The organism is Prauserella salsuginis (assembly GCF_024648885.1).
Classification (GTDB): Bacteria; Actinomycetota; Actinomycetes; order Mycobacteriales; family Pseudonocardiaceae; genus Prauserella; species Prauserella salsuginis.
The window spans coordinates 1,035,289-1,092,959 of sequence record NZ_JANBBF010000008.1 but is presented as its reverse complement, the minus strand read 5'-3'; the positions used below and the strand labels follow the sequence as shown (position 1 = coordinate 1,092,959).

Sequence of the window (57,671 nt, the reverse complement as noted above, 5' to 3'; positions counted from 1 at the left end):
GCCGAGGGCGACGAGATTCGCCAGGGTGAGGTCGTCTGCGAGGTCACGACGGACAAGGTCGACATGGAGGTCGAGGCGACGGTCGACGGGGTGCTCGCCCGTCTCGTCGCCGCCCCCGAGGACGTCATCGCCGTCGGCGATCCCATCGCCTACGTCGAATCCGAGGCCGAGGACCTCCTGGACGGGCTGTTCGACGACCCCGAACCGGAACCCGAGCCCGGGGCTTCGCCATCTCCGGACGCCGAGCCCGCACCGGAGCCGGAGCCAGGACCGGAGCCAGGACCGGAGTCAGAGTTAGAGCCGGAGCCTGCGGGCGCCGCATCGGGTGCGCAGCCGTCCGAGTCGGCGACCCCGCCCGCGGCGACCCCGCCCGAGACGGTGCCGCCGGCGGCGAACACGGCTCCCGCAGTAGCAGGCGTCACCCCGGCGGCCGCGGGGGTCAACGGCGCCGCTGGAGCCGCGCCACCTCGCCCGCCCGCCGCAGTGCCCGCCGCGCGCCGGTTGGCGGCCGAACGGGGAGTGGACCTCGCGGCGCTCACCCCGACCGGCCCGTGGGACACGATCCGGGTGGCCGATCTGCCCGCCACGGAACCTCGGGCAGGCACGAAGCCACCGGAAGCACCCGCATCTCCGGCGGGTTCCCCGACCCGGAGACGGGACGGCCGCGCCGCGATCGCCCGCCGCATGACGGCGAGCACCGACGTGCCGCAGTTCGTGCTGTACCGAGACGTCGACCTCGACGAGGCGCAGCGTCGGCGCGACGGCGTGAGCTGGACGGTCGTGTTCACCCGCGTGCTCGCCGCCGCGCTGCGCAGGCATCCCGAGCTCAACGCCACCTGGACCGACGGCGGGGTGCAGCCCTGCGACCGGCTGTCCGTCGCGATCGCCGTCGACACCGAGCGGGGACTGCTCGCGCCGGTGCTGACCGATCCGGACTCCGGCGACCTGCCGACGCTGGCCCGGCGCATCGACGACGTCGTCACGCGGGCCAGGACGGGCAGGCTGGAACTGTCGGAGCTGTCGGCGACCGCGTCGAGCACGATGTCGAACCTCGGCGGCAGCGGCGTCGGCGGTTTCCAGGCCCTGCTGACTCCGCCGCAAGCGACCGCACTGGCCGTCGGCACGGTCGAACCCCGCGTGGTGCCGGTGCCGGGCGGGATCGGCACCCGGCTGCGGTGCACGCTCGGGCTCACCGTCGATCACCGGGTCGCCGACGGTGTCGCGGGCGCACGGCTGCTGGCGACGATCGGTGACTTGCTCGGCGGCCAACTCGGATGAGCCCGGTCTCGTATGATCTCCGCCGTGGCGGAACGGAGAACCCGGCGTGGCTCGGCGGGCCGGAGCCGCCGGGTTCCACCCGCGGCCGGCGTCGTGCTGGCCAGCGGGGCCGGGACGCGGGTCGGCGCGGAGATGAACAAGGTGTACCTGCCGTTGGCGGGGCGCAGACTGGTGTCGTGGTCGCTCGACGCGTTCGCGCGGGTCCCGGATATCGGTGTCCTCCTGCTGGTCACACGCCCGCAGGACAAGGACCTGGTGGACTGGGTGCTGGACCGCGAGGTCGACGCCCCGGTGGAGGTCGTCTACGGCGGCGAGACGCGGCAGGAGTCGGAGCTGCGCGCACTGCGCTGGCTGTCGAGCCGCATCGACGAGGGTTCGGTGGACACCGTCCTGATCCACGACGCCGCCCGGCCGCTGGTGAGTCCCGCCCTGATCGCGGGGGTGCTGCACGAAGCCCGCGAGCACGGCGGTGCGATCCCGGCACTGCCGGCGGGCGACCTGGTGGCCGTGGACGAGGCGGGTGCGCTCACCGGCGCAGAGCCGGCGTCGATCGTGCGTGCCCAGACGCCGCAGGGATTCCGTGCCGGGCCGCTGCTCGAGGTCTACGAACGTGCGGCGCGGGATGACTTCGTGGGTACCGACACGGCCTCGGTGATGGAACGGTTCTCCGAGCTTCCGGTGCGGTGGGTGCGCGGGGAACAGCAGAACTTCAAGATCACCTACCCGCACGATCTCGTGGTCGCCGAGCAGGTGCTGGCCGCGGCGGACTACCGGACGTGACGTCGACGAGGACGGAAGCGATGGGCGCGAAGGGAACGATCGAACACGCCACGCTCGCCTGCCACCGGTGCGGCCGCGAGACGCGGCACGAACTGGCCTACGCCGGGCGGCTGCTGGTGGTCACCACCTGCCTGACGTGCGGCACTTCCATCGAACGTGACGTCCGGCGCCGGTACCTGCAGGACCTGCGGCAACGGATGCTCAGCAAACCCGGCCGGATGGCCCGCAGACTGCGCAGGCACCCGGTGGGCTTCACCGGGTCGCTGCCGCGCACGGCCGCGCGCAAGCCCTGGCGGCTGCTGGACGAGGTGCGGCTCGTGTGGTCGGCTGCGGCCGACGCCCGCCGCCGTCACTCCGACGACGGCGGGCGCGACCGCTGAGGAGCTCGTCCCGGGGCTCAGCCCGTCCCGGGCTCAGTGGGGCCGAGGGCGCGGTGGTTCGAGGCCTCAGAGCACGTGGGGCCTCAGCAGCGGGGCTCAGCCGCCCGTGGGACTCGGAGCGCCCAGGATTCACAGCGCCCGGGATTCACAGCGCCCGGGATTCACAGCGCCCGGGGATTCAGAGCGATTCGGGGCTCTTCGTCTCGCGCGGGTCGGTGACCACGACGTCGCCGAGCGCGTCGTCGATGGCCGTCATCAGGTCGTCGTCCAGCGTCACGCCGACGGCCTTGACGTTCTCGTGCACCTGCTCCGGGCGGGACGCGCCGATGATCGCCGACGCGACGCCCGGGTTCTGCAGCACCCACGCCACCGCCAGCTGAGCCAGCGACAGGTCGGCCTGCTGCGCCAGCGGGGTGAGCTTCTCGACCCGCTCGAGCACCTCGTCACGCAGGAACTTCTGGACGGTGTTCGCACCGCCCTTCTCGTCGGTCGCGCGCGAGCCGGCGGGGAGGGGCTGACCCGGCTTGTACTTGCCGGTGAGCACGCCCTGCGCGATCGGCGACCACACGATCTGGCTCATGCCCTCCCGCTCGGAGGCGGGCACGACCTGGTCCTCGATGACGCGCCACAGCATGTTGTACTGCGGCTGGTTCGACACGAACGGGATCCTCAGCTCGCGGGCCAGTTCGGCACCGCGGGTGATCTGCTCGGCGGTCCACTCCGAGACGCCCACGTAGAGCACCTTGCCCTGCCGGACCAGGTCGGCGAAGGCCTGCATCGTCTCTTCGAGCGGCGTCGTGTGGTCGAACCGGTGTGCCTGGTACAGGTCCACGTAGTCGGTGTCGAGACGCTTCAGCGAGGCGTGCGCCGACTCCATGATGTGCTTGCGGCCCAGGCCCTTGTCGTTCGGGCCCTTCGGGCCGGTCGGCCAGAAGACCTTGGTGAAGATCTCCAGGCTCTCGCGGCGCTGCCCCTGCAGGCCGCGCCCGAGCACGGACTCGGCGGCCGTGTTCGCGTAGACGTCGGCGGTGTCGAAGGTCGTGATGCCGGCGTCCAGTGCCGCCTTGATGCAGGCGTGCGCCTGGTCCTCCTCCACCTGGGAACCGTGGGTGAGCCAGTTGCCGTACGAGATCTCACTGACATTGAGGCCGCTGCGGCCGAGACGTCGAAACTCCATGCCTGGAGCTTATGCAGTGGCGCGAAGCGCCTCCGGTTGGGTGGCGGAGGGAGACGGGCGGTCTCATCCCCGTAGTTCGCGTGGCTAACGACCCGGCGGTGTGGCGATCGAGACGTCTCGCGCACTGTGGTCCGGCACCGCGCCACTGTGGTCCCGCATCGCGCCGTGGAGGTCGTCACACGGCTGCGCGCCGTGGCAGGCTCACGTCGTTACGGGATCGGGTCGCCCGCCTTGAGCCGCGGCTTCGGCACCCGCAGCCGCCGCAGCTGGCTCGCGCGCACGAACGCGTACCAGCCGAGTGAGGCACCGCGGATCGTCTCGTTCGGGAAGCGCTCCCGTGCGGCCTTGGCCACCCGCCTGCCGTTGATGAAGCCCTCGACCAGCATGCCCAGCAGGAAGATCGTCGTGAACAGCGTGGCGTACTGCTGGATCGCCACGATCGGCACCAGCAGCGACAGGAACACCAGTACGGCCAGCGGCATGAACAGACCCAGGATGTTGCGCCGCGCGTCGATCAGGTCGCGCACGTACGCCTTCACCGGGCCACGGTCGCGGGGCAGCAGGTAGCGCTCGTCGCCGGCCATCATCTTCTCCCGGCGTTCCCGGGCGGCGGCGCGGCGCGCTTCCTTGTCCTCCTTGGTAACCGGATTCTGCTTCTTCAGCTCCCGGTTCCGGCGGATCGCCTCGCGCGTGGTGGTCGGCGGCGGTGCGACCGGGCCGCGGCGCTTGCCCTCGGCCTCGACACGCTTCGGTGTCGGCCTGCCCTTGCCCGGGGTGTAGCCCTTGGGCACGTCGGATTCGCCGGACTCGTCGACGTCGACCGCGGTCTCGGCGGCATCGGATTCGGACTTCCGGGCATTGTTGCGGCGCAGGAACCTCACGCTGCCAGGGTATTGCAGTGCTCACTGCCGTTGTTCAGGCGGTCGCCGGATGTGCCACCATGGCGACTGGGGAACAAGACGGCCGTCCTCATTGTTGCCTCCGGTGGAACACTGGAGTGAGCATGGGGAATGTCCGCTCCGTGAGGCGACTGCCGTGCGGAGATCGAGCCCCGGACAGCGACTTGAGGGAGTGCCATGACGACCGCTGAGCAGACCGGCAACAACGCCGCCGAGGAGGCCACCCACGGCGTCATCCTGACCGAGACCGCCGCCGGCAAGGCCAAGGCGCTGCTCGACCAGGAGGGCCGCGACGACATGCACCTGCGTATCGCGGTGCAGCCGGGCGGCTGTGCGGGCCTGCGCTACCAGCTCTTCTTCGACGAGCGTGAGCTCGACGGCGATCTGTACCGCGACTTCAACGGACTGCGCGTCGCGGTGGACCGGATGAGCGCTCCGTACGTCGAGGGTGCCCAGATCGACTTCGTCGACACGATCGAGAAGCAGGGCTTCACCATCGACAACCCGAACGCGGGCGGTTCCTGCGCCTGTGGCGACTCGTTCCACTGAGTCCCGCCCCGCCGTGGCGGGGACTGTGAACTGCGAAAACGGGCGTCGGTCTTCGTGACCGGCGCCCGTTTTCGCTGTCGTCGGCCCGGCCGAGCGTCGCCGACCGGTCCCGGGGACGGGGAGTGGGGCCGCGATCGCCGTTGACCGCGGCTCCGCAGAGCGTGCCTGGTGTCAGACGTACGCGTCCAGTCCTGAGACCTGAGCGTGACATGCCTCGTCCACATTCCACGGCCGAGCGGACGGGTACGGGCGCTGTCCGGGCACGTGCGGGCGGGGAATGTCGCGGCAGTCGGCGATGAGGTCGTCGAGGGATTCCGGCTCGGGCGAGCCCGGCGCGGTACGGAAGGCGGAGGTACGGGGGACGGATTCACGGTCGGCGCTGTTCATTGCGCCCGAACCTAGGCAGCCCTGCCGCCGGGCAACAGGCTTACCCATCGGTAGTGGGCTCGTACCGCCCGGTAGTCGCTCGGCAGGGTTACGCGCCGTCGCGATTCCGGCCGCTAGACCGGACTCCGTCGCCGATGCGGCCTCCGGTGGCAGCGACATACCAGCGCGGCGACATACCAGCGCGGCGACGTACCGAGGCGGCGACGTGCCCGGTGGCAGGGACACACCCGGGGAGGGACAGCGACGCGGCCGGCGGTGTCAGAACAGAGACGCCTGCGTCTTCGAGAAGAACGCGTTGTCCACCGCAATGATGCCCGCCAGGATCATCGTGCCCAGCGGTTCGGCGAGCGGAGCGGGTCGCGTCAGGTTGTAGGCGTCCTCCCTGGAGAACATCGGCGGTTTGCGTTCACACTCGACGACCTGCTGCCCGCCCGCGTCGGTCAGGTTGAGGACGTTGTTCCGTATCCCGCCCACCTTCAACTGACCGATACGCATGCCGCCGGCGTACAGGCCCATCGTGATCCGGCCGACGAGCTTCTCGGACTCCACGTGGCCCAGGGGTGCACCGTTCGGCAGGGTGACGTCGAAGCGAGGCTTGGCCGCCGACTGGGCACGCAGCGCCCTGGCGATGTGGAAGTACGGCGTGCCGGAGGCGTCGAACAGTTCGAAATGCTGGGACAGGCCAGCGCCACCACCGTCGTCGCTGTAGGTACGGGCCTGTTTCGACGCGTCCGGGCTCACCTGGACGACGGCGCCGAGCAGGGCTCCGGACGGGTCGGTCACCGCATAGCTCGCCTGGACGAACATGCCGACGAACAGGCGCTTGTCCTGCACGATGTGCAGGGCCGGGGCGGTGTACACGGGACCCGCGCCCGGCTGCGCCTGCGCGCCGGGCTGTGGTGCGCCGGGCTGTGGTGCGCCCGGCTGCAGTGTGTTGGATTGCGGTGCGCCGGGTTGCGGCGCGGGGCCTGCCTGGTCCGGCTGCGCGACCGGGGCGGGGCCGTGAGACGGCTGCTGCGGTCCTCCTGGCTGCTGAGGTCCTGCCGGATTCTGCTGCGGGTACGGCGGCTGCGGTGCGCCCTGCGGGGCCTGCGGTGGGGGAGTGGGCTGCTGCGGTGACTGCTGGTGGGGCGAATACGGCTGGGCCGCGTGCTGCGGTGGCGGCACCGAACGCGGTGGCGGCTGGGGCGGGACCGGTTGTTGCGGGACCGGCTGCGTGTAGGGCGTCCACCGGTAGCCGTCCCACCAGCGCATGTAGCGGGCGTCGGTCTGGTCCGGGTACCACCCGGGCGGTGGCTGCGTCATGGCCGCACTGTAACCGCGGGCCCGCGGCGGCGCCCTGTCGACAACCGGCCGTGACAGCGGGTGGCCCGGCGCGGTGGAACGCCCGCGGAGCATCGACCCGGCACCCGGTGTGGTCCCGCCGCGGCGGGACCGACGCAGGCCTCGCCACCTCGCCCGGACGCGCCGCCCGGACCCCCGCCACGGCGTCCCGTCGAGAGGTCTCCACACCGCCGCCGCCCGGTGGCGCCCGCCGTGCGGGCACCACCGGGCGGCGGGCGGCGGAGGACGTCAGAGGTACACGGGGTACTGGGGTTCCGGGACGTCGACCTTGATGCGGTTCTCCATGAAGACGCCGTGCCAGATCATGAACACCAGCAGGGCCCAGAGCCGGCGACTGTGGTCGAGCGTGCCCGCACGGTGCTCGTCGAGCAGGGCGCGGACCGCCGCCTTGTCGAGCAGGTGGCCGGTCTGCGAGTCGGCGATGATGCCGCGGGCCCAGTCGTACATGTCGTTTCGCAGCCAGTGGCGGATCGGCACGGGGAAGCCGAGCTTGCGGCGGTTCAGCACGTGCGAGGGAACGATGCCGTCGAGCGCCCTGCGGAGCGCGAACTTCGTCGTCTCCTTGGTGATCTTCTGGTCGAGGGGAATGCCCGACGAGACGCGGAACACCTCGGAGTCGAGGAACGGCACGCGCAGTTCGAGCGAGTTGGCCATCGTCACCTTGTCCGCCTTGACGAGGATGTCGCCGCGCAGCCACGTGAACAGGTCGATGTGCTGCATCCGCGACACCGGGTCCCAGCCGCGGGACAGGTCGTACCAGCGGCCGGTGACGTCCTGGTGGCCGACGCCCTCGGCGAAGTTCGGCAGGACCTCGCGCAGCTGGTCGTCGCGGAACAGCCGGGCGTTGCCGTAGTAGCGCTCCTCGAGCGGCAGCGATCCGCGCCGCAACAGGTCCTTGCCGCGCGTGCCCTCGGGAATGGCCTTCGACACCTTTCCGGCGAGCCGCCGCAGCGCACCGGGCACCTTCGCGAACGGCGCCAGCGACAGCGGTTCGCGGTAGATCGTGTAACCGCCGAACAGCTCGTCGGAGCCCTCGCCGGAGAGCACGACCTTCACGTGTTTGCGCGCCTCGCGGGCGATGAACCACAGCGGCACGAGCGCAGGGTCGGCGACCGGGTCGTCGAGGTACCAGACGATCAGCGGCAGCGTCTCCATCATCTCCTGGGCGGAGACGGTGCGGACGACGTGCTTGACGCCGATCGCGGCCGCGGACTCGGCCGCGACGTCGACCTCCGAGTAACCCTCGCGCTCGAACCCGGTGGTGAAGGTGATCAGGTTCGGGTTGTGTTCCTTGGCCAGTGCGGCGATCGCGGTCGAATCGATGCCGCCCGACAGGAACGAGCCGACCGTCACGTCGGCGCGCATGTGCTTGGCCACCGAGTCGCGCATCACCTCGGCGATCTCCTCGTGCAGCGCCGCCGTCTGGGCGGGACCGGAGACCGGCTTGGTGCGGAACTCGGGGGAGAAGTAGCGGTCGGTGCGCAGTTCACCGCCGGGCGAGACGGTGAACGACGTGCCGGACTCGATGCGCCGCACGTTCCGGTGCAGCGACTCGGGCTCGGGCACGTACTGGAGGACGAGGTAGTGCTGCAGTGCCACCGGGTCGAGTTCGTCGGCCAGGCCGAGCGTGCCGGTCAGCGCGAGCAGGCTCTTCTTCTCGCTGGCGAAGGCCACACCGTTCGGGCCGGTCGAGACGAACAACGGCTTGATGCCGAACGGATCGCGCGCCCCGAAGACGACCTTCGCCTCGGAGTCCCAGATCAGGAACGCGAACATGCCGCGCAGTCGGCCGACGGCGGCAGGGCCGAGGTGGTGATAGGCGGCGACGATCGCCTCGGTGTCGCCTTCTGTGTCGAAGGTCGCACCGTGCTGTTCGGCGAGTTCGCTGCGCAGCTCGAGATAGTTGTAGATCTCACCGTTGAAGTTGATGGTGTAGCGCGTCGGATTCTCCGGCGGACCCCAGGTCAACGGCTGGTGCGAGTGGTCGACGTCGATGATCGCGAGGCGGTTGAAACCGAACACGATCTCGCCGTCGGCCCAGGTGTCGGTCTCGTCCGGGCCGCGATGCCGTTGGCAGCGCAGCGCCTCGCCCACGGCGGGACGTGCTGTCGCCGCGTCGTTCTCACTGGGACACACCAGTCCAAGCAGGCCGCACACGCCTCTTCACACACCTTTTTGCTCGTCGCGGGCTCGCCGAATCGGCTCGTCACGCGGCCCGCGGGCGTTGGTGCCGGGGCCGATCGCGCACCGGCCGTGACCCGGCCGTGAACCGATGCGGCGCTGGAGTCGCCAGTATGCCCGCAGTGTGTCCGCGGTAACGGCGGCGGGGGCACGGATACCCCTTGGGCGCCGATCCGGTTCACCTCGGCTAAAGTCCCCCTACGTCACGTAGTGATCGGGCGAGGAGGCATCGCGCAGTGGGCGTTCCAGAACGCACCCGGAACACACGCCGGGGCAAGGTCGCCAAGGTGACCATGCTCGCCGGGCTTGTCGCCGTCCTGGCGACGGGATGTTCCGGCGAGGAGGTCCTGCGGTTCGGGTGGCCGGAAGGTGTCACCCCCGAGGCCGACAGCATGCGGACCTTCTGGACCTGGTCCGTCATCGCCGCGCTCGTCGTCGGCGTCATCGTCTGGGGCCTGATGTTCTGGTCGATGATCTTCCACAGGAAGAAGCCTTCGGCGGCCGAGGCGGCAGGCGGGCAGGAAGCGCTCCCGCGGCAGTTCCAGTACAACGTGCCGCTCGAGCTGTTCTGCGTCGTCGTGCCCGTGATCATGGTGTGTGTGCTGTTCTTCTTCACCGCCACCACCGAGAGTCAGGTGCTGGCCGAGGAGGACCAGCCCGACGTGACGGTGGACGTCACGGCGTTCCAGTGGAACTGGGAGTTCGGCTACCCGGACGAGCAGCAGACCGAGGACGGCCAGACGATCTCCACGGTCGGCAGTTCCTCGGAGATCCCGCTGCTGGTGCTCCCGACCGACCGGACGATCCAGTACAACCTGCGGTCGACCGACGTCATCCACTCGTTCTGGGTTCCGGAGTTCAACTTCAAGCGGGACGTCATGCCGTTCCCGAAGAAGAACAACCAGGACAACACGTTCCAGAACACGATCGACAGTGAAGGCGCGTTCGTGGGCCGCTGCGCCGAGCTGTGCGGCACGTACCACGCGATGATGAACTTCGAGGTGCGGGCGCTGTCGCCGGATCTCTACGACCGGTACATCGAGCTGCGGGCCCAGACCAACACCCGGACCGGCCAGCCCAACACGGCCGCCGAGGCGCTGGAGGCGCTGCAGGACGAGGGCTGTGACGAGCAGCTGTGCAGCCCGAACGCGACCACGACGACACCGTTCGCCACCGACCGCACGCTGCGGACGGCCTCGGGCTGATCGCCTCCCGCCGGCGGACCGGGCGCGGGCCGATCCGCGTCGGTCCGCGCGGGCGGATATCGAAGTATCGGATCCATTCTCAGTACGCTGATCACGAACGCTGAGCTACCAGTAAGGACACAGGGCACATGAAGAACGAAGCCAGGCTGTTCGACATCGTCATGGTCTTCGCGTTCTTCGTGGCGGTCGTCTACGGGGTGATGACGGGCGTCATGACCGAGGACGGGGTCGAGCCGATCGGCACCGTCGCGCTGATTCTGACCGGCGGCCTCACGCTCCTGGTCGGCAGCTACATCCGGTTCGTCGGCCGCCGCATCCCGGATCGGCCGGAGGACAACGAGGAGGCCGAGGTCAGCGACGGCGCGGGCGAGCTCGGCTTCTTCAGCGCCGGCAGCTACTGGCCGGCCGGCCTCGCTGCCTTCGCGGCCCTGGCCGGCATCTCACTCGCGTTCATGCAGATCTGGCTGCTGATCTTCGCGATCATCGGCCTGCTGATCACGATCGGCGGGCTGGTGTTCGAGTACCACTCGGGGCCCAGTCACCACTGAGACCACCGAGGTCCCCGGCCACGACCGACGTCAAGGCCACGGCGGGCCGTCGCAGGTCCCGTCACAGAGGCCCCTGAGCCACCATCGCGAAGGCCCTGCCCTCCCGGCATCACCGGGGTGGCAGGGCCTTCGCGTGTGTTCGGCGGGCCAATCGGGCGTCAGCCCGCGGTCGTCGCCGAGAAGGCGATCCACCGCTGCAGCAGGTCCGCGGTCGCACCGGAGTCGAGGGCCTCGGCGGCACGCTCCAGGTGCGCTCTCAGATCGGCCGCGAGATCGCCGGAGAAACCGTGGTAGGCCGTGAGCGCGCCCGCGGCGTTCAGCAGCACGGCGTCCCGCACCGGCCCCGTTTTGCCGCTGACGAGCTCGTGGACGGCCCGGGCGTTGATCTCCGGGGTCCCGCCCTTCAGGTCCGCCTCGGTGGCGAGAGGGATCCCCAGAGCCTGCGGATCGATCGTCGTCTCGCGGATCGTGCCGCCGGTGATGATCCACGCCGTCGTCGTGGTCGTGGTGGTGATCTCATCGAGACCGTCGTCACCACGGACCAGCAGCACGTCGTGCCCGCGGTGGGCGTACACCTCGGCGAGCACCCGCGTCTTGTCCCGGTAGGCACAGCCGATGAGGCTCGCCGACGGCTGCGCCGGGTTGCTGAGCGGGCCGAGCATGTTGAACGTGGTCGGCACGCCCAGCTCACGCCGTGTCGCACCCGCGTACTTGAGTGCGGGGTGGAACGCGGGCGCGAAGCAGAACCCGATGCCGACCTCGGAGACGCACCGCAGCACGTCCTCCGGCGACATGGTGATCGCCACACCCATGGTCTCCAGCACATCCGCCGCACCCGACTTCGACGAGGCCGCCCGGCTGCCGTGCTTGACGACCGGAGCGCCCGTGGCGGCCACGACCAGCGACGACATCGTCGAGATGTTCACCGACCCCGCGCGGTCGCCGCCGGTGCCGACGATGTCGACGGCCGTGTAGTCGATGTCGAGCGTGCGCGCGTGCGCCAGCATGGCCGACGCCATACCGGAGATCTCCGCGGGAGTCTCACCCTTGGCCCTGAGGCCGACGGCGAACCCGCCGATCTGGGACGGGGTCGCGGCGTCGGTCATGATCTGGTCCATCGCCCACGCCGTCTCCTCCTCGGAGAGGTCGGCACGGTCGATGAGCCTGCCCAGAATCGAGGGCCAGGTCGGTGCGTCAGGCATGTGTGAGATCAACCCTGTATGGCGGTGAGGCGCTGCCTGCGCAGCACCTCGGCGATCGTTTCGGCGGCGGCGAGGGGATCCAGCGGGTGCACCATGACGGCGTCCGCCTGTGACCAGGTCGCGAGCCATCGATCGTCGGCGCGCCGCACGGCCACGGCGATCGGCGGGCAGGCGGTGATCTCGTGTTTGAGCTGCCTGCACAGTCCGATGCCGCCCGTCGGCTGGGCCTCGCCGTCGAGAATAGCGAGGTCGACGGAGCCGGCGTCCATCTCGGCCAGTACGTCGGCGACCCCGGACGCCTCGACGTAGGTCACCGTGGGCAGGTCGGTAGCGGGCCTGCGCCCCACGGCGCCCATGATCGTGTCACGGACCTCGGGGCGGTGGCTGAACACGAGGATCCGCTGGGGGTGATCGGTCATCTGCCGTCCTCCATGTCAGGCGTTCGGGCGGCCTCGTTGCCGCCGCGCGTCGATGTTAACCGTCCCGAGCTCGCTCGACCCAGGCGATCACCAGGCGATCTCGAGGTTTCCACGACTCTCCGTAGGACCCGGGCTGCACGGCCGCGAGGCGAACAGACATAATGCGACTCGTGACAACGGCAGCTCCCAACATCAGCCAGCGAGTGCACTCGCTGAACCGGCCGAACATGGTCAGCGTCGGCACCATTGTTTGGCTGGCCAGCGAGCTCATGTTCTTCGCTGGGCTGTTCGCGATGTTCTTCACGGTCAAGGCGCAGAACGAGACGGGGCATTGGCCTCCGGTGAACGAAGCCACCGGAGAGCTGATCCACCTCGATATCGCGTACGCGCTGCCGTTCACGATCATCCTGGTGGCGTCTTCGTTCACCTGTCAGTTCGGCGTGTTCGCCGCCGAACGCGGTGACGTCTTCGGCCTGCGCCGCTGGTACCTGATCACGCTGATCATGGGCACGATCTTCGTGCTCGGGCAGGCCGGCGAGTACCTCACGCTGATCAGCGAGGGTGTGACGATCCCCTCGGGCGCCTACGGCACGGTCTTCTACATGACCACGGGCTTCCACGGCCTGCACGTCATCGGCGGTCTGATCGCGTTCGTCTACCTGCTCATCCGGACGAAGTTGAGCAAGTTCACACCGGCGCAGGCCACCTCGGCCATCGTCGTGTCGTACTACTGGCACTTCGTCGACATCGTGTGGATCGGCCTGTTCGCGGTGATCTACATCGTCCCCTGACGCATTGACCACTGTGATCCGTTCTCCCCAGTACGGCCGAACTGACAGCAAGGGTTGCCGCAGAAGATGACCTCCACGAAGAAGCCCGCAGCGGCGGGCGACCGGCGAGCGGGCCGCCGCTCGAAGTTCCGCAGGCGGGTCGCCGGATTCGCCGCGCTCGCGATGGCGCTGATCGGTGCGGGCGGCATGTACGCCGTGTTCGCGCCGGAGCCGCAGACCGCCGAGGCGCAGACGGATTCGGCCCAGCTGCGCAAGGGCGAGCAGATCTACAACAACACCTGCATCTCGTGCCACGGGTCGAACCTGCAGGGCGTCGAGGACAAGGGCCCGAGCCTCGTCGGCGTCGGCGAGGCCTCGGTGTACTTCCAGGTCTCCAGCGGCCGGATGCCGATGGTCCGGCAGGAGGCACAGGCCGCGCGGAAGCCCGCGAAGTACACGCCTGCCGAGATCGACGCGCTCGGTGCCTACATTCAGGCGCACGGTGGGGGACCGCAGAGCCCCGAGGGGCACGGCGAGCAGCTTCAGGGCGAGAACCCGGCACGCGGCGGTGAGCTGTTCCGGCTCAACTGCGCGTCGTGCCACAACTTCACCGGTCAGGGCGGTGCGCTCTCGTCCGGTAAGTACGCGCCCGAGCTCGCGCCCGCGAGCGAAGAAGAGATTTACACCGCGATGCAGAGCGGTCCGCAGAACATGCCGAAGTTCTCGGATCGGCAGCTCACGCCCGAGGAGAAGCAGGACATCGTCGCCTACGTGAAATCGGTCAGCGACGGCAACAACCAGCCGGGTGGTAACTCGCTGGGCGGCCTCGGGCCGGCTTCCGAAGGTGTCATCGCGTGGGTCGTGGGGATCGGCGCCCTGATCGGCGCTACCCTGTGGATTGGATCGAGGGCATAGGCATGAGTGGCAACGAGCCAGGACCCCGTCCTTCGGACGAGGAACTCGCGGCGATGAGCCGGGACGACCTCGTCAAGCTGGGTGGCCAGCTGGACGGTGTCGAGATCGTCGATTACCCGGACCCGTGGCCGGTCAAGGGGACCAAGGCCGAGAAGCGGGCCGAGCGCGCGGTGGCGCTGTGGTTCCTGGTCGCCGCGCTCGCCGGCCTGGCGTTCGTCGTGGCGCTCATCTGGTGGCCGTGGCAGTACGAGCCGCGCGGCAACGAGTCCGGGCACTTCTGGTACAGCCTGTACACCCCGGTGCTGGGCATCACGATGGGCATCTCGGTGCTGGCCATCGCGTTCGGTGCGCTGCTGTACGCGAAGAAGTTCATCCCGAACGAGACCGCGATCCAGCAGCGCAGCGACAACATGGGCGAGGGGTCGCCCGAGGTCGACCGGAAGACCATCGTCGCGCACCTGGCCGACGCCGGTGACGCATCGACCATCGGCCGACGGTCGATGATCAAGCGCACGGCCGGTCTCGGTGTCGGTGCGCTGGGCCTCGGTGTGGTCGCGCTGCCGGTGGCGTCGTTCATCAAGGACCCGCACGCCAACGCCGACAACAAGGACGGCCTGGTCCACACGGGCTGGCAGAAGGAGCACCCGGACGAGGTCGTCTATCTGCGCCGCCACACCGGCGACGCGAACGAGGTCTCGCTCGTCCGTCCCGAGGAGCTCGACGCGGGTGGCATGGAGACGGTCTTCCCGTTCCGCGAGTCCGAGCGCGGTGACCACGAGGCGCTGCTGCACGCCGTCCGCCGGTCCGACAATCCGGTCATGTTGATCCGCCTGCGTCCCGAGGACGCCGCCAACGCGGTGAAGCGCAAGGGCCAGGAGGACTTCAACTACGGCGACTTCTACGCCTTCACCAAGATCTGCAGCCACGTCGGTTGCCCGACGTCGCTGTACGAGCAGCAGACCAACCGCATCCTGTGCCCGTGTCACCAGTCGCAGTTCGATGCGCTGAACTACGCCAAGCCGGTCTTCGGCCCGGCGACGCGTGCGCTGGCTCAGCTGCCGATCACGGTGCACACCGACGGTTACCTGATCGCCCGGCACGACTTCATCGAGCCGATCGGACCCGGTTTCTGGGAGCGCAAGTCATGAGCTCACTGACGACACCGACCAAGGGCTCCAGCGCTCTCGCGCAGCACGCCTCCGAGGCGGCGAACAACGCCGACCAGCGGTACATGCTGTCCAAGGGCCTGCGGCACCAGATGAACAAGGTCTTCCCGACGCACTGGTCGTTCCTGCTCGGGGAGATCGCGCTCTACAGCTTCATCATCGTCATCCTCTCGGGCGTCTACCTGACGCTGTTCTTCGACCCGTCGATGGCCGAGGTGGTCTACGAAGGGCCGTACGAGAACCTGCAGGGCATCGAGATGTCCCGCGCGATGGCGAGCACGCTCGAGATCTCGTTCGAGGTCAGGGGCGGACTGTTCGTGCGCCAGGTGCACCACTGGGCCGCGTTGATCTTCGTCGCGGCGATGGTCGTGCACATGCTCCGCGTGTTCTTCACCGGCGCGTTCCGCCGTCCTCGCGAGGCCAACTGGATCATCGGTGCGCTGCTGCTGATCCTGGGTGCGTTCGAAGGCTTCTTCGGCTACTCGCTGCCGGACGACCTGCTGTCCGGTACGGGTATCCGCGCGACGCTGTCCGGCATCGTGCTGTCGGTGCCGGTGGCCGGCACGTGGCTGCACTGGGCGCTGTTCGGTGGCGAGTTCCCGGGCACGGTGATCGTGCCGCGGATGTACACGCTGCACATCCTGCTCATCCCGGGCATCATGCTCGCGCTGGTCGCCGTGCACCTGGCGCTCGTGTGGTACCAGAAGCACACGCAGTTCCCCGGCAAGAAGCGCAAGGAGACCAACGTCGTCGGCGTCCGGATCGTCCCGGTGTTCGCCGTCAAGGCGGGTGCGTTCTTCGCGGTGGTCACCGGTTTCATCGCGCTGATGTCGGGTCTGTTCCAGATCAACGCGGTCTGGCACATCGGGCCGTACAACCCGTCACAGGTGTCCGCGGGGTCCCAGCCCGACTGGTACATGGCCTGGGCCGACGGCATTCTCCGTATCTGGCCTGCGTGGGAGCTGTATCTCGGCAACTACACGGTGCCTCCGGTGTTCTTCGCGGGCGCGATCGGCATGGGCATCCTGTTCACGGTGTTCATCGCGTATCCGTTCATCGAACGGAAACTGTCGAAGGACACCGCACATCACAACCTGTTGCAACGGCCGCGGGACGCACCGGTACGGACGAGCCTCGGCGTGATGGCGCTGACGTTCTTCATGGTGCTGGAGGTGTCCGGCTTCAACGACATCTTCGCGTTCGCGTTCGACATCTCGCTCAACGCGACGACGTGGATGGGCCGCATAGGCATCCTGTTGTTGCCACCGCTGGCGTACTGGATCACCTATCGGATCTGTGTCGGCCTGCAACGGTCGGACAGGGAGGTGCTGGAACACGGTCTGGAGACCGGCATCATCAAGCGCCTGCCGCACGGTGAGTTCATCGAGCTGCACCAGCCGCTCGGCCCGGTCGACGACCACGGTCACGCGGTGCCGCTCGAGTACCAGGGCGCCCCGGTGCCGAAGAAGATGAACAAGCTCGGCACGGCCGGTTCACCGGTGCCCGGTGGCTGGTGGTCGCCGGACCCGGCGGACGAGACGGCGGCACTCGAGGCCGCGCACGCCGAGCACGAACGGCAGCAGCGCGCCCGCGAGCTGGAGTCGGGGGAATCGGGCGAGCCCGAGACACCCGCAGGCTCGACGTCGCGCGAGTAGCCACGGCAGTACGCAGGGAGCCCCCGGTCTACCAGGACCGGGGGCTCCCTGCGTGTGTACGGCCGTGGCGGCTCAGGCGGATTCGATGCCCAGCTCGAACGCCGTGCCCGTGTCCGCACTGGAGTACGAGCGGAAGGCAATGTGGGTGTCGGTGTTGACGACGCCGTCGACCTTGCTGATCTTGGCGGGGATGAGCGCGGCCAGGTCTTCGTGCGAGGCCACACGCACGATGGCGATCAGGTCGACGTCGCCCGCACACGAGTAGACCTGGGACACGCCGTCGATGTCCGCGATCTCTTGTGCCGTTTCGGGAATCCGGTCGGCTGCTGCGCTGATGAGGACGATCGCGGTGATCACACTGGCCTCCTGGGGGAACGGACTGTCATGGGGCGATCGTAGTCGCGGGTCAGCCCACGTTCTCGAGCGTCGCCGCCGTGGCGACCTTCTCGAGCCACGGCGCCCAGCCACCCGCGCCGTGGACGGGTTCCGACCACGGCCGGGAGGTACGCACCAGCCTCCGGCCGGGCGTGGTGAGCCAGCGCAGCAGTAGGCCGGTCTCCTCGGCGGGCGCCCCGCGCAGCGGCCCGGACGACGGCAGGACAGTCTCGGCGGAGGCGACGAGTGCGTCGACGACGGGCATGGGCGGTGTGCCGCGCCTGGCCACGCCGGCCGAGGCGAGCCTGCCGTGCCGGATGACGGCCAGCTCCCACCCGCCGGCGCCGTCGGGCGCCGCGGCGACGAGCTCCTCGATCGCGGCGAGCGCGGTGAGCCGGTGCGCGGTCCCGACACCGCGCAGCAGCGTGACCAGCTCGTCGCGCCTGCGGGCGGCCTGCTCGAAGTGACCGTCGCCGGCAAGCGTGTCGATGTGGGCGCGCGCGGCGTGCAGGGGAGCGTCCCCGGTACCGGCGACCAGCTCGGCGATCTGCCGCGGGGCGGGGGCGTACTCGTCGACGCTCTGCCTGCCCGCACACGGTGCTCCGCACCGGCCGAGTTCGGCCAGCACACACGGCGTCCCCCGCGGGTCGCGGGCGGGGATGCGCTGCGTGCAGGTGCGCAGGCCGGTGGCACCGGCCAGGGTGTCGGCCGCCGTTTTCGCCCGTGCCTGGGAGCCGAACGGCCCGAGCGCTCCGTCGCGTTCGGACCGTACGACCGACAGCCGTGGAAACGGCTCGTCGGTGAGCACGACCCACCACTGGGTGTGCGGGTTCTTCGAACGCCGGTTGTAGGCGGGCCGGTGGGCGGCGAGCAGCCGCAGTTCCCGCACCTGGGCTTCGAGTGCGTGGGCGCATTCGATGCCGTCGACGCGCTCGGCCAGCGCCACCATTTCGCGCATGCGGCCGCGTGACTCGGAGCCGGTGAAGTACTGCCGGACACGCCGCCGCAGGTTGCGGGCGGTGCCGACGTAGAGCACCTCGTCGTTCGGCCCGCGGAACATATACACCCCGGGCGTTTCCGGCAGGTGCGCCGCGAGGGACCGTTTGCGCCGCTGGGCGGGCGTGACGTCGGGGAGGAAGTCGAGCAGTTCCTCCAGCGACTGCACCCCGACCGGGCCGACGCGCTCCAACAGCCCGTGCAGCACGTCGACGGTGGCGCGGGCGTCGTCGAGCGCGCGGTGGGTCGGCGTGCTGCTGGCGCCGAAGAGCCGCGCGAGCGCCGCCAGCCGGTGCGAACGGGTGTCGGCCTGCGACAGCACGCGGCGGGAGAGCGTGAGCGTGCACACGACGGCCGGTTTCGGCCACGTGTAGCCGTGGCCTTCGCAGGCGGCGCGCAGGAAGCGCATGTCGAACCCGGCGTTGTGGGCCACGAGGACGGCCCCGGCGGCGAACTCCAGGAAGGCGGGCAGCACCTGGTCGATCGGCGGTGCGGACTGGACCATCGCCGTGGTGATGCCGGTGAGTTCGACGATCTGCGGCGGAATCGAGGTGCGCGGATCCACGAGTGTGCCGAACTCACCGAGGATCTCGCCCCCGCGGACTTTCACGGCGCCGATCTCGGTGATGCCGTCCGGGCCAGGAGCGCCGCCTGCGGTCTCCAGGTCGACGACCACGAAGGTGACATCGCGCAGCGGGGTGCCCAGTTCGTCGAAAGCCAGCTGCATGGGCGCGGACTGTAGAGGCGGGCCCCGACAATCCCCGACCTCGGCAGGTGCACGGCCCGCGGCCTGTGACCGACAGCGCAGTGCCGGCGGTGCCGTGGTGAGGCGGTGCCGTGGTGAGACGGAAGCTGACGAGGCGGTCTGGTGGTCGGCGGGACGTGCGCGGAGCCGCTGTGACGGAAGGCGCGCTGGCTGGTCGTCTTCGGGCGGCCGGCATTGCGGTGGCCGGGGCCGGGTAGCCGGGGAGGCGTCCGCGTGCGATACCAGGCGGACATCGGGGAGGGATCTTCCGCGTGCGTTCACCCGGGGCTCATCGCGTGGCCGCGTCGTTCGACCAGGATCGCCGGAGACGGTGGCGGGAACGGACGAGTGCGGAGGCGTGCGGATGCGGACACTGCGGTGGTTGGCGGCGGCACTGATGGCGGCCGGGATGGCGGCCGGAGCGGTCACGCCCGCGTCGGCGGACCAACGGGCGCTCACGGTCCTGTCGTTCAACATCCACCATGCCGAAGGCACCGACGGTGCGCTCGACCTCGACCGCATCGCCCGCGTGATCGACCGCAGCGGCGCCGACGTGGCGGGCTTGCAGGAGGTCGACCGCCACTACTCGGATCGCAGCGCGTGGGCCGACCAGGCACGGGAACTCGCCCGCAAGCTCGGTTACCACGTCGTGTTCGGAGCCAACATCGACGACCCGCCATCCGCGCCCGGCGAGCGGCGGGTGCAGTACGGGACGGCCATCCTGTCCCGGTATCCGATCGTGGACTCGTCGAACACGTACCTGCACCGTTCGCCCGACCAGGAACAGCGGGGCCTGCTGCACGCCGAGCTGAACATCCGCGGCGAGCGGGTCCACGTCTACGACACGCATCTGGCGGCGTCGTCCCAGTCGGACAGGGCAGCGCAGGGACGGCAGGTCGCCGACATCATCGGCGACACCCGGCGCGCGGTGCTCGTCGGCGATCTCAACGCCGAGCCGGGCGCTCCCGAGCTCGCCCCGATCGACCGCGCGCTGACCGACGTCTGGCCCGCCGTGGGTGAGGGCGACGGGCCGACCCTGCCCTCGGAGGAACCGGAGAAGCGCATCGACTACGTGTATGCGGGCGACGACGTGACACCGGTGGCCGCGCGGGTGCTCGACGAGGAGCCGGAGGCGTCCGACCACCTTCCGGTCGTGGCGGAACTCGACATCGGCTGACGACGGACGTCGCCGGGGTCGGGAGCCGGGAGGTCGCGGAACCTAAGCTGGACGGATGGACCCGTCGTCGCACCGCCCGGACCCGTCCGGGGACCGGTCCGGCCCGCAGCAGGAGGCCGGTTCCGCAGTCGGCGCCGTTTCCGGCCCGGTGCCGGACGGGAAGCCCGGTGATGCGGTGCGGCAGGCGGGCGCCGGCGCTTCGGACGCGGCCGCCGATGCGGAACAGGACGAGGTCGTCGACTGGCGTTCGCTACCGGAGCCGGTGCGGGACCGCCTCGCCGAACTCGCGGCGGAAGCGCTGGGCACTCTCCCGGCTGCCGACGTCCCGCGGCAGCTGAGGCCGGTTGCCCGGTTCGCACCGGCGAAACGAGCCAGCTCGGGTGCGTCGGCACTGCTGACCGGGCTGCGGGAGTCGGCGCGGTTCCGCACGGCGGTCGTCGAATGGACACGGACGCACCGGCCGGACGCGCTCGACCCGGCAGCCGGGTTCGACACCGATCCGGTGGGCGCCGCCGCGGCGGCGCTGTTGCTCGGCCAGCCGGATGCCGCGACGCGGGTCCGCGACGTCGCGCAGCGCACCGAGGACGCGTCGCTGCGGTCCGAACGCGACGCCGCGCTCGCGCGGGTGCGCAAACTCGAGACGGAGCTGGCCGAGGCACGGGAGGAACTGGAAAGCGCGCGCGCCGACGTCGAGCGGGCGCGGTCCGAACGCACCGACCAGCTCGACAAGCTTCGCGGGCGGCTGCGCAGACAGGGTCAGGAACTGCGGGAGGCCCGCGACGCCGCCGAACAGGCCCGCAGGGACGCGGAGCAGGCGACCGGAACCCGCGGCGGAGAAGCGCAACGACTGGCCGACGAACTGGTGCGGGAACGGGAACGCGCCGACGCCGAGCGCATCCGGGCCGAACGGGCCGTCGCCGACGCCGAAGCGGCCCGCCGGTCCGCCCATGAGGCCCGCGCCGCCGACGAGGTGCGGTTGCGACTGTTGCTGGACACGCTCGGCGGCGCCGCGGACGGGCTCCGGAGGGAACTCGCGCTCGGGGAGACGGGCACGGGTGCGGCTCCCGCCGACACCGTGGGCGGCGTCGTGGGGCCGGCGTCGGCAGCCGAGCGGGTCGCCGACGCCGACGCGCTCGGCAAGTTGCTCCGGTTGCCCGCGGTCCACCTCGTCGTGGACGGGTACAACGTCACCAAGACCGGTTATCCGGACCTGCCGCTGGTCGAGCAGCGTTCCCGGCTGGTCGGCCAGCTCGGCGCGCTGCAGGCCAGGGTGGGGGCAGAGGTCACGGTCGTGTTCGACGGCGCGGGTGTCACCTCCGTGCCCGCCGCGAATCCGCGCGGCGTGCGGGTGTTGTTCTCCGACCCGGGAGTGCTGGCCGACGACGTCATCCGGGACCTCGTGGCCGCCGAACCGCACGGCAGGCCCGTGATCGTCGCGACCTCCGATCAGGAGATCGTCACGGCCGTCCGGCGCAGCGGGGCGCATGCGGTGCCGTCGGACGTGTTGCTCGCCCGACTCGGCCGCACCTGAGCGGCGACGGCAGTCGCCCGGTCGTGGCGCGACGTCCGCCCGGGGTGGGCAGTCTCGGAGTCCGTTCCTGTCGGTGGCGGGTTCTACCGTGCGCGGCATGCAACGAGAGTGGAACGAGCGGCCCGGCCACCGGGACCGTGAACCCGCGGATTCCTCGAACGCCCGGGATGTCGAGGTACAGGACGTCGAGGTACAGGGCTTCGAGGTACAGGGCTTCGAGGTACAGGGGCCGGCGACCGAGCAGCCGGCGGCCGACGACGAGCTGATCATCGACTGTGACCGGTGCCGCGTGCGGGGTGACGCGTGCCGCGACTGTGTCGTGAGCGTGTTGCTCGGCCCGCCTCCTGAGCTCCGGTGGGACGAGACGGAACGCCGCGCCGTTGACGCGCTCGCCGACGGCGGCATGGTTCCGCACCTGCGCCTCGTGCCCGTGGAACCGGTCGAACCGGGCGAGCGGACCGGCGACGACCGGCGCGCGGGCTGACCATCTGCGTCCGCGTCCCGCATCCGGGCCCGTGTGGGGCGAACGCCGCACGGCTCGACCACCCACGCACGTCGGACCGTGGACGGGCCGGGACCGCCGGCTGCGGCTACGCACGGGATGCGCGCCCCGCGTGGCCGAGGCGCGTGGCACCCCGCCTGCCGAATCGAGGTGCGTCGTTCGTCGTGCGGTGAGCGGTCCAACCAATCAGGTGAACGGTCCCGACCACTTCGGATGCACTGTGTAAGACCAGTCACAGCTACCGCTGAACCGCTGGTCCGAACGTGTCGCACTGTGCGGTGAACGATTTACGTGCCGGGGTTGCTGGACGTGGCCGATGGTGTTTCGTAACCTGGCCGAGATTTCGCGTCAGGCAGCCGTCCCACACGTTCGGCGACGCGGGATCGCCGCCGAGAGCAGCTTTTGTCGGGGAGCTGCGCCGGACCTCACGCACAGTAGCGTGACGGAGCCGCACGCGGAGGCGTTCAGTCTCGGATTTCGCATCCGGGTGCCGTGCGCCCTCGTGGCCCGGGCCGTAGTGAGGGCCCCCGACCTCACCCGGACCGATCGACCGGTAGGCGGCCGGACAGTAGAGGAGACATGAGCGACGTGCAGTCGCAGCCCGTGAAGCGCGTGATCTCGAGCGCGCTGGCGGCATCCGCCGTCGTCGCGGTTGTCACCTTCCAGTCACCGGCGACCGCTTCCCCCAACCCCGCCCTCCAAACTCCCCCGGTTTCGCAGCAGCAGTCGCAGTCCGATGCGCTCGAGCAGTACTACGAGCTCTCGGAAAAGGCGGAGAAGCTGAACGAGGCCCACCTGCAGGCGCAGTCGGACCTCGAGAAGAAACAGGGCGAGCTCGGCGACGCCAAGCAGCGCCTGCGCAACGCGAAGCAGGCCAAGCAGCGTGCGTCGGCCAACGAGGAGCGTTACCGCAAGGACGTCGACCGGTTCGCCGGCGCGTCGTTCGCCAGTGGTTCGCAGATGAACAAGATGTCGGCACTGCTGACCGGCGACTCCGCGCAGGACTTCCTGGAGCGTTCGTCGGCGCTGGACGTGCTGGCGACCGATCGCAACAAGGCGCTGAGCAAGCTCCGTGGTGCCGTCAACAGCGCCGCGACGGCAGAGCAGAAGGCACAGCAGGCGCGCAACCAGGCGGCGAAGGCCAAGAACGCCGCGGCCAAGCTGGAAGGCGACATGGCCGCGCGCAAGGAAGCCCTCGACGAGAAGATCGCCGAGGTGCGCGAGGCATCCGGCCTGCTCAGCGATTCCGATCAGGAGCAGCTGCAGGACACCGGCCCGGACGTCGGCCCGGTCACGGCGCCCGGCGCCGAGGCCCAGACGGCCGTGGACACCGCCATGGCTCAGATCGGCAAGCCGTACAGCTGGGGCGCCACCGGCCCGGACTCGTTCGACTGCTCCGGTCTGACCTCGTACGCGTACGACGCGGCGGGCATCTCGATTCCGCGGACGGCGTCCGACCAGCAGGCCGGTGCGGGCACCCCGGTGTCCCGCGACCAGCTGGCGCCCGGCGACCTCGTGTTCGCCGGTTCCCCCGCCCACCACGTGGGCATCTACATCGGCGACGACCAGATGGTCCACGCTCCGACGGAGGGTGAGCCGGTCAAGGTCGGCCCGCTGCAGGACGACTACAGCGGGGCCGTGCGGGTCGCCTGACCCCCGCACACCCACGGACCGCCCGGGCCGGGGCGGGATAGCGTGGTCACCATGCGCCGCACGCTCCTGGTGACCAACGACTTCCCGCCCCGGCCCGGTGGTATCCAGTCCTATCTGCAGGCCTTCACCTCGCGCCTGCCTTCCGACGACCTCGTCGTGTACGCGCCGTCGTGGGAGCGTGCGTCCGGCTCGTCGAGCGCGTTCGACGCACGGCAGCCGTACGAGGTCGTCCGTCATCCCACGGCGCTGATGCTGCCCACTCCCGATGTGTTGCGCCGCGCCAAGGAACTCGTGGTCTCGCGTGACTGCGACACCGTGTGGTTCGGCGCGGCCGCGCCCCTCTCGCTGCTCGGAGCTCCGTTGCGGTCCGCGGGCGCACAGCGCATCGTCGCCTCGACCCACGGTCACGAGGTGGGCTGGTCCATGCTTCCGGCCGCGCGGCAGGCGCTGCGCCGGATCGGTGACACCACCGACGTCATCACCTACGTCAGCGACTACACGCGCAAGCGCTTCGCCTCCGCATTCGGCAGGCTCGCCGGTCTGGAGCACCTGCCGTCGGGTGTCGACCCGGAGACCTTCCGTCCCGACGCCGCAGCCCGCGAGGAGCTGCGTATCCGGTACGGGCTGGGCGATCGCCCGACCGTGGTCTGTGTGTCCCGGCTCGTTCCGCGCAAGGGGCAGGACATGCTCATCCGCGCGCTGCCCGAGATCCGCGAGCGGGTGCCGGGCGCGGCCCTGCTCATCGTCGGCGGCGGGCCGTATCGCGGCCAGCTGGCCACCCTGGCCGAGCATACGGGGGTGGCCGGCGACGTCGTGCTCACCGGATCGGTGCCCGCCGAGGAGCTGCCCGCTCACTACGCCGCGGGCGACGTGTTCGCCATGCCCGCCCGCACCCGCGGCAAGGGGCTGGACGTCGAAGGACTGGGAATCGTCTACCTGGAGGCGTCGGCTACGGGGCTACCCGTGGTCGCCGGGAACTCCGGGGGCGCCCCGGAAACGGTGCTGGACGAGGTGACCGGGCACGTCGTCGACGGCAGGCGCCGCGATCAGCTCGTCGACACGGTGGCCTCACTGCTCGCGGATCCGGTGCGGGCACGCGGCATGGGCGAGGCGGGCCGTCGCTGGGTAAGTGAGCACTGGCGCTGGGACGTGCTCGCCGGGCGGCTCGCGGGACTGCTCGACGGCCGCCCCTTCGGACCGGATCGGAATCTCAAGAACTGAGACCCTCCCGGCGTTTCCGGGTGAACATCACGTTTCCCGCGCCGTGGGGCGCCGAAATTCACTCGAACCGGTTGTGTTCATTGTGGTCCCGGGAATTCGACTCCGATCGGTGACCTTTTCGGTCCGAAGTTCCGTTTTTCGGGTGAGTGACGCCCCGTCGGGCGATGTTGATCTTCGCGATCGGTTGTCCTCTGTGGAGTGACACGCGTGTGAGCATCCGATGAGGATTTCTTTCGGGGAACGGCATTACGCGCATTCCTCTGGTACTTGGTGTTGGTACTCGTAACGCGCGCGGACGCCGCGGCGGGCCGGTGACGACCCGGTCCCGTCCGTGACGACGCGTCCGTGGTCGCCGTCGACCGAGCGCCATTACCCCTGCGGATGAAACGCGGGGATTCACCCGACCTCGAGGAGGCCGTTTTTGATGACGCTGAATACCGGTCAGGAGAGCGACCAGCAGGAGGCCGATGCCGTGCCGTGGTGGAAAGTGGTGCTCCGCCACGACCTGCCGGCCTCGCTCGTGGTGTTTCTCGTCGCCGTGCCGTTGTCACTGGGCATCGCGTTGGCGTCCGGCGCACCGATCGTCGCCGGACTGATCGCCGCCGTGGTCGGCGGCATCGTGGCCGGAGCGGCAGGCGGATCGCCGCTGCAGGTCAGCGGCCCGGCCGCGGGGCTGACCGTGGTCATGGCGGAGACGATCAACCAGTTCGGCTGGGCCGTCACGTGCGCCATCACGGTGGCGGCCGGTCTGTTGCAGGTCCTGTTCGGACTGAGCAGGGTGGCAAGGGCCGCGCTCGCCATCTCGCCCGCGATCGTGCACGGCATGCTTGCCGGCATCGGCATCACGATCGTGCTGGGCCAATTGCACGTCATCCTCGGTGGTGACTCGAACAGCTCCGCGATCGACAACATCCTGCAGCTGCCCGGACAACTGCTCGACCTGCACGGGCCCGCGACCTTCCTCGGCCTGCTGACCCTCGGCATCCTGCTCGTGTGGGGCAAGCTGCCCACGGCGGTGCGGAAGGTGCCCGCCCCGCTCGCCGCGATCGTGCTCGTGACCGTGCTCGCCGTCGTGACGGGCGCGTCCGCCGAACGCGTGGACCTGCCCAGCAGCGTGCTCGACATCCAGTTCGCCCCGCAGCTGCCCGGCGGTGGCTGGGCCGATTTCGCCGTCGCCGTCCTGACGATCGCGCTCATCGCGAGCATCGAGTCGCTGTTGTCGGCCGTTGCCGTCGACAAGATGCACACCGGCAAGCGCGGCAACTTCGACCGCGAGCTCATCGGCCAGGGCCTCGGCAACATGACCTCGGGTGCGCTCGGCGGCCTGCCGATCACCGGTGTGATCGTCCGCAGTTCCACCAACGTGGCCACGGGTGCCCGCACGCGCGCGTCGGCGATCCTGCACGGCGTGTGGGTGCTGCTGTTCACCGCACTGCTGGCGACGGTGATCGAGAGCATCCCGCTGGCGGCGCTCGCGGGGCTGCTGGTGCACGTCGGCGCGAAGCTCGTCAACACCGCGCACATCCGCGAGGTTCTCCGCCACGGCGACCTGTCGCTGTACGTCGTGACCGTGGCCGGCGTGGTGCTGATCGACCTGCTCTCGGGCGTGCTCATCGGCATCGGGCTCTCGGTGCTGCTCATGCTCCACCGCACGATGTGGTCGGCGGTGCACTCCGAGGGCGAGGGCGACACGCGGCGCATCGTCATCGAAGGGGCGCTGACGTTCCTGTCGGTGCCGCGGCTCTCGGCAATCCTCAATGGACTCCCGGAGCGCAGTACGGTCACGTTGGAGCTCGTCGTCGACTACCTCGACCACGCCGCGTTCGACTGCCTGCACACCTGGCAGGAGGCCCACGAACGGTCGGGCGGCCGCGTGATCGTCGACGAGGTCGGCCACCCGTGGTTCGCGCGTGGCAAGGGCGGCAGCCCGATCGTGCGCAAGGACCGTGCCGGTGCCGCCGTGCCGCGCTGGTTGGCCCCGTGGTCCGAGTGGATGGCCAGGGACGGGGCCACAGTGGAGGCCGACGCCCCGGTGCGGATCCCGGACCAGCGCCCAGCTCCGCAGTGCGACACCCCGGACCCGGCACCGTCCCACGCCACCCCGCTGCGCCGCGGGACCTCCGAGTTCCAGACCCGCACCGCGCCGCTGGTGCGCGAGACGATGAGCAGGCTGGCCGCGGGGCAGCAGCCCCACACCCTGTTCATCACGTGCGCGGACGCGCGCATCGTGCCGAACGTGATCACCACCAGCGGTCCCGGCGACATGTTCACCGTCCGCAACGTCGGCAACCTCGTCCCGCCCTATGAGCGGCACTCCGGCGACGGTGCCGCCGTCTGGTCGTCGGTCGAGTTCGCCGTCGGCGTGCTCGGCGTCAGCGAGATCGTGGTGTGTGGACACTCCTCGTGCGGTGCGATGCGTGCGCTGCTCGACGGGATTCCGGAGGAGCTGACCGGGCTGGCGGGCTGGCTCGGGCACGGCGAGCCCGGTTTGGAGCGCAGCCGCACGGCCACGCCGGCACGGCTCGACGGCGCCGAACCGGCGCACGCGGGCGATGCGCTGGCCCTGCACAGCGTGCTCCAGCAGCTCGACCACCTGCGCGAGTCGCCGCTGGTGCGGTCGGCCGTCGAACGCGGTGAGCTCACTCTGACCGGCATGTACCTCGACGTGGGAAACGCACAGGTCTATCTGCTGGACCCGGTGACGGACAACTTCGAGCCGGCGGGCGTGCGCGGCGCAGCGCAGGCCCGGTGACGGCCGCCGGTGCGGGCGGGCTAGTGTCGACGAGTGGAGTCGGCACGCGGCGGTCCCGCCCGCGCCGGCGCCGACCGGCGACGGGGACGATGATCGCTTCCGTCGCCGAGGCCGCGGCCATCGCGTGAGGTCTTCTGCCGGCGACCCCGGCGGAGACCCCGCGTATGGCGCGGGTCCGTCGTGACGCACGGCCCGTTGTCGTGACAGCGGGCCGCGCAGCAGCCGAGGAGGACGCCCGTTGTCGGAGCAGCGGACCGAGCAGCAGCCCGCGTGGTCGGCGCTGGCGCTCGAAGGCGTGCGCGTGGAACGGCCCAAGGTGGTCGTGAAGGCGGACCTGCTGCCCGCGATCAGTGTCGTGTCGTTCGTGGCCCTGCTGGGCATTCCCGTCGGCTGGTTGTGGTCGTTGCTGGCACCGCCGCAGCGGATGCGGGTGATGGGCGGCGAGGCGGGCGAACTGCCGTTGCAGCTGGAGAGCTGGCACCGGTTCGACGCGCTCGCGGTGTTCCTGCTGCTCGGCCTGGCCGCGGGGATCGCGGTCGGCGTCGTGGTGTGGCTCCTGCGCGAACGCCGCGGGCCGGTGATCCTCGTCGCAGCGGTGCTCGGCTCCGTGGTCTCTGCGTGGCTGGCCATGCAGATGGGCCTGTCGTTCGCGGGCAGCCGGTACGCCATCACCGACCCGCCCGAGGTGGGCGCCGTGGTCGAGGCCGCGCCGGTGCTCGAGACGGGGTGGGCCGTGCTCGCCCAGCCACTGACGACCGCGCTCGTGTACGGCATGCTCGCGATCTGGAACAGCCGCGACGACCTCGGCCGCAGGCTCGGCTGAGAGCCGCAGGCCGCCGAGCCCGCGCCGCGGGTACCGCCCCGGGGCGGCGGGTTCACGCCTCAGTTCAAGCTGGTCACGGTGCCCGCGCCGGTACTGCCGTCCATGTCGGGCAGTGACGCCGGGATCGCGCGCAGCAGCGACCGGAACCCGGCCTCCCGGTTGAGCAGTCGGCACACCTCCCGCAGTCGCCGCAGCGGCGCGCGCTGTTCGAGCAGGGCCTGCCGGTCGGACAGCGGCAGGCGGCAATCGGCGGCGAGCAGGTACGACAGCGCCTCAGGATCGGTGTCGGGCGAGGGCGGCCGTCTGCCCTCGTCGGGCCACGCGACGTCGCAGTAGCGCCGGTGTGCCGCCCGCGCCAGATCTCCCAGCCGGGATGCCGCGTCCCGTGCCGCCTCGTCGTCGTCCGATTCGCCTGCCAACGGGTGGTCGTCGAGCCTGCTCACGGTGCCGACGAGATACGGGGCCGACCGGGTGTCGATGTCGTGTAGCACGAACCGCCGGACGCCGGTCGTGGCGAGGTCGTAGCGGCCGTCGGGCAGGGGCTTGGCTTCGTCCAGCCGTGCGGCACATCCGATGGTGTGGACATGGTCGAGCTCGTCGACCTCGCGCAGGAAAGGGGACCGCAGTGCGACCACGCCGAACAGCCGGTCGGGGCGCGCGCCGGTGAGCAGATCCGCGGTCAGCTGCCGGTAGCGCGGTTCGAAGACGTGCAGCGGCAGCGACGTGCCCGGCAGGAGCACGGTCTGCAGCGGGAACAACGGCAGCGTCTCCCGCTGAACATCCGGTCTCGTGTCGGCCACGGGTTCACGTTACGACCTCGCGCCCCGTCTCGCCCGTTCACGCGCCCCGGCCCCGGCCTGGGGCGGGCGGTTTGAACGCGGCGAACGGATCGGTGACCTGCATGTCGTCGTGGACGAAGGAGTACAGCGCAGCGGGCCGGCCCCCGGAACGTCCGGACGGTGCGGTGTCGCCGGTGTCGGTGAGCAGCCCGCGACGGGAGAGCACACGTTGCAGATTGGTCGCCGACACTCGGTAGCCGAGCGCGGCCGAGTAGTGATCCCGGAGCACGGAGATCGGGAACCGCCGCGGCACGAGGGCGAAACCGAGGTTGGTGTAGCTGAGCTTCGCACGGAGCCGGTCGCGGGCACCGATGACGATCTCCCGGTGGTCGAACGCCGTGCGGGGCAGGTCGTCGACGGGATGCCACACGGTGTCCTCGGGGACCTCGGGGTCGACGTCGGAGGGGACGAGGCCGAGGAACGCCGTGGCGACCACCCGTGGCCCGGGAACGCGCCGCGGGTCGCTGAACACGGCGAGCTGTTCGACGTGCCGGAGCTGGCGGATGTCGACCTTCTCCGCGAGCTGGCGGCGGATCGAGGTCTCGACGTCCTCGTCCGCGCGCAGTCGGCCACCGGGGAGTGACCAACGTCCGAGATGCGGATCGAGGGCCCGCCGCCACAGCAGGACCTGCAACGACGGTGGCCGATCGGATGCGCGTGGGCGGCGGACCTGGAGTACAGCGGCCAGAACCTCGTGTGCCAACGGGTCGCGGCTGTTAATATGGGATCGCACGGTTTTCGATTGTAAGGCGAAAACCCATCGAAGGCACGGACCGGAGGCTCGACATGCCGACGCTCGACACGGCGATCAACGGCGACCCTGACACCGGCGCGGACCTGACGCCCTACGGCGGCGTGACCGCGGACGCGGCGTGGGCGGAGGAGATCCGCGCGCTGGCTGCGCAGCGGGACGCGGTGCTGCTCGCGCACAACTACCAGCTGCCCGAGATCCAGGAGATCGCCGACCACACGGGCGATTCGCTGGCCCTCAGTCGGATCGCGGCCGAGAGCGACGCGTCGACGATCGTGTTCTGCGGCGTGCACTTCATGGCCGAGACGGCGAAGATCCTCTCGCCGGGAAAGACCGTGTTGATTCCCGATGCGCGCGCGGGGTGCTCCCTCGCGGACTCGATCACCGGTGAGCAGCTGCGGGAGTGGAAGGCGCAGCACCCGGGTGCGGTCGTCGTCTCGTACGTCAACACCACGGCCGAGGTGAAGGCCGAGACCGACATCTGCTGCACCTCGTCCAACGCGGTCGACGTGGTGGCGTCGATTCCGGCCGAGAAGGAGGTGCTGTTCTGTCCCGACCAGTTCCTCGGCGCGCACGTCAAGCGGGTGACCGGCCGCGAGAATCTGCACGTCTGGGCGGGGGAGTGCCACGTGCACGCCGGCATCAACGGTCCCGAACTGGCCGAACGGGCGGCCGCGGACCCCGGTGCCGACCTGTTCATCCACCCCGAATGCGGGTGCGCCACCTCGGCGCTCTACCTCGCGGGCGAGGGTGCCGTCGCCGAGGACCGGGTGAAGATCCTCTCGACCGGCGACATGCTGACCGCGGCGCGGGAGACCAGCGCGGAGTCGGTGCTGGTGGCCACCGAGGTGGGCATGCTGCACCAGCTGCGCAAGGCCGCTCCGGAGATCGATTTCCGCGCCGTCAACGACCGCGCGTCCTGTCGCTACATGAAGATGATCACGCCGGCGGCGTTGCTGCGGTCGTTGCGCGAGGGCGCCGACGAGGTGCACGTCGCCCCGGAGATCGCGGAGCGGGGCCGGGCTTCGGTGCGGCGGATGATCGAGATCGGCACGCCGGGCGGCGGCGAATGAGCGGACCGGTAGCGACATTGGTTAACGACTATAAGGCGAAAACCTCGTCCTCTGGACCACGCTGGGAGGCCGCTGCGGACGTGGTCGTGCTCGGCAGCGGCGCCGCCGGACTGAGCACCGCACTGCGGCTCCGGGAGCGCGGGCTGCACGTGCTCGTCGTGACCAAGGGAGAGCTCGGGGACGGCAACACCCGGTGGGCCCAGGGCGGGATCGCGGCCGTCCTGGACGGCGCATCCGGCTCCGGCGGCGTCCAGGACGGCGGTGACAGCGTGTCCGCGCACGCCGAGGACACGGCGACGGCGGGTGCGGGCCTGTGCGAGCCGGAGGCCGTTGCCGAGATCGTCGCCGGGGGAGCGGAGGCCGTCGCCACGCTGCGCCGGTTCGGCGCGGTCTTCGACGAGGCCGAGAGCGGCAGCAACGGAGCACGGGAGCTGGCACGGACGCGGGAAGGCGGGCACAGTGCGCTGCGGGTGATCCATGCCGGCGGTGACGCGACCGGCGCCGAGGTGCAACGGGCCCTGGTGTCGGCCGCGACCGGCGGCGCGGTCCCGGTGCTGGAACGCCACGTGGCGCTCGACGCCGTCCGCACCGCAGCGGGCCGGATCGTCGGGGTGACGGTGCTCGACGACCGCGGATGTCCCGGTGTCGTGCACGCGCCCGCGCTGGTGCTCGCCACCGGCGGGCTCGGCCAGCTGTACGGCGCCACGTCGAATCCCGAACTGGCAACCGGCGACGGGGTCGCGCTCGCGCTGCGCGCGGGCGCGACCGTGGCCGATCTCGAGTTCGTGCAGTTCCACCCGACCGTGCTGTACGCGCCCGGCGCGCGTGGCAGGCGGCCGCTGGTGACCGAGGCCGTGCGCGGCGAGGGTGCGGTGCTCGTCGACGCGACCGGCGCACGGGTGATGGCGGGCGTGCATCCGCTGGCGGACCTGGCTCCACGGGATGTCGTGTCGGCCGCCGTGATCCGCCACCTGGCCGCGGCCCCTGGCGGGGTCGACGACCACGTGTTCCTCGACGCGACCGGGATCGACGGGTTCGCAGCGCGGTTCCCGACGGTGCGGGCCGCGTGCGAGGCCGCGGGTGTCGATCCCGTGCGGGAACCGATCCCGGTCGCCCCGGCGGCACATTTCGCGTGCGGCGGGGTCGTGGCGGGCACCGACGGGCGTACGCCGGTGCCGGGGCTGTACGCCGTCGGCGAGGTGGCGCGGACCGGCCTGCACGGCGCGAACCGTCTCGCCTCGAACAGCCTCCTCGAAGGACTCGTCGTCGGCGGGCGGGCGGCCGATGCGGTGGCGGCCGACCTGGCTTCCTGCCGGCCGGTCCGGCCCGGGGGCGTACCGGCGGGGACCGGCGCAGGAGCGGTCACGTCGCCGGATCCCGCGTCGTCGTTCGGGGCGGCTGCTCTCGAGGTCGCCCCACGGGACGCGGTGCAACGTGCGATGAGCCGGTACGCCGCGATCGGGCGCGACGCGGACGGGCTCGCCGTCGCGGGTTCGGTCCTCGACCTGGCGGTGTCCGGTGCACGCGGGTCCGGATCCCGTGGTGTGGCGTGGACGCGCGAACGGGTCGAGGACGCTGCGCTGACACTGGTGGCGCGGGCACTCGTCGCCGCGGCGTCGGCGCGCACGGAGAGCCGCGGCTGTCATGTCCGCACGGATTTCCCGGAGCGCGACGACGCGTCATGGCGGCGCAGCCAGACGATCCGGCTGAGCCCGTCGGGTCAGCCGGTGCTGGCCGAGGCGGCGGCACTGGAGGCGGCGTGACCGACGGCGAAGCATCCGACGGCGGAATACCAGACGGCGGAGTGCCGGACGGAGTACCCGGCGGCGGCAGGAACAGCAGGGAGCCGGCAGCGGCGGAACGGAAGACAGTGGCGGAACGGAAGACAGCGGCGGAACGGACAGCGGCGTGGGCGGAACCGGTGAGTACGGCGTCAACGAGGATGCGGTGCGCGAGACGGACGGGAACGGACCGGACGCCGACGACCTGCGACGGGTCGTGACGACGGCGCTGGCCGAGGATCTGCGGTACGGGCCGGACGCGACGACGGAGGCGACGGTCGGGGCCGACGTCACCGCGACGGCGGCGCTGACCCCGCGGGCGCCGGGGGTCGTGGCCGGTGTGCCCGCTGCCCTGGCCGTGTTCGACGAGGTGCTCGGAGCCCGGTACGACGTCGTCGAGCGCGTGCCCGACGGTGCGCGCGCGGAGCCGGGCGTGCCCGTGCTGGTCGTGCGGGGCGCCGTGCGGGACCTGCTCACCGCGGAGCGGACGGCGCTGAACCTGCTGTGCCACCTGTCCGGCATCGCGACGGCCACCGCGGCGTGGGTGTCCGCCGTGGCCGGAACGGGCTGTGCGATCCGTGACTCCCGCAAGACGCTTCCGGGCCTGCGGCTGCTGGAGAAGTACGCCGTGCGGTGCGGCGGCGGGGTCAACCACCGGATGGGCCTCGGCGATGCGGTACTCATCAAGGACAACCACGTCGTCGCCGCGGGGTCGGTCACGGCCGCGCTGCGGCTGGCGCGGGAACGCGGCGCAGGACTGCCGTGCGAGGTCGAGGTCGACGATCTGGAACAGCTCGCCGAGGCACTCGACGCGGGCGCCGACGAGGTGCTGCTCGACAACTTCACGCCGGAGCGGTGCCGGGAAGCCGTGGCACTGCGGGACGAGCGCAGCCCGAAGACCCGCCTGGAGTCCTCGGGTGGACTGCGACTGGACAGCGCCCGCGCCTACGCCGAGTCCGGTGTGGACTATCTCGCCGTCGGTGCGCTCACCCATTCCTCACCGGCGCTCGACGTGGGCATGGATCTGACCCGCTGACGCGCGCCCCGGCCCGATCAGCCGTCGTGGTGGCGGTGCGGGACGTGCCGTGTCAGCGGAGTTTGCGGTTGACGAGGGCGCCGGTGGCCCTGCGAGAGGTATCGGCGAGCGCCGGGTCTATGTCGGCGACCACGAGCTCCGGGCCTGCTCCGGCCTGTGCTCGTGGCACCCCGAACGGGTCGGCGACCGTCGAGTACCCGACGCCCGTCGGGGCCTTCGGGTTCACCTCGACGCCGGTGGCTGCGGGGTCGGCCTGTCCGCAGGCCAGGATCCAGTTGCCCGAGTCGAGCGCGCGGGCACGCGTCAGTAGGTCCCACTGTTCGCGTTTGCCCTCGCCCGCGCCCCAGGACGCGGCGACCGCGACCGCGTGCGTGCCCGCCTCGGCCAGCTGCTGGAACAGTACGGGGAAACGCACGTCGTAGCAGGTCGCGACACCCAGCCGGACGTCGCCGACGTCCACGGTGACCAGCTCCTCGCCGCCGGCGACCGTCGCCGATTCGTGGAAGCCGAAGGCGTCGTACAGGTGGATCTTGTCGTAGCCGCGGTGCTCGCCGGGACCGGTGACCAGCAGCGTGTTGCGAACGCGGTCGCCGTCCGGGGTGAACATGCCCGCCACGACGAGCACGCCGTGCTCCTGCGCGATCGCGGCGACCTCCGAGGCCCACGGCCCGTCGAGCGGCTGCGCCAGCGGTGCGAGCTTCACGCCGAAGTGCGCCATCGTGGCCTCGGGGAACACCACGACGCGGGCGCCGCGTGCCGCGGCGTCGGCCGTCCACGTGCGCACGAGTTCGAGGTTGGCCGTCGGGTCCGCCGTCGACGTGACCTGGCACAGGGCGATCCGCAGCGCCGCGTCCATCAACCGGTCTCCTTTGCGTTCGGTGTCCGCGTCAGGGCGTGTGTGGATCAGCCTACGGGTGGCGGCGGAGACGTTCCGCCTCGTCGCCGGCGGCCGGGCCGCGGTCGGACGGGTGGAGCGGCGGTGACGCGGCGGCCCGTGCGCTGGTGGCGGGCCTCACCTCGTACCCTGGAAGGCATGTTGAACCGCACCGACCTGCGAGGTCGCGTCCCCCGGCCTGCCGAGCTGCGCGCCACGTTGCCGCGCGCCGAGGTGAACGTGGACGCGGCTCTGCATCAGGTGCGCCCGGTGGTCGACGCGGTCCGCGACCGGGGTGTCGAGGCCGTGCTCGAGTACACGGAGAAGTTCGACGGCGTGCGCCCCGCCACGGTGCGGGTGCCGCGGGCCGAGCTCGACAGGGCGCTGGTCGAGCTTGACCCGGACGTCCGTGCGGCGCTCGACGAGGCGATTGTGCGTGCCCGCGCGGTGCATGCGGACCAGCGGCGCGACGACGTGACGACGCAGGTCGCCGACGGGGGCACGGTCACCGAACGCTGGGTGCCGGTCTCACGCGTCGGGCTGTACGCGCCGGGCGGGCTGGCGGTCTACCCGTCGAGCGTCGTGATGAACGTCGTGCCCGCGCAGGCGGCGGGTGTCGGCTCGCTGGTGTTGTGTTCGCCGCCGCAGGCCGAGTTCGGCGGGCTGCCGCACCCGACCACCCTGGCCGCCGCCGCGCTGCTCGGCGTCGACGAGGTGTGGGCGGTCGGCGGTGCGCAGGCGGTCGCCGTGCTCGCCCACGGCGCGGTCGACACGGACGGTTCCGAGCTCGATCCGGTCGACATGGTGACCGGGCCGGGCAACGTCTATCTCACCGCGGCCAAACGCATGCTGCGCGGCATCATCGGCATCGACTCCGAGGCCGGTCCCACGGAGATCGCGATCCTCGCCGACGAGACGGCCGACGCGGGGCACGTCGCCGCGGACCTGATCAGCCAGGCCGAGCACGACACCCTCGCGGCCAGCGTGCTGGTCACGACGTCGGAGCGGCTCGCCGACGACGTCGACGCCGAGCTGGCACGCCGGGTCGGGAAGACCAAGCACACCGAGCGGGTCGACACGGCGTTGCGGGGTGCGCAGTCCGGCACCGTGCTGGTGTCCACCGTGGACGAAGGACTCCAGGTCGTCGACGCCTACGCCGCCGAGCATCTGGAGATCCAGACGGCCGGCGCGCGTGAGGTCGCCGCTCGGGTGCGCAACGCAGGGGCGGTGTTCGTCGGCCCGTACGCGCCGGTGTCGCTCGGCGACTACTGCGCGGGGTCGAACCACGTGCTGCCCACCGGCGGTTTCGCGCGGCACTCGTCGGGCCTGTCGGTGCAGACGTTCCTGCGCGGCATCCACGTGATCGACTACAGCGAGGCGGCGCTGCGCGAGGTCGCCGGCAAGGTCGTCGCGCTGGCCGACGCCGAGGACCTGCCCGCGCACGGCGAAGCGGTGCAGGCACGATTCGAGGGAGACGCCCGGTGACGGCTCGGGGTTCGCAGGGTTCCGACGAGATCACGCTCGACGATCTACCGCTGCGCGAGGATCTGCGCGGCAAGAGCCCGTACGGCGCGCCGCAGCTGGACGTCCCGGTGCGGCTCAACACCAACGAGAATCCGTATCCCCCGCCGCCCGCGCTCGTCGACGACGTCACCGAGGCGGTGCGTGAGGCCGCGGTGCAGCTCCACCGCTACCCGGACCGCGACGCGGTGGCGCTGCGCGAGGACCTGGCCGCGTACCTGACCTCGTCCGTCGGCGTCGAGGTCACCAGCCGGAACGTATGGGCCGCCAACGGGTCCAACGAGGTGCTCCAGCAGATCCTGCAGGCGTTCGGCGGCCCCGGCCGCACCGCGCTCGGGTTCGAGCCGTCGTACTCGATGCACCCGATCATCTCGGCAGGCACCCTCACCGACTGGATTCCCGCACCGCGGCGCGGCGACTTCTCGCTGGACGCCGCCGAAGCCGCCCGGATCGTCGCGGAGCGCAGGCCGGACGTCGTGTTCGTGACCAGCCCGAACAATCCGACCGGCGGTTCGATCCCGCTGGCCGACCTGGAGGCCGTGCTGCAAGCGGCTCCGGGCCTGGTCGTGGTCGACGAGGCGTACGCGGAGTTCTCGTCGCAGTCGAGCGCGCTCGAACTGCTGCCGCGCTACCCGGCGAAGCTGATCGTCTCCCGCACGATGAGCAAGGCGTTCGCATTCGCGGGCGGGCGACTCGGCTATCTGGCCGCCTCGCCCGCCGTGGTCGACGCGCTGCAACTGGTGCGGTTGCCGTACCACCTCTCGCTGCTCACGCAGGCGGCCGCGCGCGCCGCGCTCCGGCACGCCGACGCCACGCTGCGGTCCGTGGCCACCCTCGCGTCCGAACGGGACCGAGTGGCGAATGCGTTGCGGGGGCTGGGTTTCGAGCCCGTCCCGAGCGACGCCAACTTCATCCTGTTCGGACGGTTCGCCGAACCGTCGGCCGCATGGAAGTCCTATGTGGACAAAGGTGTGCTGATCCGCGACATCGGGATCGACGGGCACCTGCGGGTGAGCATCGGTACCCCGGACGAGAACGACGCCTTCCTGGAGGCGAGCAAGGAGGTCGGCCGGTGAGCCGGACAGGCAAGGTCGAACGGACGACGAAGGAGTCGTCGATCCGGGTCGAAGTGGATCTCGACGGCACCGGGCAGGTCGACGTGTCGACCGGCGTGCCGTTCTACGATCACATGCTGACGTCCTTCGGCGCGCACGGCTCGCTCGACCTGACGGTCGCCGCGACCGGCGACGTGCACATCGACGCGCACCACACCGTCGAGGACACCGCGATCGTGCTGGGGCAGGCGATCCGCGAGGCGCTGGGCGACAAGAAGGGCATCCGCCGGTTCGGCGACTGCTGGATCCCGATGGACGAGACGCTGGCGCACGCCGCGATCGACGTCTCCGGCCGGCCGTACTGCGTGCACACCGGCGAGCCGGAGGAGTTCAACACCTTCACGATCGGCGGCAACTACCCGTTCGTACTGACCCGTCACGTGTTCGAGTCCCTGTCGTTCCATGCGCAGCTCGCGTTGCACGTCCGCGTGATCCACGGCAGGGATCCGCACCACATCGCGGAGGCCCAGTACAAGGCCGTGGCGCGGGCGCTGCGCGCGGCGACGGAGAACGATCCGCGCGCCGGTGGCGTGCCGTCGACGAAGGGTGTGCTGTAAGCATGTCGCAGGAACAGTGGGTTCCGCTTCTGCTGCTCGGTGTGGCGGGCTTCCTCGTCGGCGGCGTGTACAGCACCTGGCGCAACGGTTCTCGTGTGCTGGCCGCGGCCTTCGGGCTGGCGGCGCTGGTGGCGATCGGCGGCGCCGTCGCCTGGCTCTCCTGATCAGCGCACGGCTGCGGGGCGCACCGGCACGACGACGGGGTGTCCGTCGGCGGTGGTGAGGACCTCGACGTCGGCGGCGTAGTGCTCGCGCAGCCGTTCCGTGGTGAGCACCTGGGACGGCGGGCCCGCCGCGACGACGCCGCCGCGGTCCAGGAGCACGAGTTCGTCGGCGTACTGCGCGGCGACCGTCAGATCGTGCAGCGTCGTCACGACCGTCGTCCCGTCCTCCCTGCGCAGGTGGTCGAGGCGTTCGAGCAGTGTCTGGGCGTGGCCGATGTCCAGTCCCGTCGTCGGCTCGTCGAGCAGCAGCAGTGGTGTGCGCTGGACCAGTACGCGGGCCAGCACCGCCCGCTGTGCCTCGCCACCGGACAGGGTTCCCAGTCGACGCCCTGCCATGTCGTGCAGGTCGAGCCGCGCGAGTGCGTCCTCCACAATGGACATGTCGGATGCGGATTCCCGTGCCAGCGTGCCGAGATGCGGTGCGCGGCCGAGCAGCACGTAGTCGGTGACGGTGAGCCGTTCGGGCAGGGCCGGATTCTGCGGGGCGTAGCCGACGCGGCGGGCCAGCTCCTTGCGCGGCAACGTCGCGGTGTCGGTGCCGTCGAGCAGCACCGTGCCCTGCCGCGGGACGAGGCCTGCCACGGCCTTCAGCACGGTGGACTTGCCCGCGCCGTTCGGCCCGACGATCGCCAGCCACCGGCCGCGGCGGGCCTCCAGGGATACGTGCTGCACGACGGGCTCGGCTCCGTAGCCCGCGCCGACGTCGTGCAGCGACAGCGCGGTCGGCGGCGGGGTGCCGGTCACGACAGCCGCTCCCGGTTCGTGCGCAGCACCAGCGCGAAGAACGGAGCACCCGCGAACGCGGTGACCACGCCGAGCGGCAGCTCGCCCGGCATGATCGTCCGCGCGACGAGATCCGCGCCGATGACGAAGGCGGCACCGCCGAGGAGCGAGAGCGGCACGATCACGCGGTAGCTCGCGCCGGCCAACAGCCGCACCAGGTGTGGCACGACGATCCCGACGAAGCCGATCAGGCCGCTCACCGACACGGCCGCCGCCGTGGCGAGCGAGGCCGCCGACAGCACGGCCAGGCGGATGCGGCCCGGTCGCAGGCCCAGCGAGGCGGCCTCGGTGTCACCGAGCGTGAGCAGGTCCAGCAGCCGGGCTGCCGCCACGAGCACGATCGCCGCGAGCCCCACGTAGGGCAGGACCAGTCCCACGTCGGTCCAGCCGGTGATGTTCAGCCCGCCGAGTGTCCACGTGTACACCTGTTTCAGGGTCTCGGTGTTGAGCTGCTGGACGAAGGTCTGGATCGCGGTGAGGAAGGCCGTCACCGCGATGCCCGCCAGCAGCAGGCCCGCCGTGCCGGCACCGCCCGTCGAACGGCCGAGTGCCCAGCTCAGCCCGACGCCCAGCAGGGCGCCCGCGAACGCCGCGAGCGGCAGCGGGCCCACCGGGCCGAGCGACCACGCCGTCACCGCGGGCACGAACACCATGACCGCCGTGGCCGCCATGCCGGCCCCGGCGCCGGCGCCGAGCAGGTACGGATCGGCCAGCGGGTTGCGGAACACTCCCTGGAACGCGGCACCCGCACCCGCGAGGGCGGCCCCGACGAGCGCCGCCAGCAACACCCGCGGGAGTCGCAGCTGCCACACGATCGCCGCCTCGGAGTCCGACAACGGCGACATGCCGCCCGTCAGTTGGGCCGTGATCTCCGCCAGCACCCGGTCCCCGGTGAGTTCGCCCGGTCCGATCAGCAGCCCGAGCAGCGCGACGGCCACGACCGTGACCACCGCGACGCCCAGCGCGAGCGGGGTCAGTCGGGTGGTGTGCGCGGGCGTTCGGGTGATGCGGTCCGCGGCGCGCCGCCACCGGGAACGGGTGCGCAGCATCAGGCTTCCGCGACCGCGTCGGCCACGACCCGCACGAACTCGACCAGGCGTGGGCTCCAGCGGGAGGCGATGTCGTCGTCGAGGGCGAAGACCCGGTCCTGCTCGACGGCGGTCATCGTGTCCCAGCCGGGGCGCTCGGCCACCGTGTCGGCGTTCTGCCCGCAGCACTTTGTGTCGGCGAGAAAGACCAGGTCCGGATCCGCCTCGACGATCTTCTCCGCCGACAGCTGCGGATACCCGCCCATCGCGTTCGGGTCGTCCTGGTCGGCGACGTTGCGGAGACCGAACAGATCGTAGACCTCGCCGAGGAACGTCGCCGACGTGATCGTGTAGTAGGTCGGGTCGACCTCGTGGTAGTAGCTCAGGTCCTTGTCAGGGGCGGACTCCGCGAGCTCGGTGATCGTCTGCTCGGTCTCGTCGGCGAGCGTCCGTCCGGCGTCGGCGTGCCCGGTGGCCTTGCCGACGAGCGTGAACTGGGCGTAGGCGTCCCGCAGCGTCTCCGGCGCGGGCAGCACGAGCGTGGCGGCGCCGGTCTTGCTCAGCGCGCCGGCCAGCTTGTCCTCCGCGTCGGAGCCCACGACGACCAGGTCGGGGTCGTGGCTCGCGATCTGCTGCGGGTCCGGGTCGATGCCGGACAACTCGGTGCGCGGCGCCTCGGCCGGATGGGTGGACATCTCGTCGACGGCGACGACCTGGTCGCCCGCCCCCACCTCGTACAACGTCTCGGTGACCGACGGGACGAGCGAGACGATCCGCTGTGGCTGCGCGTCGAGGGTCACGGCGGGTGCGCCCGCGGGCTCGACGGTCACGGGGAAGGCCGTGCCGGCGTCGCCGTCACCGTTGTCCTCGTCGGCGCGCTGGGCACAGCCGGCGAGGGCGAGCGCACCCAGTAGGGGCAGCAGGGCGAGCAGCCGGACGAACCGGCGCGGCGGGCGAGTGCCGTGCCGCGCCTGGGTGTGCAGTGCCGGGGCGCGGGGCGCCGGGGTGCGGAGTGCCGCAACGTGGCGCGCTACGGATCGGCGCAGGCGCGTACGAGGGTGGGGAGTGGGCTGGTGAGCCATCGGGGGCCTCGGGCGTTCGGGTCGGCCGGCGGAGGCGTGCCCGCGGCCGCGCGGGGCGGTCGGGCATGCCGGTGCGGAACCCGCGGGGGAGTCCTCGAGCGCCCGAGGCGGCGAAGTGAGGGCCGTCCCTGACGCCGCACCTCTGCGCCGGAGGTGGGCAAGGCGTCGACGCGGGCGAAGGCGACCTGACTCGATCCGGCCGGGCGGGACAGCACCGGGGTCGTCCCGCCTCGACGGTCATCACAGTTGCGGCACAGCGCCGGATTCGCACCGGACTTCGCTACCGCCCGCGTCGAGGTGACGTTACCAGCTCATGTTCGCGTGACCGGGGGATGTCGGATTCGTACGAACTACACTCGGCGTGAAGGCGGTGCCCAGGCGGCGATGACTGGGCGTGGGTGGCTGGGCGTGGGTACTCGGGTGAGGACGGCCGGGCGAAACAGACCCGCCGAGAAACAGCGTCGCCGAGAACCAGCGTCGCCGGGAAACGAGCCGCCGAGAAAAACGAGGCGGCCGGCACTTGCCGTGGCCGTCCGCTCATCAGAAACTGAATCGTCCGGGGTCGTCGGATCGTTACGGTTCGGCCGGAAAAACGGCCGCTGATCCGGCACCGGGGCGTTTCCCGAGTGTTAAAGTCGCGATAACAGGCGGGCCATCGTCGTCCCGTGCCCCATTGAAACCGAGCACGAAGACGACGCAGGAGGTCTGATTTTGATCTTCTCCGCGATTCCGTCGCAGCAGGGCCTGTACGACCCTGCGACGGAACAGGATTCCTGCGGGGTCGCCATGGTCTCCCACCTCCGTGGCGTCCGCTCCCACAGCATCGTCAGCGACGGCCTGACCGCGTTGACCAACCTCGACCACCGCGGTGCCGCGGGGGCCGAACCGACCAGCGGCGACGGTGCCGGAATCCTGGTGCAGCTGCCCGACGAGCTGTTGCGTGCGAAGGCGGACTTCGACCTGCCCGCCCCGGACGCGTTCGGCGCCCACCATTACGCCGCGGGCATGGCGTTCCTGCCCGCCGACGCCGGCCGGCGCCGCGACGCTGTCGCGATCATCGAGCGCATCGCGGGCGAGGAGGGTCTCCGCGTCGCGGGCTGGCGGGACGTGGAGACCGACGTCGACGCCGCCGACGTCGGCCCCACCGCGCGGTCGGTCATGCCGCACTTCGCCTACCTGCACGTCACCGGCCGGCCGGACGCCGACGGTGAACTCCCGGCCGGCATCGACCTCGACCGGCTGGCGTTCTGCCTGCGCAAGCGGGCCGAGCACGAGACGGCTGAGGCCGGGTGTGGGGTGTACTTCCCGTCGTTGTCGGCGCGCACGTTCGTCTACAAGGGCATGCTCACGCCCGCGCAGCTGCCACTGTTCTTCCCCGAACTGCGCGACGAGCGCATGCTCAGCGCGATCGCGCTCGTGCACTCGCGGTTCTCGACCAACACGTTCCCGTCGTGGCCGCTGGCGCACCCGTTCCGGTTCGTCGCGCACAACGGCGAGATCAACACCGTCCGCGGTAACCGCAACCGCATGCGCGCCCGCGAGGCGCTGCTGGAGAGCGACCTGATTCCCGGTGACCTCTCGCGGCTGTACCCCGTGTGCACGGAGGACGCGTCCGACTCGGCCTCGTTCGACGAGGTGCTGGAGCTGCTGCATCTGGGCGGGCGCAGTCTGCCGCACGCGGTGCTGATGATGGTGCCGGAGGCGTGGGAGAACCATGCCGGGATGGACGAGCAGCGCCGCGCCTTCTATCGCTTCCACGCGAGCCTGATGGAGCCGTGGGACGGGCCTGCGTGCGTCACGTTCACCGACGGCACGGTCGTCGGCGGGGTGCTCGACCGCAACGGCCTGCGGCCCGGCCGCTGGTGGCGTACGGCCGACGACCGCGTCGTGCTGGCCAGCGAGTCGGGTGTGCTCGACATCGAGCCCGCCGACGTCGTCGCCAAGGGAAGGCTCAAGCCCGGCCGCATGTTCCTCGTCGACACCGACGCGGGCCGGATCGTCAGCGACGTGGAGATCAAGGAGGGCCTGGCGAGTGAGGCGCCGTACGCCGAATGGCTGCACGCGGGGCTGTTGACGCTGGCCGAGCTGCCGGACCGCGAGCACATCACCCAGACACACGCCTCGGTGCTGCGCAGGCAGCTCTCGTTCGGCTACACCGAGGAGGAGCTGAAGATCCTGCTCGGGCCGATGGCCGGCAGCGGTGCCGAGCCGCTCGGGTCGATGGGCACCGACACCCCGACCGCGATGACGTCGCACCGTTCGCGGCTGCTCTACGACTACTTCAAGCAGGGCTTCGCACAGGTGACCAATCCGCCGCTGGACGCGATCCGCGAGGAGCTGGTCACGTCGATGAGCCGGATCATGGGGCCGGAGCGGAACCTGCTCGAGCCCGGCCCGTCCTCGTGCCGGCACATCGAGCTGCCGCAGCCGGTGATCGACAACGACGAGCTCGCCAAGCTCATCCACGTCAACGACGAGGGGGACCTGCCGGGCTTCGCGTGCGCGGTGCTGTCCGGACTGTACGACGTCGAGGGCGGCGGGCCTGCGCTGGCGGAGGCGATCGAGCGGGTGCGCAGGGAGGCCTCGGAGGCGATCGCGGCCGGGGCACGCACGCTCGTGCTGTCCGACCGCGATTCCGACCACCGGATGGCGCCGATCCCGTCGCTGTTGCTCGTGTCGGCGGTGCACCACCACCTGGTGCGCACGAAGGAACGACTGAAGGTGGCGCTGGTCGTCGAGTCCGGTGACGCCCGCGAGGTGCACCACATCGCGCTGCTGCTCGGTTACGGCGCTGCGGCGGTGAACCCGTATCTGGCCTTCGAGACGATCGAGGACATGATCGCCCAGGACGCGATCACCGGGATCGAGCCGGCCAAGGCCGTGCGCAACTACGTGACCGCGCTGGTCAAGGGTGTCCTGAAGATCATGTCCAAGATGGGCATCTCGACGGTCGGTGCCTACACGGCGGCGCAGGTGTTCGAGGCGCTCGGCCTGTCCCAGGACGTGCTGGACGAGTACTTCACCGGTACGTCGTCGACGCTCGGCGGGGTGGGCCTCGACGTGCTGGCCGAGGAGGTGGCGATCCGGCACCGGCGCGCCTACCCGGACAACCCGACGGAGGTGGCCCACCGCGGCCTCGAGTCCGGTGGCGAGTACGCCTACCGGCGCGACGGCGAGCTGCACCTGTTCACGCCGGAGACCGTGTTCCTGCTGCAGCACGCCAGCAAGACACGTAGGCAGGAGGCGTACCGCGCCTACACGGAGAAGGTGAACGAGCTCAACCGGCAGGGCGGCGCGGTGCGGGGCATGTTCACGCTCCGCAGCGAGGGCCGCCCCCCGGTGCCGGTCGACGAGGTCGAATCCGTCGAGTCGATCTGCAGGCGGTTCAACACCGGCGCCATGTCCTACGGGTCCATCTCGGCCGAAGCGCACGAGACCCTGGCCATTGCGATGAACCGGATCGGTGGCCGGTCGAACACGGGTGAGGGCGGCGAGGACGCCGAGCGGCTGTACGACCCGGAGCGCCGCAGCGCGATCAAGCAGGTCGCGAGTGGACGGTTCGGCGTGACGAGCGAGTACCTCGTGGCCGCCGACGACATCCAGATCAAGATGGCGCAGGGAGCCAAGCCCGGCGAGGGCGGCCAGCTGCCGCCGAACAAGGTGTACCCGTGGATCGGCAGGACCCGGCACTCGACGCCGGGGGTCGGGTTGATTTCCCCGCCGCCGCACCACGACATCTATTCGATCGAGGATCTGGCGCAGCTGATCCACGACCTGAAGAACGCCAACGACCGGGCCCGCGTGCACGTCAAGCTGGTCAGCTCGCTCGGCGTGGGGACGGTCGCCGCGGGGGTGTCGAAGGCGCACGCCGACGTCGTGCTGATCTCCGGTCACGACGGCGGCACCGGCGCGTCGCCGTTGAACTCGCTGAAGCACGCGGGCACCCCGTGGGAGATCGGCCTTGCCGAGACGCAGCAGACGCTGATGCTCAACGGCCTGCGCGACCGCATCACGGTGCAGGTGGACGGCGCGATGAAGACCGGAAGGGACGTGGTCGTCGCGGCGCTGCTGGGCGCCGAGGAGTACGGCTTCGCCACGGCACCGCTGATCGTCGCGGGCTGCATCATGATGCGCGTCTGCCACCTGGACACGTGCCCGGTGGGCGTCGCCACCCAGAATCCGGAGCTGCGCGAGCGCTACACGGGCCAGGCCGACCACGTCGTGAACTACTTCCACTTCGTGGCGCAGGAGGTGCGCGAGTACCTGGCGCACCTCGGTTTCCGGTCGCTCGACGAGGCGATCGGCCGGGTCGACGTGCTCGGTGCCGACGAGGCGATCGAGCACTGGAAGGCCGACGGGCTCGACCTGGCGCCGATCTTCGCGATGCCCGAGGAGACGCCGTACGGCAATGCGCGGCGCAAACTCCGCGAACAGGACCACGGGCTGGAGCACGCGCTGGATCACACGCTGATCCAGCTGGCCGAAGCGGGACTGGAAGACGCGCATCCGCTGCGCCTCGAACTGCCCGTGCGCAACGTCAACCGCACGGTCGGCACGCTGCTCGGCGCGGAGATCACGCGCCGCTACGGCAGCGCGGGCCTGCCGGACGACACGATCCGGGTGGCGCTGACCGGGTCGGCGGGGCAGTCGCTGGGTGCGTTCCTGCCGCCGGGGGTGACGCTGGAGCTGACCGGCGACGCGAACGATTACGTCGGCAAGGGGCTGTCCGGCGGGCGGGTCGTCGTGCGGCCGCACGAGGACGCGGTGTTCGCCGCCGAGGGCCAGGTGATCGCGGGCAACACGATCGCCTACGGCGCCACGAGCGGCGAGGTGTTCCTCAGCGGCCAGGTCGGCGAACGGTTCGGCGTCCGCAACTCGGGTGCGCTGATCGTGGCCGAGGGTGTCGGGGACCACGCCTTCGAGTACATGACCGGGGGCCGGGCAGTGGTGCTCGGCGTGTCGGGCCGGAATCTCGCCGCCGGCATGTCCGGCGGCGAGGCGTACGTGCTGGACCTGGACCGTGCCAAGGTCAACCCGGGCATGGTCGAGTTGGAAGAGCCCGGCGCCGATGACCTGGCGTGGTTGCGCGGCGTCGTCGCCCGGCACGCGGAGCTGACGGGATCGGCAGTGGCGCGTTCGCTGCTGGCCGACTGGCCGCGGCGGTCGGCGGCCTTCACCAAGGTGATGCCGCGCGACTACAAGCGGGTGCTGAAGGCGACCGAGGCTGCGCGTGCCGAGGGGCGTGACGTGAACGAGGCGATCATGGAGGCGGCTCGTGGCTGACAATCGCGGAGCTTGCGGAGCAGCGGCCACGGCCACCGACCGGGTTGGGCCCCCGCTGTGGCAGGCTTTTTCGCCACAGCAGGGGAGGGTGTCCCGCAAGACACAGGAGGCGGCTCGTGGCTGACCCGACGGGTTTCCTGAAGTACGAGCGCGCGGAGCCGCCGAAACGGCCGAAGTCCGAACGCATGCAGGACTGGCAGGAGGTCTACGCGGACCAGGGCCGGCAGGAGCGCAACGAGGCGGTGCGCACGCAGGCGAGCCGGTGTATGGACTGCGGTATCCCGTTCTGCCACAACGAGCGGTCGGGGTGCCCACTGGGAAACCTGATCCCGGAGTGGAACGACCTGGTGAGCCGTGGCGACTGGTTCTCGGCGAGCGAGCGGCTGCACGCCACGAACAACTTCCCGGAGTTCACGGGCAAGCTGTGTCCCGCGCCGTGCGAGGCCGGGTGCACGCTGTCGATCTCGGGGCTGTCCGGCGGTCCGGTGGCGATCAAGCGGGTCGAGGAGACGATTTCCGCGCAGGCGTGGGAGTCCGGCTACGTCGAGGCGCGCACGGCCGAGGTGGCGACGGGCAGGCACGTGGCGGTCGTCGGATCGGGTCCTGCGGGGCTGGCCGCGGCGCAGCAGCTGACGCGTGCGGGCCACGACGTGACGGTCTTCGAACGGGACGACCGGCTCGGCGGGCTGCTCCGGTACGGCATTCCCGAGTTCAAGATGGAGAAGAAGGTCCTCGATCGGCGGTTGGCGCAGCTGCACAGCGAGGGCACGAGGTTCGTCACCGGCTGCGAGGTCGGTGTCGACGTCACCGTGGCGGAGCTGCGGGAGACCTACGACGCTGTGGTGCTGGCCGTCGGCGCGTTGCGCGGCCGGGACGACACGGTCACGCCGGGGCGCGAGTTGGACGGTGTGCACCTCGCGATGGAGCATCTGGTGCCCGCCAACCGGGCGTGTGAGGGGGACGGTCCGGCGGAGATCACCGCAGAGGGCAAACACGTGCTGATCATCGGCGGCGGTGACACGGGTGCGGACTGCTACGGCACGGCGATCCGCCAGGGCGCGCTGTCGGTGACGCAGCTCGACCAATATCCGGAGCCGCCGCACTCCCGCGACGACGAGCGGTCGCCGTGGCCGACGTGGCCGTACATCCTGCGTACCTACCCGGTGCACGAGGAGACGGGGGAGCGGCTGTTCGCGGTCGCCGTCAAGCGGTTCGTGGGCGACGACAACGGCAGGGTGCGGGCGGCCGAGCTGCACACGGTGCGGGTGGAGAAGGACCCGGAGACGGGTCGGCGCGAGGTCGTGCCCACCAGCAACGAGGTGCAGGAAGTGCCCGCCGACCTGGTGCTGCTGGCGATCGGGTTCGAAGGCGTCGAGCACATGCGGCTGATCGACGACCTCGGACTGTCGCTGAACCGGCGTGGCACCGTGTCGTGCGGCGCGGACTGGCAGACCGGCGCGCCGGGAGTGTTCGTGTGCGGCGACGCCCACCGGGGCGCGTCGCTGGTCGTGTGGGCGATCGCCGAGGGCCGTTCGGTGGCCGCGTCGGTGGATGCCTACCTGACCGGCGGGTCGGACCTGCCGTCACCGGTACATCCCACGGCCATCCCGCTGGCGGTCGTCTGACGGCTGGTCCGATGGACTGGTCTGATGTGGACGTACGGGAGTCGGTGCCGCACGGGCTCCGGCTCCCCGTTCCGTGCGAGGCGGGTTCTCGGGACAGCTCATTCGGACAGGCAGGCTCGAGGGTGGATTTCGAGATCGGGAAACGGATCATCCGCTCTGTCTGCGGGCACGGATCCATTCCCGTCGGCCGGCCAGGTACGGCTCGATGTCCCGAATCGGTACCAGTGTGACGTCGGGGTCGACGTGGCGGGCGGCGATGACGATCGCGTGCCGGTCGCCGGCCTCCGAAGCTGCGTACCATCGGTCGTCGGCGTCCCAGAGCCGAAAGACGCGTGGCTGCCCGTCGACGACGATGTCGACCCGACGTTCCGCGGTAGCTGTACTCGCACCGCGCCGGTGGGCGGGTGCGGTTCCGCGATCGGTCGGGGCGGTCGAGCTGCTGTCACGAAGGAGATCCCGGACCGGGTGATCCGCGGGGTCGCGGGTGCTGAGGACGTTCAGCCAGGGAGTCGCCTCATCATCGGGGTCGCCGTGCTCGAGACCGATCGTGGTGGCGCGTGTTTCGTCGTCGCTGAACGCCCAGCGGCCCGTCAGCAGGATGCCGGTCCACGCCTGCTGGCCGAACAACGGCAGGTCCCCGGCGCTGTCGCGCATCCGGGCTTCTATGCCCGCATAGTGATGCCAGAAGTTCTTGGAAGCACGGCGCTTGCCGAGAAACCGCTGCCGGCGATAGGTGGCGTGGTTGCGGCGTAACCTGCGGAATCTCATCGTCATCAGGCTGGCACAGCCCGCGGCGGTCGACCATTGCTTTCCTCAGCGATGTGCCGAGGCCGGTATATCGACCTGGAAGTCGGCCGGTGCCTTCCCGCTCGTCGACCGTGGTCAGTTGGCCTTCTTCGCACTGAGCACGGAGTGCCTCTGGGACTGGGACGATTACGTCGAGATGATGGCTGAGATCTGCAAGACGATCCGTTGGGCGGAAGGCGCTGATGAGCCCGGCAGGATCGGCAATGTGCTGGATGGCTGAGACGGACGGCTGAGATGGACATCGCACTCTGGATCTTTTTCGGCCTGCTCTGCGCGCTGGCGCTGGCCGTCGTTGGGATCGCTGGGTACGCCACCATCCAGCAGCGGCGAACCCCGATCGAACAGCGTAAGCAGCAGGTGCTGGAGAAGCTGCGGAACGAGGAGACGCCGACCGGGGCGACGTCGATCCTGTCCGGCTATCGGAGCGGCGTGAACGACGACGCGGTGCGCGAGCTGGCCGAGGCGAACGGCTACCGGTGGACGGGCTACTCGGGACTGAACAACCGCCAGTTGAACTTCCAGCGGGCACTGCCCGGTCAGGAGCAGGGGTGACCGAACGCGACGCGGCGAACGCCGAGTCGGAGTTCCTGGCCCGGCTCGACGCGTTGCGCCCGGATCTCGGCGGTACGGCGCGGGTCGAGGTCTCGGATATCCCGCGGTCGTCGTGGCGTCGCTGCCGCGAACTCGCCGAGGCACACGGGTGGACGTTCCGGTCGGTGGCACAGGAACGCGGCGATACGTACTGGGTGCTTACGCGTCCCGGGACGGCGAGCGTCGACCGGCGTGACTCGTTGTTCGTCACGGGCCCGTCACTGGCGGAGCTGCGCGAGTACCCGCAGGCGCGTGAGGTCGCGGCGCAGGTGCGGCGTGAGCTGGGCGTGGACCCGTTGTCCACGGTCACGCTGAACGAGACCCGTGCGGCGCACCAGGCGCACCGGAAGGCGACCAACCGGTTCGCTGCGCTGGCCGTGCTCAGCGGGCTGACGTTGCTGGTCGTGCTGGTGACCGCGGGGAGGCTGTTCGGCGACGGCGGCACGACCGCGCTCGTGCTCGGCGTCGGGTGTGCCGTCCTGCTGATGGGCACTGTGATCGGCACCGCCGGCATCATCCGTCGCGAACGCGCTCGGAAGGCGGCGATCATGCCGTTCACCCAGGGATACGAACGTGTCGTCGCCGCGGTTCTGCAGCGTGATGGTTGACACCCGATTCGGCTGAACCGTCCATGAATCACTGCTCTGTTCGGGCTAGTAGGGGAGCCGGTTCGGCGGCGTGGGAGCTGGGTTACTCGGCGGTACAAAATGGTTGTTGCCCACGTCACTCTTACGGGGTTCTGTGAATCTCCGACAAGGAGGCGTGATCGTGCGGTTGCGTTGGGCACGAGGAGTTCGAAGAGTCGCCGCGGTGGCGGCAGGCGCCGCGATGGTGACATCGATGGTGGCCATGCCGGCCGCAGCCGAAGGGCAGACGCCGGATTCGTCCGGCGACGTCGCGGTGAACCGGATGGATGCCGATGCCGCGGACTGGACGCCGCAGCGGATGCGGTCGGCCATGCCGCTGGACAAGGTGTTGTCGTCCGCAACTGGACTCACGGGTGGCCTGGCCAGCGCCGTAAAGGGATTGCTTCCGTCTCAGCAGGCCTCCTCCACAGGCGACGAGTGGACCGGCGGTGGCGAGGTCACGAAGACCGCGGGCCGGGTGTTCTTCAAGATGGACGGCCAGGACGCGTCGTGCAGTGGCAACGTCGTCGAGAGCGGCAACGGCAGCGTCGTCGTGACCGCGGGCCATTGCGTGAAGTACCAGGGAACCTGGCACACCGACTGGGTGTTCGTGCCCGGCTACGACAACGGTGACGCGCCACACGGAGAGTGGGCCGCCGAGCAGACGATGACCACACCGCAGTGGGAATCCGACGAGGACATGAACCACGACGTCGGTATGGCCGTCGTCGAGGAGAAGGACGGCAGGACCGTCGCCGACACGGTCGGCACGCAGCAGATCGCCTTCAACGGCGAGCGTGGCCAGGAGATGTATGCGTTCGGCTACCCGGCCGCCGACCCGTACGACGGCAGCACGTTGACCTACTGCAGCGGCAGCACGTTCACCGATCCGCTGCTGACCGACGACCACGGCATGAACTGCGACATGACCGGCGGCTCCAGTGGCGGCCCGTGGTTCAGCAGCTTCGACCCGGAGACGGGAACGGGCGTCCAGGAATCGGTGAACAGCTTCGGCTACACCTTCCTGCCCAACGTGATGTTCGGCCCGTACTTCGGTGACGAGGCCGAGGCGGTGTACGAGCAGGCGTCGGCCGCGTAGGTCGCTCACGTGGCACCGGTGGAACCGGCCGCCGGTGCCGCCGCGCTCACGACCGGTCGTCCACGGTGGATCCGCGACCCGTAGGTCAGGTCCACTGTGGACGTCCGGACGGGTGATACCGTCCCGTTTCCCGACTCGGCGCGTGCAGAACCCGCTGGGGCATGTGCCTGGCGTGGAGGGGTCGCGGTGGCCCTCACCTGCCGGACGCTCGTCGCGCGCGGGGTGCGCACCCGGCCGGCCAGGCGGGCCCGTCGCAGCATCCGGTGGGTGATTCACATCGCGGCCCCGCCGCGTTCTCCCATCGTGTGGCGCCGCCCTCGTGAGCGGGCTCGCGACGGGCGCGATCGTCCGACCGCGGGCTTCGCGCGCGTCCCGCAGCAGGCTTCCGACGTGGGGCGGGGCCGTCCCGGCATGTGACATTCGTATGCTGGGTGACGTGAACTGGACTGTGGACGTCCCCCTCGACGCCTTGCCCTCGCTGCCCCCGCTGCCCGCCCCGCTGCGCGAGCAGCTCGACGACGCGCTCGCCCGGCCCGCTGCCCAGCAGCCGGAATGGCCCGACGCCGACAACGTCAAGGGTGTCCGGTCGCTGCTCGAGAGCGTGCCGCCGATCACCATGCCCGCCGAGGTCGACCGGCTGCGCGAACGGCTCGCCATGGTGGCCCGCGGTGAGGCGTTCCTGCTGCAGGGCGGTGACTGCGCCGAGACGTTCGAGTCCAACACCGAGCCGCACATCCGCGCCAACCTGCGCACCCTGCTGCAGATGGCCGTCGTGCTCACCTACGGGGCCAGCCTGCCCGTGGTGAAGGTCGGCCGCATCGCAGGGCAGTACGCCAAGCCGCGGTCCAAGTCGACCGATGCGCTGGGGCTGCCCGTCTACCGGGGTGACATCGTCAACTCGCTGGCCGCCGAGCCGGAGCTGCGGGTGCCCGACCCCGGCCGCATGATCCGCGCCTACGCCAACGCCGGCGCCGCGATGAACCTGGTCCGCGCCCTCACCGGCGCCGGAATGGCCGACCTGGCCCAGGTGCACGACTGGAACAAGGACTTCGTCCGCACCTCGCCCGCGGGGGAGCGCTACGAGGCGCTGGCCGCCGAGATCGACCGCGGACTGCGCTTCATGTCGGCGTGCGGGGTGCAGGACAGCTCGCTGCACAGCACCGAGATCTTCGCCAGTCACGAGGCGCTGCTGCTCGACTACGAGCGCGCCATGCTGCGCCTCGACGACCCGTCCTCGTCCGACCCGAAGCTGTACAACCTCTCGTCGCACTTCCTGTGGATCGGCGAGCGGACCCGTCAGCTCGACGGGGCGCACATCGCGTTCGCCGAGATGCTGTCCAACCCGATCGGCCTCAAGATCGGCCCGACGACCACCCCGGAACAGGCCGTCGAGTACGTCGAACGGCTCGACCCGCGCAACGAGCCGGGCCGGCTGACCCTGATCTCGCGCATGGGCAACGGCAAGGTCCGCGAGGTGCTCCCCGCGATCGTGGAGAAGGTCGAAAGCTCCGGCCACAAGGTCATCTGGCAGTGCGACCCGATGCACGGCAACACCCACGAGACGTCCAACGGCTACAAGACGCGCCACTTCGACCGGGTCGTCGACGAGGTGCAGGGCTTCTTCGAGGTCCACAACCGGCTCGGCAGCTACCCCGGTGGTGTGCACATCGAGCTGACCGGCGAGGACGTCACCGAATGCCTCGGCGGGGCGCAGGACATCTCCGACCTCGACCTGTCCGGCCGCTACGAGACCGCGTGCGACCCGCGGCTGAACACCCAGCAGTCGCTCGAGCTGGCGTTCCTCGTCGCGGAGATGCTGCGCTCCTGACGGTGCTCCCGGATGGGCCGGGGAACGGTCCCCGGCCCATCCGGGTCACGACTCCAGCTGCAGCCGCGCCATCGACTTGGTCACCGCGTCGGCCAGTGAACCGACGTCGCTGACAGCGTGGCCGTTGGCCTGCAGTCCGACGTGCACGCCGTCGCGGTACGTCGCCACGGCGATGCCCACCGACTGGTGCGGAGCCAACGGCACGAACGGGTACACCTCCCGCAGCCGTGCCCCCGCGAGTGACAGCGGGATGCTCGGCACCGGCACCGTCGTCACGACCGTGTCGAACAGCAGTGGTGCGGCCTGTCCGGCGGCTTTCGCCGCCAGCCGGTGCAGCCCCGCAGGCAGGCGGTTCGCCAGCACCGGCAGTGCGCCAGCGCCCCGCGTCGGCCCGGCCTCCTTGTTGCGGGCCATCGCCTCGCGCACGAGACGCAGCCGCTCGACCGGATCGTCCACCTCGACGGGCAGATCGCACAGGTAGCCGGACAGGCTGTTGCCGGTGTCGCGGCTGTCGCGACCTCGGAGGCTCACCGGCACGAGCGCGCGCAGCGACCGCGCGTCCGCGCGCTGGCCACGGTTGATCATCCACTCGCGCAGTGCGCCCGCCAGCACCGCGAGGACCACGTCGTGGGTCGTGCCGCCGTGTGCCGTGCGGACGGTGCGGATATCGCTGCCGGGTAGCCGCACGAGGCCGATCCGGCGGCTCGGCGAGTTGACGGTCGCGGTGGGCGACAGCGGAAACGGCCTGGCCGACGTGACGATCGACCCGGCGATGCCGGCGGATTCGGCCGCTTGGCCGAGCAGTGCGGCCGCCGTGTCCGCCACCGCACCGAGCGGCGACCGCGACGTCTCCTCGGGCTCGTCGTCGGCGGGACGGCGTTGCCACGGCAGCGTGATGTCGTCGAGCAGCGCGAGGGCGAGTTCGACCGCACCCATCCCGTCGGCGAGCGCGTGATGGAACTTCACCAGCAGGGCGAAATCCCCGTCCGGCAGGCCCGTCACGAGTTGCACGCTCCACAATGGACGATTGAGGTCGAGCGGTTCGGCGATCCAGTGTTCGGCGAAGGTCGCGAGCGGATCGGCGGCGTATCGGTCGTACAGGCTGCTGACGGCCACGTGGCGGGCCGGGTCGAACGACGGGTCGTCCTCCCAGTGGGCGCTGCTGAGCGGAAGCAGACCGGTCCGCACCCGCCGCCGGAGACGCGGAATGCGGGCGGCGTGTTCGGCGAGCAGCCCCGCGACGTGGTCGGCGTCCCAGTCACGGCGGGGACGGAACGTTGCGACCGCGCCCATGTGCATCGGTGTCGCGTCGCCTTCCAGACAGAGGAAGGCCGTGTCCAGTGCGCTGAGCCGTTCCGGTGCCATAGGAATCTCCCGGAAGATGGGTACGTGCGGCTGGGTATCAGTGCACCAGCCGCACGTGACGCCGACGTGGTCGTCGTGTTACCGACCCGGAAACGTCCGGCAGGGCTGGTGTCGATCCCCGTCGTCGTTGTCGGCGCATCCCACCGCGCGGCTTGAGGGGTGTGGGTGCGACGTCACATTATCGGGGGTCACGGAAGCGTCGAGAGGGTGACCTTCGAGCCCCGCTTCACCCGGGTTCCCGCCTCGGGGTCCTGGCCGACGACCAACACGAAACGGTCGCCGCCGAGCCCGCCGTCGTCGCCATCACCGGAGTCACCGGCCACCGACAGGCCCGCGTCGGACAACAGTTGCCGGGCATCCGGCAGCGGCCTGCCCGTCACATCCGGCACGTCGACCGCGTTGGACACGTAGACGCCGATGCGCGATCCCTGGTCGACGGTGTCGCCGCTCGCCGGTTCGGTGCGCACGACGTGGCCGCCCGCGACCTCGTCGGAGAAATCCTCACCGGCGTCGTACGGCTCGAACCCGGCCTCCTGCAGCGTCGTGAACGCCTCGTCCCGGGGCATGCCCGTCACCGACGGCACGGGGAGTGGCTCCGGGCCCTTCGACACGACTACGGCGACGTTGGCGCCGATGTTGGCCTGGGTGCCGGGCTGTGGAGACACCGAGATGACCGCGCCCTCTTCGACGTCGGTGCTGTACTGGTCGGTGTTCTCGTCGCGGGTCGGCGTCAGCTGTGCCTGCTCGATCGCCTGTTGGGCCTGCTCCACCGACGTGCCGGGCTGGATGTCCGGCACCACCGGTTTGCCGAGCGAGACCATCACCGTCACCCGGTCGCCCCGCAAGGCCTGCGCACCCGCGGGCGGGTCGGTGCGGATGCTGGTGCCGCTCGGCACCGTGTTGTGCCGTTCCTCCTCGAACGTCGGCGTCAGCTCGGCGTTCTGGAGCGCCTGCGTGGCCTGCTGCCGGTCCATGCCGGAGATGTCGGGCACGTCGACGTACCGGCCCGACAACAGCCACCAGCCGCCCGTGGCCACACCGCCCACCAGCAGCAGGGCCGCCACGAGCCACAGCGCGAGCCACCGGCCGCGCCGGTGGGACGTCGCGGGCTGGTCGCCGGACGTGTCGTCGGGAGCAGGGGCCGCGGCGGCGGTGGACCGGGGCAGGGCCTGAGTGCCGGTCGGGCCGCCTGCCGTCGGCGCGGTCACCGCCTGCATCGCCGGGACGGTGCGCTCGGCGTCGGATTCGGGTGGGGTCGTCTCCTCGGATCCCGTGGGCCCGGGAGGCGGGGGCTGGGGCGGCCGTTGCGGCGCCGGGATCGGCACGGCGGTCCGCTGGATGCCCAGCTGGCCGCGGATCTCGCGCAGCTGTTCGAGGAACTCCGTCGCGTCGGCGGGCCGGGCCTCGCCGTCCCTACGGGTCGCGCGCAGGACGAGATCGTCGAGTGCGGGCGGCAGATCGGCACGGGAGGCGCTCGGCGCGGGGACGTCGTCGTTGACGTGGCGGTAGGCCACGGAGATCGGCGTGTCCGCGGTGTAGGGCACGTGGCCGGTGAGCATCTCGTACAGCAGGATGCCCACCGAGTAGACGTCGCCGCGTTCGCTGGCCGAACCGCTCGTCACCTGCTCCGGCGACAGATAGGCGACGGTGCCGAGGATGACGCTGCCCGTCGTGTTGGCCGTGGCGGCGACGGCGCGGACCAGGCCGAAGTCGCCGACCTTGACCACTCCGCTGCCCGCCTGGCCACCGCGGCCGATGAGGACGTTCTCGGGCTTGACGTCGCGGTGCACCAGACCCGCCGCGTGCGCGGCGCCGAGTGCGGACAGCACGTCCTCGGCGATCGTCAGCACCTGCGGCAGGGTCAGGGCCCCGCGCTCGTCGAGCAGGTCCCGCAGCGTGCCGCCGTCGACGAGCTCCATGACCAGGAACGCGCGCCGCTGCTCGGTGCCGGGTGTGCCGTCGAAGCCCTGGTCGTGGACGGCGACCACGTGCGGATGGTGCAGTTTCGCCGCCGAGCGGGCCTCGCGTTCGAACCGTTCGACGAAGCTGCGGTCGTCGGCGAACCGCGAGTCCATGATCTTGATGGCCACGGGCCGATCGAGTCGGGTGTCGACGCCGCGGTACACCGACGACATCCCACCGCGTGCGAGCAGCCCGTCCACGCGGTACCGCCGGTCGAGCAGCGCTCCGACGAGGTTTTCGTCCGTCCGTGTCACACCGTGGGATCCTACGGCCGGGCGATGTGGGTGACGCCCGGTGTCCCCGCTAGGCCATTGGCCTGGCACGCCCGCTCCGGCGGCGCGGCGTGTGGCAGGGTGGAGCATGTGAGTGCAATCCCTCTGGCTGACGATGTGCTCGATGCCGACGTCGCGGTCGTACCCGTGGCCGAGGTCGCGGAGACGCTGAACGTGGCGCAGAACAAGGTCCGGCAGATGCTCCGGGACGGCCACCTCATCGCCGTCCGCAGGGACGGCGACCTGATGATTCCGGCCGACTTCCTGCGGGACGGTGCGGTGATCAAGGGTCTGGCCGGCACGATCACGGTGCTGTCGGACGCCGGTTTCACCCGCACCGAGATGCTGCGCTGGCTGTTCGCCGAGGACGAGTCGCTGCCCGGAGCGACGCCGATCAACGCCCTGCGCACCAGCCACGGCACCGAGGTCAAACGCCGCGCCCAGGCGATGGCGTTCTGACCGGCGGGTTCACTCCAGCCGCGCGGACTCCGACGCCGCGCGGTCCTCAGTCGTGTCTGCCCCTCAGTCGCGTCTGCGGTGCGCCGCGACGCGTTCGCGGGTGACGCACCGGGCCGAGCCGTAGCGGCGCGGACTGGAGGTGCGCGCGGCTGTTCACGATCGGCGCGAGCCTGAAGATCGACGGCGTGGCCGGGAGGACCGCGCTCGCCGGCGTGGTCGCTGACGGCGTGCCTGCTTGTCGCGGCGGCGACGCAGGCGCGCTGGCCGCCGGGTTCTACCGGGTCTGCGCCTCGCGCCAGCGCTGCGGGGTGACGCCGTAGTGCCCGCGGAAGCGGCGCACCAGGTACGACGCGTCGCGCAGCCCGGTGCGCGCGGCCACGACCCCGAGCGGCAGGTCGGTCTCGCGCAGCAGCCGGCGCACCTCGGTCAACCGGCGCTCGGTGATCCACTCCAGCAGTGG

The 57,671-nt window shown here is 70.8% G+C and carries 51 protein-coding genes (2 of these 51 only partly in view); 32 read left to right on the top strand and 19 right to left on the bottom strand.

Annotated elements, in window-relative coordinates:
- The 3 genes in view from LY40_RS06555 to LY40_RS06545 are tightly spaced (at most 20 nt apart) and all read left to right on the top strand, a layout consistent with a single transcriptional unit that may run on beyond the window.
- Nucleotides 1–1,278: the 3' portion of a dihydrolipoamide acetyltransferase family protein gene (locus LY40_RS06555; protein ID WP_258936224.1), read on the top strand. Its footprint begins 81 nt before the window's first position; only the last 1,278 of its 1,359 coding nucleotides appear in the window; its start codon lies off the left edge, out of view; the stop codon is at nt 1,276–1,278.
- A 12-nt stretch (nt 1,279–1,290) separates the two neighbouring features.
- On the top strand, nt 1,291–2,058 hold the full coding sequence (locus tag LY40_RS06550; protein WP_183778139.1) for an IspD/TarI family cytidylyltransferase: 768 nt from the start codon (nt 1,291–1,293) through the stop codon (nt 2,056–2,058).
- Between the two features lie 20 nt (nt 2,059–2,078).
- Nucleotides 2,079–2,438 carry a hypothetical protein gene (locus LY40_RS06545; protein WP_183778137.1) on the top strand — a complete coding sequence of 120 codons (360 nt, stop codon included), beginning with the start codon at nt 2,079–2,081 and terminating at the stop codon, nt 2,436–2,438.
- A gap of 178 nt (nt 2,439–2,616) precedes the next feature.
- On the opposite strand, the gene LY40_RS06540 is transcribed toward LY40_RS06545, so the two are convergent.
- Nucleotides 2,617–3,615, bottom strand: coding sequence for an aldo/keto reductase family protein (locus LY40_RS06540; protein ID WP_183778135.1), 999 nt, complete (start codon nt 3,613–3,615; stop codon nt 2,617–2,619).
- 209 nt (nt 3,616–3,824) lie between these two features.
- The gene (locus tag LY40_RS06535; protein ID WP_183778133.1) at nt 3,825–4,496 is read right to left on the bottom strand and encodes a DUF3043 domain-containing protein; all 672 of its coding nucleotides are present in this window, start codon (nt 4,494–4,496) and stop codon (nt 3,825–3,827) included.
- A gap of 195 nt (nt 4,497–4,691) precedes the next feature.
- On the opposite strand from LY40_RS06535, the gene LY40_RS06530 reads away from it, so the two are divergent.
- Nucleotides 4,692–5,063 (top strand): HesB/IscA family protein, encoded by a 372-nt coding sequence (locus tag LY40_RS06530; protein WP_183778131.1) that lies wholly within the window; start codon nt 4,692–4,694, stop codon nt 5,061–5,063.
- Nucleotides 5,064–5,234: 171 nt separating this feature from the next.
- Here LY40_RS06530 and LY40_RS06525 read toward each other — a convergent pair whose 3' ends face one another.
- The 3 genes from LY40_RS06525 to asnB form a co-directional block, all read right to left on the bottom strand.
- On the bottom strand, nt 5,235–5,450 hold the full coding sequence (locus LY40_RS06525; RefSeq protein ID WP_258936282.1) for a hypothetical protein: 216 nt from the start codon (nt 5,448–5,450) through the stop codon (nt 5,235–5,237).
- A gap of 258 nt (nt 5,451–5,708) precedes the next feature.
- Nucleotides 5,709–6,755 carry a DUF2510 domain-containing protein gene (locus tag LY40_RS06520; RefSeq protein ID WP_258936223.1) on the bottom strand — a complete coding sequence of 349 codons (1,047 nt, stop codon included), beginning with the start codon at nt 6,753–6,755 and terminating at the stop codon, nt 5,709–5,711.
- A 267-nt stretch (nt 6,756–7,022) separates the two neighbouring features.
- The gene (gene asnB, locus LY40_RS06515) at nt 7,023–8,951 is read right to left on the bottom strand and encodes an asparagine synthase (glutamine-hydrolyzing) (protein WP_258936222.1); all 1,929 of its coding nucleotides are present in this window, start codon (nt 8,949–8,951) and stop codon (nt 7,023–7,025) included.
- A gap of 260 nt (nt 8,952–9,211) precedes the next feature.
- Between asnB and ctaC the strand changes: the two genes are divergently transcribed.
- Both ctaC and LY40_RS06505 read left to right on the top strand, forming a co-directional pair.
- A complete protein-coding gene (gene ctaC / locus LY40_RS06510) occupies nt 9,212–10,180 on the top strand; it encodes an aa3-type cytochrome oxidase subunit II (protein WP_258936221.1) in 969 nt (322 codons plus the stop codon).
- A 128-nt stretch (nt 10,181–10,308) separates the two neighbouring features.
- Nucleotides 10,309–10,728 (top strand): cytochrome c oxidase subunit 4, encoded by a 420-nt coding sequence (locus LY40_RS06505; RefSeq protein ID WP_183778123.1) that lies wholly within the window; start codon nt 10,309–10,311, stop codon nt 10,726–10,728.
- A gap of 158 nt (nt 10,729–10,886) precedes the next feature.
- Here LY40_RS06505 and trpD read toward each other — a convergent pair whose 3' ends face one another.
- Entirely contained in the window at nt 10,887–11,930 is a 1,044-nt protein-coding gene (trpD, locus tag LY40_RS06500) for an anthranilate phosphoribosyltransferase (protein ID WP_258936220.1), read from the bottom strand.
- Between the two features lie 8 nt (nt 11,931–11,938).
- Nucleotides 11,939–12,349 carry a response regulator gene (locus tag LY40_RS06495; protein ID WP_258936219.1) on the bottom strand — a complete coding sequence of 137 codons (411 nt, stop codon included), beginning with the start codon at nt 12,347–12,349 and terminating at the stop codon, nt 11,939–11,941.
- 161 nt (nt 12,350–12,510) lie between these two features.
- On the opposite strand from LY40_RS06495, the gene ctaE reads away from it, so the two are divergent.
- The 4 genes from ctaE (at nt 12,511) to qcrB (ending at nt 16,855) form a co-directional block, all read left to right on the top strand.
- Nucleotides 12,511–13,140, top strand: a complete 630-nt coding sequence (ctaE, locus tag LY40_RS06490; protein ID WP_183778117.1) for an aa3-type cytochrome oxidase subunit III — start codon at nt 12,511–12,513, stop codon at nt 13,138–13,140.
- 66 nt (nt 13,141–13,206) lie between these two features.
- Entirely contained in the window at nt 13,207–14,034 is an 828-nt protein-coding gene (qcrC, locus tag LY40_RS06485; protein WP_183778115.1) for a cytochrome bc1 complex diheme cytochrome c subunit, read from the top strand.
- 2 nt (nt 14,035–14,036) lie between these two features.
- Nucleotides 14,037–15,182, top strand: a complete 1,146-nt coding sequence (qcrA, locus tag LY40_RS06480) for a cytochrome bc1 complex Rieske iron-sulfur subunit (RefSeq protein ID WP_183778113.1) — start codon at nt 14,037–14,039, stop codon at nt 15,180–15,182.
- Complete coding sequence (qcrB, locus tag LY40_RS06475; RefSeq protein WP_183778111.1) at nt 15,179–16,855, top strand: cytochrome bc1 complex cytochrome b subunit; 1,677 nt, start codon at nt 15,179–15,181, stop codon at nt 16,853–16,855. Before qcrA ends, qcrB begins: the two co-directional genes overlap by 4 nt.
- Before the next feature lie 72 nt (nt 16,856–16,927).
- Here the strand turns inward: qcrB and LY40_RS06470 are convergent, their stop codons facing one another.
- The gene (locus LY40_RS06470; protein ID WP_183778109.1) at nt 16,928–17,212 is read right to left on the bottom strand and encodes an Lrp/AsnC family transcriptional regulator; all 285 of its coding nucleotides are present in this window, start codon (nt 17,210–17,212) and stop codon (nt 16,928–16,930) included.
- Nucleotides 17,213–17,261: 49 nt separating this feature from the next.
- Complete coding sequence (locus tag LY40_RS06465; RefSeq protein WP_258936218.1) at nt 17,262–18,953, bottom strand: DEDD exonuclease domain-containing protein; 1,692 nt, start codon at nt 18,951–18,953, stop codon at nt 17,262–17,264.
- A 382-nt stretch (nt 18,954–19,335) separates the two neighbouring features.
- Here LY40_RS06465 and LY40_RS06460 point away from each other — a divergent pair, with 382 nt between their 5' ends.
- From LY40_RS06460 to LY40_RS06430, 7 genes are all read left to right on the top strand, one after another.
- Nucleotides 19,336–20,148, top strand: coding sequence for an endonuclease/exonuclease/phosphatase family protein (locus tag LY40_RS06460; RefSeq protein WP_258936217.1), 813 nt, complete (start codon nt 19,336–19,338; stop codon nt 20,146–20,148).
- A gap of 55 nt (nt 20,149–20,203) precedes the next feature.
- Nucleotides 20,204–21,679, top strand: a complete 1,476-nt coding sequence (locus tag LY40_RS06455; protein WP_183778104.1) for an NYN domain-containing protein — start codon at nt 20,204–20,206, stop codon at nt 21,677–21,679.
- 262 nt (nt 21,680–21,941) lie between these two features.
- Nucleotides 21,942–22,163 carry a hypothetical protein gene (locus tag LY40_RS06450; protein ID WP_183784741.1) on the top strand — a complete coding sequence of 74 codons (222 nt, stop codon included), beginning with the start codon at nt 21,942–21,944 and terminating at the stop codon, nt 22,161–22,163.
- A gap of 606 nt (nt 22,164–22,769) precedes the next feature.
- Nucleotides 22,770–23,834 carry an NlpC/P60 family protein gene (locus tag LY40_RS06445; RefSeq protein ID WP_258936280.1) on the top strand — a complete coding sequence of 355 codons (1,065 nt, stop codon included), beginning with the start codon at nt 22,770–22,772 and terminating at the stop codon, nt 23,832–23,834.
- Between the two features lie 51 nt (nt 23,835–23,885).
- Nucleotides 23,886–25,055 carry a glycosyltransferase family 4 protein gene (locus LY40_RS06440; protein ID WP_258936216.1) on the top strand — a complete coding sequence of 390 codons (1,170 nt, stop codon included), beginning with the start codon at nt 23,886–23,888 and terminating at the stop codon, nt 25,053–25,055.
- Nucleotides 25,056–25,479: 424 nt separating this feature from the next.
- Nucleotides 25,480–27,807: a SulP family inorganic anion transporter gene (locus LY40_RS06435; protein ID WP_258936215.1), complete on the top strand. Its 2,328-nt coding sequence runs from the start codon at nt 25,480–25,482 to the stop codon at nt 27,805–27,807.
- A gap of 238 nt (nt 27,808–28,045) precedes the next feature.
- On the top strand, nt 28,046–28,630 hold the full coding sequence (locus tag LY40_RS06430; RefSeq protein ID WP_221212595.1) for a DUF2567 domain-containing protein: 585 nt from the start codon (nt 28,046–28,048) through the stop codon (nt 28,628–28,630).
- Between the two features lie 59 nt (nt 28,631–28,689).
- Here LY40_RS06430 and LY40_RS06425 read toward each other — a convergent pair whose 3' ends face one another.
- Both LY40_RS06425 and LY40_RS06420 read right to left on the bottom strand, forming a co-directional pair.
- Nucleotides 28,690–29,430, bottom strand: a complete 741-nt coding sequence (locus tag LY40_RS06425; RefSeq protein ID WP_183778097.1) for an LON peptidase substrate-binding domain-containing protein — start codon at nt 29,428–29,430, stop codon at nt 28,690–28,692.
- Nucleotides 29,431–29,467: 37 nt separating this feature from the next.
- Nucleotides 29,468–30,157 carry an NUDIX hydrolase gene (locus LY40_RS06420; protein ID WP_258936279.1) on the bottom strand — a complete coding sequence of 230 codons (690 nt, stop codon included), beginning with the start codon at nt 30,155–30,157 and terminating at the stop codon, nt 29,468–29,470.
- A gap of 98 nt (nt 30,158–30,255) precedes the next feature.
- On the opposite strand from LY40_RS06420, the gene nadA reads away from it, so the two are divergent.
- From nadA to nadC, 3 genes are all read left to right on the top strand, one after another.
- The gene (nadA, locus tag LY40_RS06415) at nt 30,256–31,293 is read left to right on the top strand and encodes a quinolinate synthase NadA (protein ID WP_183778093.1); all 1,038 of its coding nucleotides are present in this window, start codon (nt 30,256–30,258) and stop codon (nt 31,291–31,293) included.
- Nucleotides 31,290–33,056 carry an L-aspartate oxidase gene (locus LY40_RS06410; protein ID WP_258936214.1) on the top strand — a complete coding sequence of 589 codons (1,767 nt, stop codon included), beginning with the start codon at nt 31,290–31,292 and terminating at the stop codon, nt 33,054–33,056. The genes nadA and LY40_RS06410 overlap by 4 nt, the downstream gene beginning before the upstream one ends.
- A gap of 184 nt (nt 33,057–33,240) precedes the next feature.
- Nucleotides 33,241–34,110 carry a carboxylating nicotinate-nucleotide diphosphorylase gene (gene nadC / locus LY40_RS06405; protein ID WP_183784734.1) on the top strand — a complete coding sequence of 290 codons (870 nt, stop codon included), beginning with the start codon at nt 33,241–33,243 and terminating at the stop codon, nt 34,108–34,110.
- Between the two features lie 52 nt (nt 34,111–34,162).
- On the opposite strand, the gene LY40_RS06400 is transcribed toward nadC, so the two are convergent.
- Nucleotides 34,163–34,966, bottom strand: a complete 804-nt coding sequence (locus tag LY40_RS06400) for a carbon-nitrogen hydrolase family protein (protein WP_183778089.1) — start codon at nt 34,964–34,966, stop codon at nt 34,163–34,165.
- A gap of 177 nt (nt 34,967–35,143) precedes the next feature.
- Between LY40_RS06400 and hisD the strand changes: the two genes are divergently transcribed.
- The 4 genes from hisD to LY40_RS06380 are packed head-to-tail and all read left to right on the top strand — an operon-like array spanning nt 35,144 to nt 38,341.
- A complete protein-coding gene (gene hisD, locus LY40_RS06395; RefSeq protein ID WP_183778087.1) occupies nt 35,144–36,469 on the top strand; it encodes a histidinol dehydrogenase in 1,326 nt (441 codons plus the stop codon).
- Nucleotides 36,466–37,581, top strand: a complete 1,116-nt coding sequence (locus LY40_RS06390) for a histidinol-phosphate transaminase (protein WP_258936213.1) — start codon at nt 36,466–36,468, stop codon at nt 37,579–37,581. The genes hisD and LY40_RS06390 overlap by 4 nt, the downstream gene beginning before the upstream one ends.
- Nucleotides 37,578–38,177: an imidazoleglycerol-phosphate dehydratase HisB gene (gene hisB / locus LY40_RS06385; protein ID WP_258936212.1), complete on the top strand. Its 600-nt coding sequence runs from the start codon at nt 37,578–37,580 to the stop codon at nt 38,175–38,177. The genes LY40_RS06390 and hisB overlap by 4 nt, the downstream gene beginning before the upstream one ends.
- A 2-nt stretch (nt 38,178–38,179) precedes the next feature.
- Entirely contained in the window at nt 38,180–38,341 is a 162-nt protein-coding gene (locus tag LY40_RS06380; protein WP_258936211.1) for a CG2302 family histidine operon protein, read from the top strand.
- Here the strand turns inward: LY40_RS06380 and LY40_RS06375 are convergent, their stop codons facing one another.
- The 3 genes from LY40_RS06375 to LY40_RS06365 are packed head-to-tail and all read right to left on the bottom strand — an operon-like array spanning nt 38,342 to nt 41,294.
- Nucleotides 38,342–39,145 (bottom strand): ABC transporter ATP-binding protein, encoded by an 804-nt coding sequence (locus LY40_RS06375; protein WP_183778081.1) that lies wholly within the window; start codon nt 39,143–39,145, stop codon nt 38,342–38,344.
- Nucleotides 39,142–40,233 carry a FecCD family ABC transporter permease gene (locus LY40_RS06370; protein ID WP_183778079.1) on the bottom strand — a complete coding sequence of 364 codons (1,092 nt, stop codon included), beginning with the start codon at nt 40,231–40,233 and terminating at the stop codon, nt 39,142–39,144. Before LY40_RS06370 ends, LY40_RS06375 begins: the two co-directional genes overlap by 4 nt.
- Nucleotides 40,233–41,294: an ABC transporter substrate-binding protein gene (locus tag LY40_RS06365; protein WP_258936210.1), complete on the bottom strand. Its 1,062-nt coding sequence runs from the start codon at nt 41,292–41,294 to the stop codon at nt 40,233–40,235. Before LY40_RS06365 ends, LY40_RS06370 begins: the two co-directional genes overlap by 1 nt.
- Before the next feature lie 711 nt (nt 41,295–42,005).
- On the opposite strand from LY40_RS06365, the gene gltB reads away from it, so the two are divergent.
- Both gltB and LY40_RS06355 read left to right on the top strand, forming a co-directional pair.
- Nucleotides 42,006–46,577, top strand: coding sequence for a glutamate synthase large subunit (gene gltB / locus LY40_RS06360; protein WP_258936209.1), 4,572 nt, complete (start codon nt 42,006–42,008; stop codon nt 46,575–46,577).
- Between the two features lie 116 nt (nt 46,578–46,693).
- The gene (locus tag LY40_RS06355) at nt 46,694–48,202 is read left to right on the top strand and encodes a glutamate synthase subunit beta (protein ID WP_258936208.1); all 1,509 of its coding nucleotides are present in this window, start codon (nt 46,694–46,696) and stop codon (nt 48,200–48,202) included.
- Between the two features lie 147 nt (nt 48,203–48,349).
- Here LY40_RS06355 and LY40_RS06350 read toward each other — a convergent pair whose 3' ends face one another.
- Nucleotides 48,350–48,856, bottom strand: a complete 507-nt coding sequence (locus tag LY40_RS06350; protein WP_258936207.1) for a hypothetical protein — start codon at nt 48,854–48,856, stop codon at nt 48,350–48,352.
- An 88-nt stretch (nt 48,857–48,944) separates the two neighbouring features.
- On the opposite strand from LY40_RS06350, the gene LY40_RS06345 reads away from it, so the two are divergent.
- The 5 genes from LY40_RS06345 (at nt 48,945) to LY40_RS06325 (ending at nt 53,153) form a co-directional block, all read left to right on the top strand.
- The gene (locus LY40_RS06345; protein WP_258936206.1) at nt 48,945–49,229 is read left to right on the top strand and encodes a hypothetical protein; all 285 of its coding nucleotides are present in this window, start codon (nt 48,945–48,947) and stop codon (nt 49,227–49,229) included.
- A gap of 14 nt (nt 49,230–49,243) precedes the next feature.
- On the top strand, nt 49,244–49,561 hold the full coding sequence (locus LY40_RS06340; RefSeq protein ID WP_258936205.1) for a hypothetical protein: 318 nt from the start codon (nt 49,244–49,246) through the stop codon (nt 49,559–49,561).
- Nucleotides 49,558–50,208, top strand: a complete 651-nt coding sequence (locus LY40_RS06335) for a hypothetical protein (RefSeq protein ID WP_258936204.1) — start codon at nt 49,558–49,560, stop codon at nt 50,206–50,208. The genes LY40_RS06340 and LY40_RS06335 overlap by 4 nt, the downstream gene beginning before the upstream one ends.
- Nucleotides 50,209–50,440: 232 nt before the next feature.
- On the top strand, nt 50,441–51,325 hold the full coding sequence (locus LY40_RS06330; protein WP_228725935.1) for a trypsin-like serine peptidase: 885 nt from the start codon (nt 50,441–50,443) through the stop codon (nt 51,323–51,325).
- Between the two features lie 424 nt (nt 51,326–51,749).
- On the top strand, nt 51,750–53,153 hold the full coding sequence (locus LY40_RS06325; RefSeq protein ID WP_183778063.1) for a class II 3-deoxy-7-phosphoheptulonate synthase: 1,404 nt from the start codon (nt 51,750–51,752) through the stop codon (nt 53,151–53,153).
- Nucleotides 53,154–53,198: 45 nt separating this feature from the next.
- On the opposite strand, the gene LY40_RS06320 is transcribed toward LY40_RS06325, so the two are convergent.
- Entirely contained in the window at nt 53,199–54,518 is a 1,320-nt protein-coding gene (locus tag LY40_RS06320; RefSeq protein ID WP_258936203.1) for a wax ester/triacylglycerol synthase family O-acyltransferase, read from the bottom strand.
- A gap of 188 nt (nt 54,519–54,706) precedes the next feature.
- On the bottom strand, nt 54,707–56,734 hold the full coding sequence (locus LY40_RS06315) for a Stk1 family PASTA domain-containing Ser/Thr kinase (RefSeq protein WP_258936202.1): 2,028 nt from the start codon (nt 56,732–56,734) through the stop codon (nt 54,707–54,709).
- 108 nt (nt 56,735–56,842) lie between these two features.
- On the opposite strand from LY40_RS06315, the gene LY40_RS06310 reads away from it, so the two are divergent.
- Entirely contained in the window at nt 56,843–57,211 is a 369-nt protein-coding gene (locus LY40_RS06310) for an Rv2175c family DNA-binding protein (RefSeq protein ID WP_183778058.1), read from the top strand.
- 274 nt (nt 57,212–57,485) lie between these two features.
- Here the strand turns inward: LY40_RS06310 and LY40_RS06305 are convergent, their stop codons facing one another.
- Nucleotides 57,486–57,671: the 3' portion of a helix-turn-helix transcriptional regulator gene (locus LY40_RS06305; protein WP_258936201.1), read on the bottom strand. It continues 873 nt past the right edge of the window; 186 of the gene's 1,059 nt are visible here — the last part of the coding sequence; its start codon lies off the right edge, out of view; its stop codon occupies nt 57,486–57,488.

Bases quoted from the DNA above. Each gene is read 5' to 3' on its own strand.
- LY40_RS06550 (WP_183778139.1), top strand. From the start codon at position 1,291: ATGATCTCCGCCGTGGCGGAACGGAGAACCCGGCGTGGCTCGGCGGGC.
- LY40_RS06545 (WP_183778137.1), top strand. From the start codon at position 2,079: ATGGGCGCGAAGGGAACGATCGAACACGCCACGCTCGCCTGCCACCGG.
- LY40_RS06540 (WP_183778135.1), bottom strand. From the start codon at position 3,615: ATGGAGTTTCGACGTCTCGGCCGCAGCGGCCTCAATGTCAGTGAGATC.
- LY40_RS06530 (WP_183778131.1), top strand. From the start codon at position 4,692: ATGACGACCGCTGAGCAGACCGGCAACAACGCCGCCGAGGAGGCCACC.
- LY40_RS06525 (WP_258936282.1), bottom strand. From the start codon at position 5,450: ATGAACAGCGCCGACCGTGAATCCGTCCCCCGTACCTCCGCCTTCCGT.
- LY40_RS06520 (WP_258936223.1), bottom strand. From the start codon at position 6,755: ATGACGCAGCCACCGCCCGGGTGGTACCCGGACCAGACCGACGCCCGC.
- LY40_RS06505 (WP_183778123.1), top strand. From the start codon at position 10,309: ATGAAGAACGAAGCCAGGCTGTTCGACATCGTCATGGTCTTCGCGTTC.
- trpD (WP_258936220.1), bottom strand. From the start codon at position 11,930: ATGCCTGACGCACCGACCTGGCCCTCGATTCTGGGCAGGCTCATCGAC.
- LY40_RS06495 (WP_258936219.1), bottom strand. From the start codon at position 12,349: ATGACCGATCACCCCCAGCGGATCCTCGTGTTCAGCCACCGCCCCGAG.
- ctaE (WP_183778117.1), top strand. From the start codon at position 12,511: ATGCGACTCGTGACAACGGCAGCTCCCAACATCAGCCAGCGAGTGCAC.
- qcrC (WP_183778115.1), top strand. From the start codon at position 13,207: ATGACCTCCACGAAGAAGCCCGCAGCGGCGGGCGACCGGCGAGCGGGC.
- qcrA (WP_183778113.1), top strand. From the start codon at position 14,037: ATGAGTGGCAACGAGCCAGGACCCCGTCCTTCGGACGAGGAACTCGCG.
- qcrB (WP_183778111.1), top strand. From the start codon at position 15,179: ATGAGCTCACTGACGACACCGACCAAGGGCTCCAGCGCTCTCGCGCAG.
- LY40_RS06465 (WP_258936218.1), bottom strand. From the start codon at position 18,953: ATGCAGCTGGCTTTCGACGAACTGGGCACCCCGCTGCGCGATGTCACC.
- LY40_RS06460 (WP_258936217.1), top strand. From the start codon at position 19,336: ATGCGGACACTGCGGTGGTTGGCGGCGGCACTGATGGCGGCCGGGATG.
- LY40_RS06455 (WP_183778104.1), top strand. From the start codon at position 20,204: ATGGACCCGTCGTCGCACCGCCCGGACCCGTCCGGGGACCGGTCCGGC.
- LY40_RS06440 (WP_258936216.1), top strand. From the start codon at position 23,886: ATGCGCCGCACGCTCCTGGTGACCAACGACTTCCCGCCCCGGCCCGGT.
- LY40_RS06435 (WP_258936215.1), top strand. From the start codon at position 25,480: ATGACGCTGAATACCGGTCAGGAGAGCGACCAGCAGGAGGCCGATGCC.
- nadA (WP_183778093.1), top strand. From the start codon at position 30,256: ATGCCGACGCTCGACACGGCGATCAACGGCGACCCTGACACCGGCGCG.
- LY40_RS06410 (WP_258936214.1), top strand. From the start codon at position 31,290: ATGAGCGGACCGGTAGCGACATTGGTTAACGACTATAAGGCGAAAACC.
- LY40_RS06400 (WP_183778089.1), bottom strand. From the start codon at position 34,966: ATGGACGCGGCGCTGCGGATCGCCCTGTGCCAGGTCACGTCGACGGCG.
- hisD (WP_183778087.1), top strand. From the start codon at position 35,144: ATGTTGAACCGCACCGACCTGCGAGGTCGCGTCCCCCGGCCTGCCGAG.
- LY40_RS06380 (WP_258936211.1), top strand. From the start codon at position 38,180: ATGTCGCAGGAACAGTGGGTTCCGCTTCTGCTGCTCGGTGTGGCGGGC.
- LY40_RS06370 (WP_183778079.1), bottom strand. From the start codon at position 40,233: ATGCTGCGCACCCGTTCCCGGTGGCGGCGCGCCGCGGACCGCATCACC.
- LY40_RS06365 (WP_258936210.1), bottom strand. From the start codon at position 41,294: ATGGCTCACCAGCCCACTCCCCACCCTCGTACGCGCCTGCGCCGATCC.
- LY40_RS06350 (WP_258936207.1), bottom strand. From the start codon at position 48,856: ATGCGCGACAGCGCCGGGGACCTGCCGTTGTTCGGCCAGCAGGCGTGG.
- LY40_RS06340 (WP_258936205.1), top strand. From the start codon at position 49,244: ATGGACATCGCACTCTGGATCTTTTTCGGCCTGCTCTGCGCGCTGGCG.
- LY40_RS06330 (WP_228725935.1), top strand. From the start codon at position 50,441: ATGGTGGCCATGCCGGCCGCAGCCGAAGGGCAGACGCCGGATTCGTCC.
- LY40_RS06325 (WP_183778063.1), top strand. From the start codon at position 51,750: ATGCTGGGTGACGTGAACTGGACTGTGGACGTCCCCCTCGACGCCTTG.
- LY40_RS06320 (WP_258936203.1), bottom strand. From the start codon at position 54,518: ATGGCACCGGAACGGCTCAGCGCACTGGACACGGCCTTCCTCTGTCTG.